Source organism: Clostridium sp. CM038, from assembly GCF_055081105.1.
Genome location: NZ_CM143651.1, coordinates 2425290 through 2482960 on the forward strand (window position 1 = coordinate 2425290; position 57671 = coordinate 2482960).

Genomic DNA, 57671 nt, shown 5'->3' on the forward strand with positions numbered 1-57671 from the left:
AAGTCAATTCTAAAATCTATAAAATCAAACAGTAGCATTCCGCTTTATACTAAAATTCCTAAAAAGTGCAATGACACCATGCAACTAGATACTCAGTCTACAAGGGCTTATAGCATTATAAATAGTAGTATAAGTCATAATAGCGATTATTTGATATCGCCTATAATTATAAAGTAAAAATAAATGCTGCTATCATAAATAGATAGTAGCATTTATTATATTTAAAATTAGTGTTTCCAACACATAAATTTATGAAAATTTAAATATATTTAATACAGTAATACTTAAAAAGGGGTCTAACATTGAAATTACTATTAATTATATTATTAATTTTCATAATATTATTATTATTTGAACTATTTAAAGCTTTGAAGATAAATCTATCAATAACATTAATTTGTTCTCTTTTTATTCTACAAATAATAATAGCTCCTAATATTTGTATCCAGTACACTATCTCTGGTGCAAAATTGTTTTTCAATTCAATTTTTCCTTCTCTTTTTCCATTTTTAGTTGTAATAAATATTATAATAAGCTACGACGGCATTCATATTTATTCTAAATTGTTAGGCAATCTAATTTGTAAACCCTTAAAGCTACCAAAAGAATGTAACTTTGCTCTTTTAGTTAGTTTACTATGTGGTTATCCCCTTGGTGCGAGATACACTTGCGATTTGTACGAAAAAAATATAATTGATTTAAATACCTGTGAACGATTGCTAAATATAGCTTCTAATGCAAGCCCACTTTTTATTATAGGCGCAGTGGGCGCTTCTATGATGTCAAATGCTAAAATTGGTTATATGTTAATACTCTCTAATATTCTCTCTTGCATGTTTATGGGATTTATTATTCCCTCAAAAGATTCTTATTTTAAAATTAAAAATAGAGGTGACAATTTTTCAAGAAACCATCCACCCACCACAAATATTGGCATGATATTGAAAAACAGTATTGAAGATGCCATGAAGAATGCCTTAAATATCGGTGGTTTTATTGTAATATTCTCCGTAATAACAGGATTAATTAAAGACAATGTAATATTTCACATTGCCCTTAATAAGTTTTCTTTAATTATTGGCTGTTCTGGGAATTTTATAGAAGGGTTATTATTAGGAATGTTAGAGATGACTAACGGATGCTATTTAATATCCTCTAGTAATTCAAATCTGTATGTAAAACTTCCAGTTTTGAGTTTTTTAATTGCTTTTAGTGGTTTGTCTATAATTTCTCAAGTTTATAGCTATACCTATAAATATGATGTCTCAATAAAAAAATACATTGCTCGAAAGTTTATTCAAGGCATAATTTCCTCAATTTTAACGCTGATTCTATATTGTATTTTTCTACATACTACATCGGTTTTTACTTTTAATAATGTAAGTATATATAAAGTTAGTAATTTATATTTTTTAATATTAATCATTTTATTTATCCCGATATTACTTATAAATATAGTTAAACTATTTCATACTTCTTAGCTCTTTTACATTATCTCTTATTGAAGTTGTGGTATCCGTAACTTCTCCTTGTAGAGATATTAAAAAATCTTGAACATCGCCCTTAATCTTATGAAGCATTTTCTGACCTTTTAATTCAATCTCTTTATCTAATTGGGATAATATTTCATCCGCATAATCTTTAGCCCCAAGCCTCATAATTTTAGCATCTCTCTGAGCTGATGCTATAATTTCTTCAGCTCGAGTTTGTGCTTCTTTAACTAAGTCTTGCTTTTCAACTCTTCTTCTTATTTTATCAATGGTCTCTTCTTCAAAAATTTCAGCTTGTTTTTTTGAATCAACAAGAATTCTTTCTTTTTCATCACAAATCCACTGAGCCTTTTTAAACTCATCTGGCAAATGACTCATAATTTGATCAATTATATCTAATATTTCTCTTTTATTTACAACCACCTTACCTGTAACAGGTATTTTAGAAGAACTTTCAACAATTTCTTGAAGGTATTCTAAAAGTTTTATAACATCCATATTTCCCCCCTATTTAGAATTAATTTTCCTAATAATATCTGGAATAATTTCCTCAGGTACTAATTCTTCAATACATCCTCCAAGCATTGCAACCTGTTTAACTGAAGAGGAACTTATATAGCTATATTCTGTCTTTGTCATCATGAACACAGTTTCCTTACTTGGATCCAATTTGTTATTCATTGATGCCATTTGAAACTCATATTCAAAATCTAAAACACTTCTGAGTCCCTTCACAATGACACTAGCACCCTCTTGATTCATTAGTTGAACAAGTAAACCACTAAACTTCTTCACGCGTACATTGGGTAAATTTTTAACTACATTTTTTATTTGTTCTATTCTCTCATCTACAGAGAAGAGACATTTTTTCTCAGGGTTAACAAGCACTCCTACGATTAATTCATCATAAACTCTAGACGCCCTCTTAATAATATCCAAATGTCCGTTAGTTATTGGATCAAAACTTCCAGGGCAAATTGCTTTTTTCATCTTATTCCTCCACGTTTTCCTCTGAGGTAGGTAACAATTATAAATTGTTACCCTCATGTATTTTCTTAAGGAACTAATAATTCTTAACTATTAGTTCCTTATATTTGTAAAGCAATACAGTAGTATTACCATATTTTCTTAAATCGGAAAGCTGAATAATAGAATTTCCTTCATATATTTCTTCTGAAGAATCTATTTTACAAACAATCAACCCATCTTCCCTTAAAAGGCTATTTGATGCAATAATCTCAATAGCAGGTGGAATCATGTCTTTAGCATATGGTGGATCTATAAAAATCAAATCAAACACAATCTTTTCATCTGCAAATTGTTGCATGTATTTATATGTGTCACCTTTTAAGCACTTGCATTTATCGTTAAACTTTAAATTATCTACATTCTTTTGTAACATATCAAATGTAGTATCACCCATATCAATTAGATAACATTTCTCAGCTCCCCTACTTGCGGCCTCTAGACCTAAGCTACCAGTACCTGAAAACATATCCACGACTACAGCATTTCGTGTTCTATCCTGGATTATATTAAATATAGCTTCTTTTATTCTATCTAATGTGGGCCTCGTTCCCATCCCTACAGGGGACAACAATTTTCTTCCTCTTGCACTTCCTGAAATAATTCTCATATGTTTATTCCTCCATTTAAGCCAGTTTCGATAATATTTTAACATATATATATAATTTATACAAAGAAATTTTTTCTTTAGTTAAAACAAATGTAGTTAGAACTTTGCTCGATTTTTTCTATTATTGCATCCTTTATTTTAACGTCTTCAACATTACTACTTTGCATTAACTTTTTTGCTTCACTATTTGCAAGTTTTAAAATATCTATATCTTCAATTAAATCTGATAAAATCAACCCTGATTCACCATGCTGCTTGATGCCAAATAATTCTCCTGCGCCTCTATTTTTTAAATCTTCTTCAGCAATAAAAAAACCGTCATTACTTTTTATAAGTATTTCTAATCTTCTTTTCACTATATTATTTGTAATATTCGCCAGTAGTATACAATATGACTTATGCTTTCCTCTTCCTACTCGTCCCCTAAGTTGATGGAGTTGTGCAAGTCCAAATCTTTCTGAGTTTTCAATTATCATAACTGTAGCGTTTGGTACATTTACTCCAACCTCAATTACTGTAGTTGCAATCAGCGCTTTAATTTCTCCAAGTTTAAATTTATCCATGATTTCATTTTTTTGTTTACTTGGCATTTTACCATATATCATCCCTATTTCTATAGAGTCAAAATATTCTTCTTTTAATTTTTCGTAAAGCTTCTCGACTGAACTTAACTTCATCTCTTCATTTTCTTCCACCAATGGACAAACTATGTAAACTTGCCTCCCCATATTAATCTCGTTTAAAGCAAATTCATACACCTTTTTACTATAGGACATACTTTCATAGCTTGTATCAATTTTCTGCCTGCCTGGAGGTAATTCATCTATAATAGATACGTCTAAATCACCATATAAATATAAAGAGAGTGTCCGGGGAATAGGGGTAGCTGTCATTACAAGAATATCAATGTTTTTACCTTTATTAGAAAATCTATTTCTTTGTGATACTCCAAAACGATGCTGCTCATCAGTAACAATCATTCCTAAGTTTTTAAACTCTACATCATCTTCAATAAGTGCATGAGTTCCAACAATAATATCAATGGTTCCATCTTTTAACTCCTGTTTAATTAATTGTTTATTTTTTGCTGTAACACTTCCGCTTAGTAGTTGTATTTTTAGTGAAAATTTTTTTAATACATTTTGAATTTCTTCATAATGTTGCTTTGCTAAGATTTCAGTTGGTGCCATCATAGATGCCTGATACCCATTTTTGACAACATTAAACATAGTAATTATAGCCACTATAGTTTTACCACTTCCAACATCTCCCTGCACCATTCGATTCATTCCTATATCCTTCTTTTGATCTATTAGAATTTCTCTTACAACTTTACTTTGTGCCTTAGTAAGCTGAAATGGAAGTTGCTCCTTTAAGATTATAAGCTCTGGTGCTATTTTAAATTGAATACCATCATTATGATATTTTATAAACTCTTTTAGCATTAATATTTTTAATGAATAAGTGAATAATTCTTGAAATTTAAGCCTTCTCTTTGATTTATTAAGGAGTTCTAAGCTTTTAGGGCTATGTATATTTCGAGCAGCATTATCTAAAGAACAAAAATCATATTTTTCCACAAGCCATTTAGGCAAATTCTCCGTTATTTCAATATCACATAATACGTCAGATATAATTTTATTAAAAAAATTATTTGTAACATTATTTTTAAGTGGATACTTGGCAATAATGTTATTTGTAGCCATAGACGTATTTTTTACTATCTTAGGATTCATAATTGTGATTTCTTCCCTGAATTTATTAACTTTGCCTGTGATAATATATTTATTTGAAATTTTAAAACTATTTTTTGCATAGGTTTGATTAAACCATTTACCTTTGAATCTATTATCCCCTTGGCAAAAAACTATGGTAGAAAGAGTTTTATTATTTTTTAACCTAACATCTTTTAATATATTTAGCACAGTACACTCTACAATGAGTTTTTCACTTTCCGCGCATTTCAGAATGCTTTTATTCGCAGATACATTCTCATAATCTCGTGGAAAATATAATATCAGATCTAATACGTTAAAAATTCCACACTTATTCAAATTTTCTGCCATTTTAGGTCCAACACCCTTTATGTATTTTATATCGCTATGAATATCCACCTATACCACTCCAAAAATAAGATTTTAACGACATTTCAGAAGGAAAGACTCCCACTTCTATAAGTGGGAGTCGCATACCCTAACAAATAGCAAACTTCAGTGGGGGGAATAACAATTGAGAATTGTTATCTACTCCAGAGGTTTACAAAGGGGTAACTCTCCTTTTGAAGTCGTCAATGCATCTTCTGCGAAGATGTTGCAGCTCCGCAGGAGATGATTTAATATTAGTTTTGTTCGTTACTAATCTTTAAGGTACATTAAATACCTAAGAAAAAAAGCCCTAAGGCTTTTATTCAACTGACGCAATAAAATAATAAAGTGGTTGTTTTCCATTATAATGTTGAATATCTAAATTCGGATATTTGTGTTCTAGGGCAGAAATAAATTCTTCCACTTCGCTTATTATACAGTCTTCACCATAGAAAATTGTAATAAGCTCACTATCCTCTGTAACCATACTGTCTATAGTATCTTCGCAAACTTTATAAATATCTGTTCCAACTTCTTTAATTTTTTGCTCAATTAAACCTAGAATATTCCCTTCTTTTATTAGATTACCATCAGATTCAGTGTCTTTAACTGCATATGTTACAGAAGCTGTTGCAACATTTTTTATTGCTTCTTTTAATATATTTTCATTTTCTTCTACACTAACTTCTGGATTAAACATTGTTACAGCAGTTATTCCTTGTGGGATAGTTTTCGACGGAATAACAATTACATTTTTATCTGACAGTTCGACCGCTTGCAGCGCTGCCATAAGTATATTCTTATTATTAGGTAATACAAATACATTTTCCGCATTAACTTTATTAATACTCTCTAATATATCTTGTGTACTTGGATTCATGGTTTGGCCGCCTTCTATTACAACGTCCACACCTAAATCCTCAAAAATATTCTTAATTCCTTCTCCAAGCGCAACAGATATAAATCCATATTTTTTATTCTCAATAATGTTTTCTTTCACTGGTCCTTCAACTTTCTCATCCGCAATGCCTAATAAATTTCTATGTTGTTCTCTCATATTTTCAATTTTCACCTTAGACAGTTCCCCTAGTGTTACTGCTTTTGAAAGCACTACTCCTGGATCATTTGTGTGTATATGGATTTTAACAAATTCATCTTGCGAAACCACAACCATTGAGTCTCCAAACTTTTCTAAATATCTCTTTAATTCATTAGCATCAACATTTTCAGCGATAACTAACAATTCAGTACAGTATCCAAACTTTATGTCTACAGGCATATCTAAAGCTGCAGGTGTTTTTGTTTGTGATTTTGTACTTTTCTTTTCCGATTTGTTAATTAGAGATTCCATATTATTACTTAGAGCTTCATGCATTCCTTTAAACAATATTAAAAGTCCCATTCCACCTGCATCAACTACTTTTGCTTGTTTTAATGCTGGAAGCATATCTGGAGTTTTATCTAGCATAATTTCACTACACTTGCAAACTTCTTGCATGAGCGCAACTACTTCAGTTGCTCCGCTATTAACTGCACTTTCACCCGCAGCTTTAATAATAGTTAAAATCGTACCTTCAGTGGGTCTCATAACCGCCTTATACGCAAAATGGGCACCTTCTAAAATGCTTTTAGCCAATTCTTCAGAAGTAGCTTCGTCTACGCCTTCTAGCCCTTTTGCAATGCCTCTAAATATTTGTGATAATATAACACCTGAATTACCCCTTGCGCCCATCAGCGCGCCCCTAGCTAGTTTTTGAGATATCTCAGCAATAGACTTAGTTGACATACTTTCAATTTCTTGCACTGCGGCTTTAAAAGTCATTGACATATTAGTACCTGTATCTCCATCCGGAACAGGAAATACATTTAATGAATTTACATATTCTTTTTCTTCTTCTAACCTATTAGATGCATTTATTACCATATTACGAAAATTTTGTCCGTTAATTTTTAAGTATTCCATTGCTACCTCCCTAGACCCTTACACCTTGGACGTTTACGGTTATTGCTGCAACTTTCAGTCCTGTATAATTTTCAACATTATATCTTGTTTTTTGAATTATATTATTTGCTATTACAGATATTTTCGTGCCATATTCAACTATTATAAATAATTCAATAAATAGTTGGTTTTCCTTAGAATTAATTTTAACTCCTTTATTTAAAGCGTCGCTCTTAATCAATTGCCAAAATCCATCCTTGGCATCTTTGAGTGCCATCCCAACAACTCCATAACACTCTGTTGTAGAAATACCAACTATGTTTGCTAACGCTTCCTCTGAATAATATATATTACCATTCTCTCTTGCAATGTTACCTTTCATTTTAATTCCTCCTTATACCGCTATATAGATTATTTTATAGTATAATACTAATTTATTCAACAAAATTAATTTTATAATTGCTTTAGTTACGAATAATTTCTTATTTAACTTGCAAGAGTAGTAATATTCATGTTACAATTATGCGTGTTTCAATTGAGAAGATTTTTTTCTTCGTAGTCAAGGAGGTGTTTTCATTGTCAAGAAAATGCGAAATATGCAATAAAGGTGTAATTTCAGGTAGCCAATATAGTCACTCACACCGTGAATCAAAAAGAAAATGGGCTCCAAATATTCAAAAAGTTAAAGCTATAGTTAGCGGAACGCCTAAATCTATACATGTATGTACTAGATGTCTTCGTTCAGGTAAAGTCCAACGTGCTATATAATTAAAAAATAAAAATGCAGCTTTTAAAGCTGCATTTTTTATTTAAATCCAGCTTTAAAAGCTACATCGCTTATTTAAATCCAGCTTTAAAAGCTGTTTTTTTTAAACCCACCTCTAAAAACTGATTTTTTTTGTAATAACTGAGTTTTTCTATGTTATTTTTTTAAAAAAAATCTAATTATTCGAGATATAAATCTCGGTAACTTAATAGCCATAATTTTCATCTCTCTTACCTCCCAAACATGAAATCCGTAAAATTTCTTCTAACTTTCACTATCTATCTGAACCTCACTAACAATGATGGTTATGATCCATTATAGTAAAGCCATAATAAACAATTCCTCCTCCTACAACAATTATCCACCACCAAAATGGGACTATTACTACTGTTATGATTCCTATGCCTAAACATGCAATGATTACTCCAAGCTGCTTTTCTAAACACTTATAAAACCTTTTCGTAAGTTAATCCCCTCTCAAAGTATTCCAATATTATTATATGAATTACTTTCAATAATATTGCCAAAAATAAAAAATAAAAAAGTATATATTACTATTAATGCATTCACTTCGCTAATAACTACTAATTTTATTTTTAATTAATCTGTTAAAAACATAAACTCGATTTCTACTCAACCATATGTTTTCCTTAACGCATCTTAATTAAAAATAAAATAAGAAGTTCTAAAGCTCGCTTCAATGCATTATACGTAATATATACTTTTTTTGCGCATAAAAATATTTATTAATTGAAGTATTAATCTGATGATAATATTATCATCAGCGTTCCAGATTTAAATTTAAGCTGAACCTGAGGTCCTGCAAACTCATTTGAAATAGTTATACTCTGTCCAATTTTCAAATTGTAATTATTTAAAGGATATTTTGCGCCTTTAATAGTTAATCCTATTATTTCATCGCCATAAGATTGTACCGAGAATATATCGCCTACGGTGCCACTTAATGAAGTCCCGGCATCAATCAACCTAATATTATTGTTTTCATCCTTAATGCATGCACTAACGCCATTTTCTAAGCAACTTTTTAGCATTCCAATATTTCCAAGCAGATGATCAACTCTACTTCCAGTGCACCCCAATAATACTATTTCATTTGGTTTCATTTTCAAAGCCTTTTTAACTGCAATTTCAGTATCAGTAAAATCTTTTTCTGTAGGATAAATATCTATTATAGAATTATTTTTTTTAAAATAATCCAAGGCCTCTTTATCAATAGAATCAAAATCTCCTACAAGTAAGTGAGGATTTATATTATAGTCATATAGGCAATTGGCACCACTATCTGCTCCAATTAAAAATGCATCCTCAGTAATTTCATTCATGAGTAATTGTTGTGATGGTGGATTTCCTCCTGAGATTATTATGACTTTCATGTTAAATACCTAATCTTAATGCTTTTATGTTTTTCTCAATTTCATCATTCTTAAATACTGCCGACCCAGCCACAACAACATTAGCACCACTATTAACAACTTCTTGAATATTACCTACATCAATGCCACCATCTACTTGAATCATAATGTCTTTATTATAAATATCTGCAAGATCTCTAACTTCTTTAATTTTATCCGAGCAGTATTCAATATACTTTTGCCCACCAAATCCAGGGTTTACTGACATAATAAGTACCATATCAAGATTACTCATTAAATGTTTTATGCATTCTACAGGTGTAGCAGGATTTAATGCAACACCCGCTTTAATCCCAAAACTTTTTATGTAATTAATAGTTCTATCAATATGCCTATCGGTTTCATAATGGACAGTTATAATGTCAGCTCCCGAATTTACAAAGTCTTCTACATATCTAGACGGTTCTTCTATCATAAGATGCACATCAAATGGTAATTTTGTTAGTTTTCTAATGCTCTTAATAACTGGAATACCGAAAGAAATGTTAGGTACAAACATACCATCCATTACATCAATATGAATCATATCAGCACCGCACGCTTCTAGCTGCTTAATATGTTCCCCTAGCCTTGAAAAATCCGCTGACAATATAGATGGTGATATTTTTATCATTTTTTATTCCCCCTAGCAATAATTTCTTCTAATGTCTTTATATAAAATTTATATCTATCCCTGTAAATTTCATTATCTTCTACAGCTTGCTTAACTCTACAGTTAGGTTCTTTATAATGCATGCAATTAGAAAACCTACATTCACATCTATGTTTTTCAAATTCCGGGAAACAATCTTGTAATTGTTCTTTCTCAATGAAATCTAAACTTAAGGCTGAAAATCCTGGAGTATCTAACAAAAATCCTTCTTCATATTCAATAAGTTCACTGTGCCTTGTAGTGTGCTTACCCTTTTGCGATTTTTTACTTATATCTCCAGTTTTCATAGCTTCTCTTCCAAGTATACTATTAAGTATAGTTGACTTTCCAACTCCAGACGGTCCACAAAAAACGGTAATGTTATCTTTTATTCTAGTCTTAAGTTCAGAAAGTCCATCACCCTCTTTTGCTTTTAAAAATACTATGTCACATCCTACGCTTTTTAATTCTTTTATAAGGCCCTCATCAACTTGCTCAACTAAATCCAACTTATTTAAACAAAGAACTATCTTTAACTTGTAATGTTCACAAAGCACTAGAAATTTATTGAGCAAATCCATATTTAAGTCAGGTTGTTTAAAGGCAAAAACTACAAAAGCTTGAGTAACATTAGCAACCACTGGACGTATCATCTCAGTCTCTCTTGGAAAAATCTTTTCAATTACACCTTTGCTCTCATCTGTCTCAAGCATTATTTCCACTTTATCACCAATAACAGGGGAAAGCCCAGTATACCTGAACTTCCCTCTTGCCTTACATTCTATGACTTTGTCTTGAACTTTTACAAAGTATAGCCCGCCTACACCTTTTATGATTACTCCTTGCATATATCCCTCACCATTTACCTTCTATTTAATATTTTTGAATATATTTCATATATCTTGTAATTACTTATTCTTATTGAGGAGTCGCTGGGGGTGTTTCAGTTGTTGCTGGGGGTGTTTCAGTTGTTGCTGGAGGTGTTTCAGGAGTTACTGGAACTTCCGCAGCCTTAGATGTTAAAGTTATAGTATCCCCAACATTTGCCTTAGTCCCTGGCTCCTTGTCTTGCGACTCAATGATATCTTCATCATTACCAGAAACTACTATGTTTATATTCGATTGTGCAGCTGACTCACGTGCTGCTTTAACAGTTTTCCCCTTAAAGTCTGGAACATCAAATTGTTCTTTTTTAGGTTCTTCATACTTGTAATAATTAACTCCTACAGAATTACCTTCCGTAACTTCCGTATTTGCAGCAATACTTTGATTGAATATTTTACCATCAAGTGACTTATCATGAGTTACCACCGGGTGTCGCTCACCTAATTTTAAATTTGCATTTTGCAATACTCTCTCTGCATCATTTAAAGATACGTCATTTAGATTTGGAACCTTTGTTAATTTAATCTCTACACCCTTACTTATTACTAAATCTACTTTATCGCCTTTTTGAACTAAACTACCCGGATCTGGGTTTTGGCTTATTACTAAACCACTAGCAATGGAATCATTGAATTCAGATGTTACATTTCCTAGCACCAATCCATTTTGTTCAATAATAGCAGTAGCCGAAGCTTTATCAGTCCCCTTGACAGAAGGAATTTTGAAACTTGCAGGCCCTTTACTCACCGTAACTCTTACTTCACCCTTAGCCTTTAATTCTGTTCCCTCATCAGGAAAACATAACAGTACCTCGCCTTCGGGTTTTTCGCTATTTTCTTCTCCAGCCACTACAAAATTCAAGCCTTTTTCTACAACTAATTTTTCTGCCTCTACCTTATCTAAGCCAATAATTTTAGGCACCAATATCTTATCTGCCACATTAACTTGCTTGTCAGTAAGATAGTTCTTTAATGTGACTCCCGCAACACTACCTAAAACAATCAATAAAATTATTGCAACAAAAGCCATTATTATCGTTTTATTTTTTTTGTTATTTTTAGACTTCGGTTTTTTAATTACTTGTTCTTTTTCTACTACTTCTTCTTTTTCTTCTTCATGATCATCTTCTTTTTCATAGTCATCTACATTTACAGCTGCCATAACCCTAGTGTATTCATTTTCCATGCTATTTGTTGCGATAGTATATGAACTATTCTTTTGTATTCTCTGCAGATCTAAAAACATCTCATTCGCAGTTTGATACCTCTTTATAGGTTCTTTTTCTATAGCCTTTAATATTAATTTGTTCAAATTTTCAGGAACATTACCATTTATTTTCTTAGGTGGCACAACTTGTTCCTGTATATGTTTTAATGCTACTGATACAGGACTTTCTGCATCATAAGGTACTTGCCCTGTAGACATCTCATAAAGAACTATTCCAAAAGAATAAATATCTGTTCTACAATCTACAAAACTTGCTTTAGCTTGTTCAGGTGAAAAATAATGAGCTGATCCCATCACTGTGCTGGTATTAGTTATAGTTACAGAACTAGCAGCTTTTGCTATACCGAAATCTGTAACTTTAACCGTTCCATCTTCAGTCACTAAAATATTATGAGGTTTTATATCTCTATGTATAATGTTATTCTTATGAGCACACTCAAGTGCTTTTGCAATTTGCATTCCATAGTCTATTATTTGATCATAATTCATACTACCATTTTCAAGTATAATTTCCTTTAAAGTCTTTCCTTTTATATATTCCATTACAATGTAGTTAATATCTCGCTCTTGTCCAACATCATAAATATTAACTATATTATTTGATGAGAGACTAGCTACGGATGAAGCCTCTTTTTTAAATTTATCCATAAAATCTATATTATTTGAAAATTCTTCTTTTAATATTTTTACAGCAACATAACGATTGAGCAAACGACATTTAGCTTTATAAACTATCGCCATTCCACCCTCTCCAATTTTTTCAAGGAGTTCATATCTACTCCCTAATATGGTTCCTATCATCTCTGCACTCTCCTTCAAATACGATAACCGATATGTTATCGCGTCCACCCTTAGATTTACTTAAATCCACCAACATTTTACAGCTAGAAATATTGTCATTTTCATTTTTAATAATAATATCATACATTTCAGAATAAGTCACATCGTTAGTAAGGCCATCTGTGCATAAAATACATTTGAATATATTGGTCAAATTAACATCAAATAAATCAACTTCTACTAACTCATTTGTTCCAAGTGCCCTTGTAATAATATTTTTATTCGGATGAGTTCTAGCTTTTTCTTCAGTTATAGTACCATTATCTAAAAGCTGTTGTACCAAAGAATGATCTCTTGTAATTTTTAATAATTTTTTGTTATTATCAATAATATAACAACTACTGTCACCTACATTTGCAACAACCATTTCATTTTGTTTTTTAAAGCAGATTGTTATAGTTGTCCCCATCCCTTTAAGCGAATCATTACCACTTGCCATGTCATAAATTTTCTTGTTTGCAGATTTTATTCCTTCAGAAAGCACTTCTTTGAGATCTAAACCATGATGATTCTTCTTTATATATTCTATTATAACCTTAATAGCTAGCTGACTTGCAACTTCTCCTGCATTATGACCACCCATACCATCTGCTATAGCATAAATACCAAAATTAGTATCTTCAAAATAGCCTACCGAGTCTTCATTTGTTTTTCTAACATTTCCAACATCAGATAAAACCCCAAGCATTTTTACACCCCCTCATTTAAGTTTTCACTTTTAATATAGCTTCTCCGAAGTTGACCACAAGCCGCATTAATATCCAGGCCCATTTCGCGCCTTATTGTTGTCTGGATATTATTAGTTTCAAGTACCCTCTTAAACTCAGCAACGTCATCATTTGAAGACCTTTTTAATTCATTCTCTTCTATTTCATTAACTGGAATTAAATTAACATGGCATAACATATCCTTTAACAATACACTTAATTTTTCTGCATCTTGCGTGCTATCATTAAGACCCTTTACAAGAGCATATTCAAAAGTTATGCGTCTATTAGTCTTATTTATATAGTATTTAGATGCATCAATAATTTCTGCAATAGAATACTTATTTGCAATTGGCATACTCTTCATTCTAATCTCATCCGTAGATGCGTGAAGTGAAATAGCCAGTGTCGTTTGCAAGTTAATATCAGCAAACTCTTTAATCTTTGGTACGATACCACAGGTAGAAATAGTTATATGTCTTTGACCAATATTTAACCCATTTTCTGAATTCACAATTTCAAGAAATTTTATTACATTATGAAAATTATCAAATGGCTCCCCACTTCCCATTAATACAACATTAGAAATTCGCTCATTAATTAGATGCTGTGATTTCATTATTTGAGCTAGCATTTCCCCTGGAGTTAGATTTCTAATCATTCCTCCAATGGTAGATGCGCAAAATTTACATCCCATCCTACATCCAACTTGAGTCGATATGCATATAGAGTTCCCATGTTTATATTTCATAACAACGCATTCAATTAAATTACCATCGTTTAAAGCGAAAAGATATTTTCTTGTATCATTTTGTTTTGAAGTATATTCCTCTACGAGCTCAGGTATTCCTATGTAAAAATTATTTTTTAACTTTTCTTTTATACTGAGCGGAATATTATTCATATTTTCGAATTCCCATATTCCCTTATAAATCCAGTCTAATACTTGCTTAGCTCTAAATTCACTTTCCCCATTACTTTTCATCCATTGCTTTAACTCTACTAAATTCATATCTAATATATTTATCATTTTATACACCTACTATGATTTTATAATTTTGGCTATGAAAAATCCATCCATGTATTCATTCGGTAATATAGTAACATACCCTTTATCACTATAGTTTATATTATCAAATTCACCGTAAAATACTGGTTCAATCTTAAATTCTGAATGAGACTCTAGGAACCATTCAATATTGCTTTCATTTTCTTCCTTATTAAGGGTACATGTTGAATATACAAGTACTCCACCTTTTTTTATGTATTTTGAAGCATTCTCCATTATTTTTCTTTGTGTGTGAATTATATTTTCTATGTCTTTTATATGTTTACTCCACTTTATCTCAGGTTTTTTTCTAATAATTCCAAGACCAGAGCAAGGTACATCAATAAGTACCCTATCTGCAGATTGAAGTAAACTTGGATCATAAATTGTAGCGTCCATAACATCACAAGTTGTATTTACAATTCCTATTCTATTTAAATTTTGTTTTATTAATGATAACTTATTTTCATGTAAATCAAATGCAAAAATATGTCCTGTATTTTTCATAATTTCTGCAATGTGTGTTGTCTTTCCACCTGGTGCACTACAAAGATCTAATACTTCTAGATTTGGCAAAAGGTCCATAGAAAGAGCTGTAAGCATTGCGCTTTCATCCTGGACTGTTATACTTCCTTCATTAAATAAAAGGTTATTCTCTATATTTTTCCCTTTAATAATTCGTATTGCCTCAGAACACGCATAGCCTTTTTCTATATTATACCCATTTTCTATAAGTTTTTCCCATATTTCCTCATAAGTTAATTTCAGAGTATTAACTCTAACTGTAACATCAGGTTTTTGATTTAAGCCACTTAGAATTTTCTCAGCGCTTTCAATCCCATATTGCTTTATAAAGAGTTTAACTAAAGCCTTAGTGAAGGAATACTCAAAGCATAATCTTTCAATATCATTTTTTTCATTATAATACACCGCGGTGTCGCCCCTTAGATAGTTTCTAAGTACTCCATTAACAAATTGTGCCGCTCCTACATTACTCATCTTTTTTGTTAAGTTTACAGCCTCATTAACCACAGCAAAACTTGGTATTTTATCCAAAAACCTAATTTGATATATTGATATTCTTAATATGTTTAAAACAAAACTATCTACCTTTTCAAAGCCTTTTTTTAAAAAACTGCTCAATATTTTATCTATTGTGTATTTATATTTTAAAGTACCGTAAACTATTTCTGTAACTAACGCTTTATCCTTATCATTTAAATCGGATTTATTAAGTTCCAGACCTAAAACTATATTAGAATAAGCGTTTTCATTTATTACTTTTTCTATAACTACAATTGCTACTAACCTACTATTGTTCATGTTATTACCTCAATTTTCTATTTGATTTTATCTATCGCGACTTAAAAGAACAAGACGTATAAGCTGAGAAACTGCCATAAGTGTTGCAGCCACATATGTCATAGCGGCTGCACTTAATACTGCTTTAGCTCCTTTTATTTCATCTCCATAAAGTATACTTTTGGATTCTAAAATTGTAAGTGCTCTACTAGATGCATTAAATTCAACTGGCAAGGTAATTAACTGGAATACTACCACTGCTGAAAATAATATAATTCCAATATTTACTAGAGAAGGTACACTTAAAATTATTCCTATTAAAAATAGTAACCAGGATGCATTAGAACTAAATTTAACTGCTGGCACTATAGCGTTCCTTATTTTTAAAGGCGCATATTTTTCTTTGTCTTGAAGCGCATGCCCAGTTTCATGAGCCGCAACCCCTATAGCTGCAACTGTTGTCCCATTATAAACCTCCTTGGAGAGCCTCATAACTCGTTTAGAAGGGTCGTAATGGTCAGTAAGCTTTCCACCTACTATTTCCACTGGTATATCAAAAAGCCCTCCATCATCAAGTAGCATTCTAGCTACCTTCTCCCCTGTATATCCATTTGCACTATTTACCTTTGAGTATTTACTAAATGAAGACTTAATTTTAAGTTGTGCTAAGCCTGATATAATTATAGCTGGCAATAATACAACCATAGTATTATCCTAAAAAAGCATATTATTTCACCCCTTCTTATTTCAAAATCGAACCTTCATTTATCTTATTTCCTATTATATAATCCCTTACTTTTAAAGGCTTCTTACCCGGAAATTGTATCTCTTCAATAAGTAAAACACCACTACCAGTCGCTACCTTTAATCCTTCTTTTGAAACCTCTATAATACTTCCAATCATTTTATTTGATTGTTCGTTTATTACTTTTGACTTATATATTTTCATTACTGTATTCTCATAATGAGTATATGCAATTGGCCATGGATTTAATCCTCTTATAAAATTATGAATATTAACATTACTACATTCCCAATTTATCTTTGCCATTTCTTTGCCTAACTTAGAAGCATATGAACTAAATTCATTTTCCTGTTTAACTGGCTCTATTTCGTTACTTACTATACCATTTATTGTTTTAACTAAAAGTTGTGCTCCGCTATTCATAAGAATATCGTGCAATTCTCCCGCAGACATAACACCTGGCAGTTCCATTTCCTCTGTTAAAAGTATATCACCTGTATCAAGACCAACATCCATAAGCATTGTTGTATTTCCACTTTTACTCTCACCATTAATAACACACCAATTTATAGGAGCCGCGCCTCTATATTTGGGTAATAAAGATGCATGTAGATTTATACATCCATATTTAGGAATACTAAGCACTTCCTTTGGAAGGATTTGTCCAAACGCTACTACTACAATAAAATCCGGTTTTAAGTTTTTAATCATTTCTATCATTTCTTCATTATTTCTGAGTCTTAAAGGCTGATATACCGGTATATTATAAGTCACAGCTAACTGTTTAACAGCGGACATTGCTAAATTTTTACCTCTTCCTTTTGGTCTATCAGGCTGAGTAAAAACAGCAGAAACTTCAAATTCATTTATAAGTTGCGAAAGGGATGGCACTGAAAATTCTGGCGTACCCATAAAAATTATCTTCATATTATTTTTCCTCACCCTCTATTGCTTTGTCTATAAATAATATCCCATCTAAATGATCAATTTCATGGCAGAGTGCTCTTGCAAGAAGACCTTCTCCATCTATTATTATCTCTTCTCCATTTTCACTTAATGCCTTCACTTTTACTGTTTCTGGCCTATCTACATTTTTTTGTACTCCTGGTATGCTTAAACAACCTTCATTGTCTATTTGTGAACCTTGTATTTCTACAATCTGTGGGTTAATAATTGCCATAGGTCCATTACCAACATCAATAACTACTATCCTCTTTAAAATGCCAACCTGCGGTGCAGCAAGCCCTACTCCCTTAGACTTATACATAGTTTCTTTCATATCTTTAACTAATAATAGAATCCTAGGGTTAATTTCATCTACCACTCTACTTTTTCTCCTTAATATGTCGTCGCCATAGGTTCTAATCGTTCTTATAGCCATACGAAAACCTCCTTGTCATTAATTATCACCAAAGGTGCTGTTAGATCATGTTACTTGGATTAATATCTATACTAACTCGTATACTAGTATAAACATTCTTAAGCAATTCATAAACCGATTTTTTTATTTCCTCTGCAATTGTTTGTTCAATATTTCCTTTAATTATAATTTGCCATCTATAGAAATTTTTAATTTTTGAAACTCCACAAGGGCATGGACCTAGCAATGTAATTTTATCATTGTTTTTAATCTTATATTTTAAATTTTCACCAACATTTTGTGTACTTTTTATTAACAAATTTTCATCCTCAGAACTCATAGTTATGACTAGAATACTTGTAAAAGGTGGATAGTCCATAACTTTTCTCATCATGATTTCATTTTTATAGAAACTATCATAGTCATTCTCCGCTGCATACTGTATGGTCAAATTGTCAGCATTATATGTTTGGATAACTACCTTGCCTTCTTTCTTACCTCTACCTGCTCTTCCTGAGACTTGAGTAAGTAGTTGAAACGTCCGCTCAAAAGCCCTGAAATCCGGTAAATTCAATGATAAATCCGCAGCTATTACTCCTACTAAAGTAACATTTTTAAAATCTAATCCTTTAGCAACCATCTGAGTTCCAATTAAAATATCTGCCTGTTTATTTTTAAAGGTATTATATATATATTCATAAGAATTTTTTTTCCGAGTTGTGTCAAAATCCATTCTTAGAGTTTTTGCACTTGGAAAAATCCTATTAATTTCTTGCTCAATTTTTTCTGTTCCAACTCCAAAATATTTAACATAACTACTTCCACAATTAGGACATGTTTTACTTATTTTTTCTTTTTCTCCACAATAATGGCAAGTTAGGTATTCACTTGAATTATGGTAGGTTAATGATATATCACATTTTTTGCATTTGAAAACATAACCACATTTCCTACAGGATACGAAGGTCGAAAAACCTCTTCTATTTAAAAACAAAATCACCTGCTCGTTTCTGCTTAGAGATTCAATAATACCCTCATGCAGTGGCTTACTAAATATTGAACGATTGTTATTCATTAACTCTTCGCGCATGTCAACGATTTCTACTTTTGGCATGGCAGCACCATCTGCCCTCTCATTAATAGTAATTAATTCTAATTCCTTTATGGTAGACCTATAATAACTTTCAATAGATGGAGTAGCTGACCCCAATATTAATTTGCAATTTTCTAGTTCACATTTCATATAAGCTATTTCACGAGCATCAAATTTTGGATTACTGTCGGATTTATAACTCGCTTCATGTTCCTCATCTATAACAATTAATCCTAAGTTTTCAAAAGGTAAAAATATAGCTGACCTTGCCCCAATAGCAATTTTAACATTTCCGAGCTTTACTCTCATCCATTCGTCATATCTCTCACCATCTGATAGCCTACTATGAAAAACTGCTATATCACGTCCAAATCTACCTTTGAACCTTTCAACCATTTGTGGGGTTAACGATATTTCTGGTATAAGTATTATAGACTGCTTATTCTCTTTTAACATATAACTAACTAAATTCATGTATATCTCAGTCTTTCCACTACCTGTAACTCCATGTATCAAGAATTTTTTCGCCTTAGAATTTATTATAAACTCAACTGACTGCTGTTGTCTTTCATTTAGTGTTTTTTCTTCATACCTAGAATAGTTTTTTTCGCTATACCTATTAATTATAACCTCTTGCGTGGTTAAGAATCCATGCTTAATCATTGTATTTATTGATGACAGTGATTTATTAAAATTTTTACTGAACTCAGTCTTATTATATTTCATATTATTTAATTGTATTATCTCATAAATATTTTTGTAAGGTTCATTTAAAAATTTGCCTTCTAGTTCCTTGCTCGCAGTTAATACTTGCATCGTCTTATTCTTTATACCTTTTGTTATACCTCTTGGAATAATAACTTTTATGCATTCCAAATATGTACAAAGGTATTTTTTTTTCATAATCTTTACAAGTTCAATATCAGTTATTTTAAGGAGTGGCATTTCATCACATATAGTTGTTATCTCCTTAATATTCTTCACATTCTCACATTGCTTATAAAGTTCCAATACAAAAGCGTCCACTGTCCTGTTTCCTCTACCAAATGGCACTTTAACTCTAAATCCTAAATGGACACTGCCTATTAATCTAATAGGTATTTTATATGTAAAAACCTTATCCACTTGAACCGAATCATTATTCACCACAACTCCAGCATACTGATACACTTAATCACCCTTTTAATTTTATGATTTTATATAACATAAAAAAGCGCATTAGCGCTTTTTATTTATTAAATCAAACAATTCCCTAGCAACTTCTTTTTTTGGCATTTTGTCTATTGTTATTGGACTATTGTCTTTGCTTAAAATAATCACTTTATTATCTTCAGTTCCAAACCCAATATCTGTTCCCGTTATATCATTGGCAATTATGTAATCTAAATTTTTTTTAAGAAGTTTTGATTGCGCATTTTGTAGCAAATCATTACTCTCAGCTGCAAAACCCACTAATACTTGATTCTTCTTAAGCGATCCTAATTCTTTTAAAATATCATTATCACGCACAAATTCTAAGTTTAATCCATTTCCACTTTTCTTAATTTTGCTACTACAGTATGTTTTAGGCTTAAAGTCAGATACAGCTGCTGCTTTTATAACTATATCACTATCGTAAAAATTATCTATTACAGCAGTTCTCATCTCTTCATTAGTATTAACCTTTATGGCATTTATACCAAAAGGTGTTTTTTCACCAGATGGTCCAGATACTAAAGTTACAACTGCCCCTCTATCTCTAGCTTCTCTCGCAATTGCATATCCCATTTTGCCTGTTGACCTATTTGTTATAAATCTTACAGGATCAATAGGCGCAATTGTAGGCCCAGCTGTAACTAAAACTTTAGTGCCTTTCATATCTTTTATAGGATACAACTTGCTCATGATTTCTTCAAAAATATCTTCAGTTTGTGCTAACTTTCCTTCTCCTATGTCCCCACAGGCGAGTCTTCCTGATGTTGGCGCAATAAAATCATATCCAAAAGCCTTAAGCTTTTGAATATTACCTTGCAGTATTGGATTATTGTACATATTGACATTCATTGCTGGAGCAAAAATCACTGGTGCCTTTGTTGCCATAATAGTAGTAGTTAACATATCATCTGCAATCCCATTTGCAACTTTACCAATTATATTGGACGTTGCTGGAATTACAGCAAATAGATCTGCTTTTTTAGCAAGAGATATATGTTGTAGTTCCCATGCTTTAGGCTCATCAAACATATCATGAATGACAATGTTCTGACTCATAGATTGAAAACTTAGAGGGGTTACAAACTCCGACGCCGCTTTAGTCATGATAACATGTACGCAAACATTTTCTTTTCTTAATCTACTAATAACATCTAAAGCCTTATATACTGCTATCCCACCTGTTACACCAATAACTACTGTCTTTTTGTTTTCCATACTATTTTATTCCTTCTTTTGTTGTCATCGCCACAATAGCTCCTTCATAAATTTCATGTATAGATATAGTAACTGGCTTTGTGGAATCTACCTGTACAAGTGGGCTTTGACCTTCTATTATTTGTCTTGCTCTTTTTGATGTTGCTACAACTAACGAATACCTATTATCTACTTTTTCTAATAAATTTACTATTGATGGGTTAATCATTGAATTATTCATTACTAATTTCCTCCTTTAGAAAATCTCCATTCATTCTATCGACTCTACATCTTTCTGCAATTACAATGCTTTGAATTTTTTCACAAGCATTATCTACAGTGTCATTTACAACTGCATAATCATATTTTGATACAAAACTAATTTCTTCATGCGCCGATGTAAATCTAGTAATTAAGGACTCTGGCGTTTCACTGCCCCTATTTGTAATTCTATTTTTCAATTCCTCCATAGACGGTGGAAGAATGAAAATAAATAAACCGCTTGGATAAGCCCTTTTCACCTTAAGTGCGCCTTGAATATCTATTTCTAGTATTACATCCCTACCGCCATCTAATATTTTTAGAACTTCAGATTTAGGAGTACCATAACAATTTCCATAAACCTCTGCGTATTCAAGAAAATCTTCTAATGCGATTTTTTCTAGGAATTTCTCTTTAGTTATGAAATAATAGTTTATTCCTTCTATTTCATCGCTTCTTGGGCTTCTTGTAGTCGCAGAGACCGAAATCCAAAAATTGTTTTTTTCGAGAAGCGCCTTGCATACAGTCCCTTTACCAGCACCAGAAGGGCCTGAAATAACAATTAGCTGTCCTTTACTCCTCATTATTCATCAACCTCGTCTAACCTTTCATCATCTTTAACAGATAACCTATGCGCAACAGTCTCAGGTTGAACAGCTGATAGAATAACATGATCACTATCAGTTATAATAACTGCTCTGGTTCTTCTTCCATAAGTGGCGTCAATTAGCATACCTCTATCTCTCGCTTCCTGAATTATTCTTTTAATTGGAGCCGATTCAGGACTAACTATGGCTACTAATCTGTTTGCTGAAACAATGTTCCCAAAACCTATGTTTATCAATTTTATACTCATCGTGTGCCTCCTGTTTATTCTATGTTTTGTATTTGTTCTCTAATTTTTTCTATTTCGCTTTTCATATTAATTACTGTATTTAAAATTTCTAAATCATTTGCTTTTGATGCTATAGTGTTAGTTTCTCTATTCATTTCTTGAATAATGAAATCAAGCTTTCTGCCAATTGGTTCGTCTAAAATTAAAGTTTCCTTCATTTGCTCTATATGACTATTTAATCTTACAATTTCTTCATCAATTCCAGCTTTGTCAGCAAAAATCGCAACTTCCATGGCAACTCTATTCTCATCAAACCCTACTTCTTTATGCAAAGCATTTAGTTTTTGAACTAGTTTTTCTTTATACTCACAAACAATAAACGGTGCTCTTTCCTTGACTTTTTCAACTAACCCATTGATTAAATCACATTTAATGATAACATCCGCTAATAATTTTTGGCCTTCTCTTTCTCTCATAAAAAGAAGAGCTTCAAGAGCTTTTTTTAGTGATTGTTCAATCTGATCAAAAGTTTCTGAACCCTCTTCTTCCTTTTGTTTAAGAGTTATTACCTCCGGCAATCTAGCTATTGTGTCAACTAGAATGTCGCCATCCAGATTATATTTATCTTTTAATGTTCGAAAGCAGTTTATATAGCTTTCAGCTAATTTTTCATTCAAATAAGCCTCAACATCTTCCTTATCATAATTCCCTTGAGTTACAAAAACATCAAGCTTTCCCCTTTTTACTTTTTCACCAATTATCTTCCGAATTTTATCCTCAAACGCTATTAATACTCTAGGCATTCTTATATTAGTTTCGAAATATCTATGATTGACACTTTTAATCTCTATGGTAAAGCTTTTACCATCTTTTTCACAACTTCCTCTTCCAAACCCAGTCATACTCCTAATCATAACAACGCATCCTTCCAATGTTCATTGTGAATCTTTATAATTATACATAAACTATCACCTAAGTTTCAAGCTAAAATTATAAGTTCTCACTTTATTACGATTTTCATATAAAAAAATACTTTTAAATTCTCACTTAAGTGATTCAATATTAACGAATTCAGAAGGGAATTTATACTTCTACTGAAGTTTTCTCTTTGTTATAGTATGTACCTCCCACTTATATAAGTAGGATATTTTCCTTCTGAAATGTTATCAAATTATAAATCGACTTATTTTAAAAACAGCTCATCCTTATATTAAAATATTTCCTATATAATTTATATTATACCAATAATAATATTAATCACCACATTTTTTTAGAGATTTTAAAGCTTTTTCAATAATAAGCTTATCTTTAGTCAATGCTATACGGAAATAATCGTATCCAAGTTTTCCAAATACATTTCCAGGCGTAACCACAATCCCATAATTCTCCAATAATTCTTCACAATACTCATTTGTTGTATAATTTTTAGGTGTTTTGCACCACAAATAAAAAGTGCCCTCTGCATCAAAAAAATCAACATTCTTTTGTAGCAAAACACTTTTAGCAACTTCACGTCTTTCATCATATATTTTTCTTGTATTATGAATATAATCACGTTCTAAATTAAGAGCAGCAATAGCAGCCTTTTGAATTGGAATAAATTGACCAGAGTCACAATTGCTTTTTATCTTTAAAAGAGAGTTTATTACCTTAGCATTACCTACAGCATACCCTATTCTATACCCTGTCATATTGTAAGTTTTAGATAAAGTTCCAAACTCTACGCATTTCCTTTTTAAATCATATTGCATAAGACTTATATTTTTTTTATTTACTTGAATTATTTCATTATATGCTGAATCATTGCATAAAACAATATTATTATCATAAGAAAACTTTATAATCCTCTTATAGAACTCAGAACCCGCTACTGCACCTGTTGGATTATTGGGATAATTTATAAAAATAAGCTTACATTTTTTAACAATTTCTTCGGGGATGACCTCAAGATTCATCATATATCCATTGTTTTGTGTTAGGGCTACAGTATATGGCACGCAACCCCAGAGTTTTGAACAAGTACTGTAAACAGGATATGCAGGCTCAGGCACTATTACACAATCCCCTATATCACATACAGCTGGTATTATATTGCTTATACCTTCTTTTGATCCTATAAGAATTATTACTTCATCCAAACTTAGACTTACGCTGTAAACCTGATTATAGTACCTTATAACTGCTTTTTTAAGTTCCATTAACCCATCGTAGGGAGGGTAATTATTATATCTATCATCCTTTAATCCCTCTATTAAGGCATCGGTAATTTTTGAATGAACTGTTAAATCTGGATCCCCTATACTAAGGTCAATAATTTTTTTCCCATTCAGCAAAGCTTCATTTTTTTTATCGTTAATCTTTTTAAAATGATATTCATAAACATTGGATAGTCTATTATTTATTTTCATAATATCACCCTTTATATATTTCTTTTATTATGTTATTCGGGCGGCACTAACCTTGTTACAGTTATTTTACTTATCCGCGTTAAATCACTGTCGAAGTTATTTATTATATTCAAAACTACAATATTAATGACTTCTAAATTTTCGTTAAAAAATATACTAAAGCACGATAAGTTATACTATCATGCTCTAGTATATTCATAATACACATATTATTACTGCTTTACAGATAATTTAACCAGTTACAATTAATTTGATAATAAACAATACTGCTAAGATATAAATTACAACTGAAACCTTCTTCTTTTTACTAGCATCCCTAGTAAATATATTGTTTACTAGGTTTAACACCGCATAAGAAAGAATACCTATAGTTAAACCATCTCCAATACTATAAGTCAAAGGCATTAATGCGATTGTTAGGAAAGCAGGAACTCCCTCTGTAAAATCACTGAAATCTATTTTAACTATATTCTCCATCATAAAGAATCCTACAATTATCAAAGCAGGTGCAGTTGCACATGATGGTATTGCAATGAACAAAGGTGAAAAGAACATTGCTATTAAAAATAATATTCCTGTTACAACGGAAGCGAGTCCAGTCCTAGCACCTTCTGCAACTCCCGCTGAGCTTTCTACAAAAGTGGTTACAGTTGATGTACCAAGAAAAGCTCCCACAGTAGTACCAACGGCATCTACTAGTAACGCACGTCCAGCATTTTTTACCTTACCATCTTTATCAAGCATTCCAACCTTTGAAGCAACTCCTACTAAAGTTCCTACAGTATCAAAAAAGTCAACAAATAAAAACGTTAAGACTATTGTCATAAATCCCAATATTCTAGTTGTATCAGTTAAGTATGAAAAATCTAGTTTACCTGCAATTGGTTTTATTGATTCAAATTTAAATATACCTTGTGGTGTACCTATTTTATAAGTTGCTGCAGCTTCTGGTAATATTATTGCAAATAACCAAGCCAATACTGTACTTGCAACTATTCCCCATAATATAGCCCCTTTAACTTTCTTTTTAGACAACACCACTATTATAATTACTCCTATTACAGTTATTAATACTGTAGGACTTCTAAAACTACCCATAGAAACCTTTGTTGCTTTATTAGTAACTACAATACCAGCATCTACAAAACCAATAAATGCAATGAAAAGTCCAATACCTGCGGTAACTGCCAATTTTAAAGTTGTTGGTATAGCATTAACTACAGCTTCGCGAACATTAGTTAATGATAATATAATAAAAATAATTCCTTCTACAAAGACAGCTGCTAATGCTACTTGCCACGGAACTTTCATTCCTATTACTACAGTATATGCAAAGAATGCATTTAATCCCATTCCTGGTGCTAAAGCAAAGGGCAAGTTAGCATATAACCCCATAAATATAGTAGCGAAAGCCGCTGTTAAACAAGTTACAGTTACTATAGCGGGTACAGGCATTCCTACACCAGGATTACCTAATGTGTTTGCATTAACCGCAATAATGTATGCCATGGTTAAAAATGTAGTTATCCCTCCAATAACTTCCTTTTTTACGTCACTTCCGTTTTCTTTCAATTTAAAATATTCCATTTAGTTTCCCTCCATGTGTTTGCAATACAAAATAAAACCACTATGGTTATTAATAAACCATAGTGGTTATTTTACTTTTATACAAACATAATAACAAAAATAGGCATGTACGTCAATACCATCACGAATATTTAAGCTTAATTTGTTTTTTAAATTCGGCTTTTGTACCGACCGCTTTCAAATATGCATTTAATTTCTTCTCTCCTAGTTGTACTTGCAAGTGCAAGCATAAGTTTAATTCTAGCTTTTTGGCCTGGCAGGCTATCTCCAAAAATCACACCATCATTTCTAAGTTCTTTTCCACCACCTGGATATCCATAAGAATCTAATACTCGTCCTTTAAAACATCTAGATACCATAACTACTGTCACTCCATTTTCTATAGCTGATTTTACTCCATCCGCCATTTTAGGTGGAATATTACCTCTTCCCATAGCTTCAATAACAATCCCTCTTGCCCCTTGCTGCACACAAAAGTCAATTAATTTCGAATCCATCCCAGCACAAGCTTTTATTAAATCTACTCTAGTTTCTATTTTTTCTGTTATAATATGTTCTTTTTTTAAACTTTCCCTATAGAATATTGCTTCATTATTATCTATAATCCCTATTGGTCCAAACTCTGGGCTCTGAAAAGTATTTAAGTGCATTGAATGTGATTTAGTAACCTCTCCAGCACAATTAAGTTCGTCATTTAAACATACTAATACGCCCCTATTACGTGCATCTTCCGAAATAGCGGTACAGATGGAAGCTGATAAATTTGCTGGGCCATCATATCCAAGCTCCGAACTATTTCTCATTGATCCTGTAACAATTACAGGCTTTGGATTATCAATAGTTAGGTGTAACAGATACGCTGTTTCCTCAAGTGAATCTGTACCATGAGTAACTACAACCCCACATATATCGTCTCTACATAAAAAACTTTGTATATATTTAGATAAATCCATCATTAGTTCCGGTGTCACATGAGGTCCCGGTAAATTTGAAAAAGTATGTGATTCTATTTCTGCATAATTTTCAATTCCCGTAACCATAGACATTATTTCTTCTCCACTTAGCGTTGGAACCGCAGCCTTTATTCTTTGGTCAACCGTCATAGAGATTGTTCCTCCATTAAAAATAACCACAACTTTTTTCAATTAAAATTCCTCCTACCCTTATTAAAAACAGATATTTTTTTGTTTATTTTTAAACTGTAAAATAATTATAACCTTAAATAGCTTATCACACAAATATTAGCAAATGAATTTTTCGTGTATTTGCATACTCACCTGCCGGTCTAACAAAAAAAATAAGATATGCTTATAGTTATAAGCATATCTTATTCAGGTTGTTTACAAACCCAGTATAATTTTTTTATTATACTGGGTTTTTTACATGCAATTATGCGATAGCATTTTGAGTTATGGGTAAATGTAAAATAACAACTATCTTCTTAGTTAGAAAATCAAAAAACAGTAAAGATAGCAGGCTAGCTATCTTTTTCATATTCTGCACTGCTGCTGTAAGCAGACACTGCTCTTGCACATTTTCTAATCCACGCATATGGCAATAGCGAAGCCCATGCAGTTGTTTTGAATCTGCGAAGCTTCGCTCTATAGTTTCTTTTCTTCTTCTATATATATTTCTGCCTTTATCTGTTCTGGTGAACTTTACAACATCTTCTTTATACGTTTCCCAAACATGTCTTCTAATAGTTTTAAACTTGCTTTTTGCAGAAAAGCATTGAGCTCTATTTGGACATATCTCGCAATATTTTGCATTACCAACATATTCTTTATATCCTTCTCTTGTTGTCGTTTTATAATGTAAAGCCCTTAAGTCAGGGCATACGTAAATGTCCTGCTCTTTAACATATTGGAATTTATTTTTTGTGTACATTCCTTTTGTATGTGGAGACCTACGGTATCCCATTACAGATTTTAATTCCCTCTCATATAGTTCTTTACATATAAGATTTGTAGCATAACCAGCATCTGCACCAACATATTTTGTATTAAAATTAAACTTTTTTATTTGCACATCTAATCTATCGATATAAGGATCAACATCATTTATGTTTCCAGGAGTAACATACACATCAGTAATTATATTATGTCTGCTATCGACAGTTCTGTGATCTAAATATGAGAAGCCTTCCGGCTTGCCATCTCTCATCATATATCCACTGTCGGGGTCGGTTGTGCTAACTTTAGTTTCTTTTATTTTGGTAACAGGTTCTTTTTCCTTTAAAGGTTTTTTACCATGGTTTATTCTATCTTCTTCCACTGCTTTATTAAGTTCAGCTACATATTCTTTCGGCGTTTTTTCAACTTCAATTTTCACAAGCTTTCGCTTATTAGCATTTGCTTTTAGGTGTGTAGAGTCTGTGTAAAGTATTTTACCGGTTACCATCTTAAGATTTATAGCCTTAAATACTACTTCGTCAAATATTTTTTGAAACACATCTGTACCTTTAAACCGTCTACGTCTATTTTGGCTAATTGTTGAATGATCTGGAATAGGATCAGTAAGACTTAGTCCTAGAAACCATCTATAAGCCACATTTACTTCAATGTCCTTTACAAGTTGTCGTTCAGATTTTATTCCAAATAAGTACCCAATAAACAGCATTTTAAAAAGTATAATAGGATCTACGCCAGGTCTTCCATTATCTAAGCAGTAATATTTTTTAGTCAGTTCTCTTATAAAAGAGAAATCCATGTATTTATCTATATTTCTCAGAATATGGTCTTTAGGAACTAAATCTTCTAAATACACCATTTCTAGTTTTTGTTGTGTGAAGTTCTTTTCATTAATCATAATAATGCCCTCCGAATTATAAAGTTTGTATACTATATATTCGACATTGATGTCCTAAAATCCTTTTTGAATATGAAAAAAAACACTCCGATTTTAAATTAGAGTGTTTTACATTTTATGTTTGTCAACGGTCTGAATAAGATATGCTTATAGTTATAAGCATATCTTATTAACATCATTTTCGTTATACATAATTTATTACTACATAATCGTTTATGGATTTGGTAGCTAGAGAACCTTACTATTTACTTTTTAAATATTCAAATAATTTTTTTTCTATTTCATCGGCACAATTATCATCTAAGGTTATATACTGCCTATATCCGTCTAACGCCTTAACTTCGATCTTCCCTACCTCTTGACCAGTAACTTTATCAATATCACGTTCAAACTTCATTATTTTATAACCTTCACTTATAAAATCCTCTATTTTACTTATCATTAAATCACACTCCTTTTCTTTTTATAGTTAAGACTTTAAACTAAAAAAACTGTAGCTTTTAGTATGAAAATTTATTTTAATTACTTTCTTCACACCTTTCTGCTTATCGCTAGCATCTGTTCTTTTAGTCCCAATATTAATTTCTTGACCATTAACTTCACTTTTTTTGCCTTTTTGCATATTATTAACCTCCTTCATATATCTAATATAATCTAAGCCACATGTATTCATTTGATTTAGGCACGCAATACTAGCCACTAGTTTTATAACCTAATCAAGGGTTTTTCCATTGAAATTTTCATACAAAGGTGGTTTTTTCTTATCCCCTTTGCTTTTCTTAGGTTTATTGATATCGTCGCGTTTAACATCAATATTACTATTTTTACTACCTCCAACATGTTGATGATCAGGCATCGTTAAAACTCCCTTCAAATTTAATTATGTTCCGCTTTTAAATAAAGTCTGAAACTTTTACCTCAATAACGATATTTGTGTTAAAATTCTTTACATTCACTTTATTATTTTCCTCAATATAATATTTATTATACCCAGCATCTTTACTTAGAATTTATTTTCATATATGTCAAAGTTTTAGTTTTACAATCAATTATTTTAGTTTATTTCCACAATTGAATGATAAAATTTATAATAATCATGGAATTATTCACAAATGGAATATTAATTTATATGTAGATAATATATATAAATAAGTAATTGATTAATGAGGTGTATTAAATGGACAATGACTTTAAAAAAATTATACATGAAGAAATTAATAAACCACTTAATAATATTGTTGATGTTTTCACTCCAAAGGTAAAAAAAAACGATTATAAACTAGCTGTTTTTTGGATTATAGTGGGTATTCTAGCTATGTTATTACTTTACTATACTTATAAAATGCTATACATTTATTTTTAAATTCCAATTTCAAATTATATTAACAGTAAACTCATAATAAAAAAGAAAAAAGCAAATATTTCTATTAATGCATCATTTCAGTTCCGCAAGCTGTTTCCTATATAATAAACGAAAACTTGATGAAGTAAGTTTAATGTACTTGTTACATTAAACCTACGTCATCAAGTTTTTATAATTTTTAAGACCTAATCTAAACCTAATTAGCATTACCACTGAGACTGTTTTCAATGCGTACTATAACATCATGTATTTTTTCAAACATAATTCCGTAGGCCATCCATACCGGTGCATAACCTAATGTAATTATCCCACATATTGAATTTTTTTTATTTACATAGTTCCATGGACACTCACCTAAAAACGCCCTAAGCAGTAGTCCGCTAATTAATTCTACTGCAAATATAAGGACCATATATATGCCTCCCCTCACAATAAGCGGAAGATGTTTTATCCTATAATGCACAGGTTCAAGAAATACAGCAAGCCCATATATAGGAAACATCCAGATACAGGTAGTGCCCCTAAGTAATACATCGCCCTTAATCATTGCTCCAAACCCATTCCACAAAATCTCTGCTAAAAGCCCTAAAAATCCGTATATAATAAATCTTTTCCACATGAGAATATTGTGTGTATTACCTTGTAAAATATACTACTAACCCTCTTTTATATAAGTTTTTCATTAAATATATTAGTTAAATTTAGTTTTTCTACTTTCCCCTTAATTTCATCTTTATCTAAAGTATAAAGTCCAAGTTCTTGCATTCTCTTAAAATACCCCGCTCCCGCAAAAGTATATCTGTTTCTTCTTCCTTCTTTAGATTTCATTTTTTCATTCGCATAGGCCATTATGTCTCCAACGGCAAGGGACCTTGGCAACATCAAAAGAGGCATTCCTATATAATTTCTTATGGCATTGTGTCCGGCTAAAGCCCCTGTTATCATTGCTTCTGTGTGACCTACAAATAATCCAGACTTCTCGCCTGCACAGAACAAATTATCCAGGCCTATAACCTTCATACTATTTGTCCTTGGAGCTACTGATAGATACCTTATAGAGTTTCCCTTTCCCCCTGCATATGGATCTATATATTTTGCATTTTCAAGTCCTTTAATTTTTCTTAACTTATCTAATGGATAATATGAAGTCATAAGCTTTACATGACCTGTATCTAATAAAATTACATTTTCTGCAAATTCTTTAAGGGCATACTGCTGACATACCTTTAATTTAAGTTTTTCTAAATTTATATCTTCTTCTGGAATCTTCAAAACAACCACTCCTGCTTCATCTAGTTGTTTTACAACGTCATCGGCTAAAGAATCCTTAGCTAGTTTACACGAGCCGCTAAAAGCTCCATATACGTCTTCTTGTCTTTCTCCTTTTAAGTCTTCAACTCCTGCTCTGTAGCTTATGCTTACCCTTGGCCCAAAAGCTGGACATCTTAAAATACACATTGAACATCCATTTCCATATTTTAAGCAGTTACCCATTGGCCCTGTTGAACCTGTAGTTTCTATAAATACATCTGCCTCAACATATTCCCCGTCTGATAGATATATTCCTTTTATTCTATTGCCTTCTTTTTCAACATCTACCACTCTTGTTATCATGTTTAATTCTATATCCATAGCTTTTAAATATTTTACTACTGCTGGTTCGATCTTGTTTACATCGTAAAGCCAGGCATGTTTATGCCCCGGAAAATCAATATTTTTATGTCTAGTGTTTTCATCAGTCAAATGTATTAAATCTCCTGCCCCAAGCGCTATCATTTCTTCTGCCGCAGTATACCTTCCATTATTTCTCATTATACCGCCTACATTGCCAAGTCCTAAGAGCATATCTGTTTTTTCATATAACGCAACCGTAGCTCCTGCTTTTTTTGCTATTATTGCCGCGCTGCAACCAGACCACCCACCACCAATTACGATAACCTTCAAAATATTCTCCTCCCTTCTAATACATATTTAGGTTCTGTCTGCATTTTGCAGAGCCGCCTTAATTTAAGGTCGTTATTTATTCTTGTGCAACAGCCACACACACCTTCTCCACAGCACATTTTGGCATTATTACAACAAGAATATTTAATGTTTTTGTCCATATCTTCTACGACCTTCATCAATTCATAATTTAAAACATCTGCAGCATCACAGTGAACTAAACTAATGTTATTATTACTAATTAAATCATTTAATATATTATTAAATTCATCTGTTACTCTTCCATTCTCTATAGTATTGCACTGTATAACTTTTGAAGCATACTTTTCTAAATACTCACTCACAAAACTATTTTTATAAGGGGAATTATCAAGCACAACTATATTTTCATTATTATTTGCATGCAAATATTTAAGTACTGGTATCATAGGTGCCTGCCCTATACCTCGTGCTACAATTAAGCATATACTATTTTTAACTTTATATATGTTTTTTAGTCCTAAAGTACCATTCCAAAATGGCCCTTTTACAAGCAACTCTTCCCCTAGCTTTAACAAATCTAATGCTTTGGTTTTAGTCCCCTTAAGTTCTATAGCAATAGTTATAGTATTATTTCTGGTATCCGTATCCAATATTGATATTGGCGTATCAAACCTCGTTTCTGTATCTGGTCTTCGTGCAAAAATATAACTTCCCGCATAAACTAATTCACTTACCAATTTATCACTTGCACCTACTGTAAGTATAATAACATTGTCCTCTAATTTATTTTTTTCTAATATTTTACAATGATAATATTTCCTACCCTCTTTAGCTTTAAAATTGTTTGAAACATATTCTTGATATATACATACCCCATTAAAGTTGCAGCAGTCGCAGAAATCTTTACCTGCTAGCTGTGAACATAATATGCAGTCCCCTGTTTCTGCCAGATGGCAAGGACATGGTTGAGACGCCAAACTACGATATTCTTTTAATCAAGTCTATACTTATATACATACAATCACTTAATTTTCATATTAATTACATAATATTCATAAAAACTTTTTACAAAAATCATTGAAATTATTGTTATTTTCCGTTAAAATGGTCATTGAAGAAAGGACTGATTATTTGAAAGCTCTTTTAAAAAAATTATTGCCATTATTACTTATTGGTTCTGTTCCTTTTTCCAATTTATTCTATTGGACATTAAATAATACTCAAAGAGGAGTTTATGATCTAACTACTGATTTAGATAGATCTTTACCACTTATAAAAATTTTTATAATACCTTATATGACTTTGTGGTTTTTCTTAGCATTTTGTTTTATTTATTTATGCTTTAAGAACAGAAAAGTTTATTATAGGATTATGCTTACTTTAGTCCTATGTTATGTTGTTGCTTTTGTCACTTATTACTTTTTTCAAACAACTGTTCCAAGGCCTATTGTTACAGGGGATGATATATTCTCGAAGCTGATTTTATTTACCTATAATTCTGATGGACCATATAATTGTTTTCCAAGCATCCATGTAATTACTGCATACCTAGCTGTTAAAGGGATTAACGCTGCTAATGCTAGAAAACGTATTAAAATTCCAGTTAATATCTTAGGATTTCTCATTATTATATCCACTGAATTTGTTAAACAACACGTAATAATGGATATTTTTTTCGCAATATTCTTATGTAATGTGATATTCACTTCAATCATTTATGTAGAAGAACATTACAAACTTTATAATTCCAAAAAAGTTTATACCTTCACAAAACAAGATATTGAACAATAATACTGCTAAATCAAAAGCTGCTGAATAATTTTCAGCAGCTTTTTAACTTTATATTATAACAATTTTGTCATCTTTTAATTCTATGGATATATTTGATCCTTCACTAAATTTATTCTCAAGATAATGCTCTGCAATTTCATCTTCAATGTATTTTTGAATAGTTCTTCGAAGTGGCCTTGCACCGTATTTATCATCGTATCCTTTTTCTAATATAAAGTCCTTTACATCTTCTGAAACATGCACTGTAATTTTCTTTTCCTTTACCTCTCCTATTACTTCCATCATCATTAAATCTACTATTTTACGTAGCTCTTCCTTTTTAAGAGTGGTAAATACAATAATCTCATCTACTCTATTTAAAAATTCTGGTCTAAATGTTTCTTTTAAAGCGTCCTTTACACGTGATTCTAAGATATCATAATCACCTTGAACAAAACCAATATTACCTGAATTAAACTTAGTACCTGCATTAGACGTCATTATTATTACAGTGTTTTCAAAGGAAACAGTTCTGCCTTGACTATCTGTTAGTATTCCATCTTCAAGAATTTGAAGCAGCATATTAAATACATCCGGATGAGCCTTTTCAATTTCATCCAAAAGAATCACTGAATATGGCTTTCTTCTGACTTTTTCAGTTAATTGTCCACCCTGATCATATCCTATATACCCTGGTGGTGCACCAATTAGCTTCGAAACTGTATGTTTTTCCATGTATTCAGACATATCTATACGAATTAATGACTCCTCACTTCCAAAAAGCTCACAAGATAGTGCTTTAACTAGCTCTGTTTTTCCAACTCCTGTTGGTCCTACAAAAATAAAAGAAGATGGCTTTTTCTTTTTTCTAAATCCGGAACGATTCCGCCTAATTGCTCTAGATAAGCTTATAATAGCTTCATTTTGACCTATAACTCGTTTGTGTAGCCTACCTTCCAAATTTAATAGCTTTTTCGCTTCTTTTTCTGTAATTTTTTTAATTGGAATTCTAGTCCATGACTCAATCACAAAAGCAATATCCTCTAGAGTAATTTGAACATCACTATATTTTTCTTGAGTTTCGTTAATATCTTCTTTTACTTTGCATAGCTTCATCCTATATTCTGCAGCCTTTTCAAAATTTCCGGCAACCTCAGCTTCCTTCTTTCCATTTTGAATTTTTTCTGACTCCTCTTTTAATTCTGCAAGTTCGACAAGACCTTTATTTTTTAAATTAGCTCTAGAACCGGCCTCATCAATAACATCAATGGCTTTATCTGGCAGAAATCTTTCTGTTATGTATCTTTCAGATAAATTTACAACTTCTTCAATTACTTCATCAGATATTTTAACTTTATGGTATTCTTCATAGTAGCCTCTTATTCCTTTTAAAATTTCTATTGTCTCAGCTATACTAGGTTCCTCAACTAGGACTGGCTGAAATCTTCTCGCGAGTGCTGCGTCTTTTTCTATATATTTTCTATATTCCTCCAATGTAGTAACTCCAATAACTTGTATTTCCCCCTTGGCCAAAGCTGGCTTCAAAATATTTGCTGCATTCATTGCACCCCCCTGAACCTCACCAGCACCCATAATATTGTGCACCTCATCGATAACTAATATTATATTTCCATTTTCCTTAGCTTCTTCAATAATTGACTTCATGCGGCTTTCAAATTGCCCTCTAAATTGTGTACCTGCAACCACCGCAGTTAAATCAAGCAGGTAAACTTCCGCATTAAATAATTTTTCTGGAACTTGTTTTTCTACAATTCTTACAGCTAACCCTTCTGCAATAGCTGTTTTACCAACACCTGCTTCTCCAATTAATATTGGATTATTTTTACTTCTCCTATTTAAAATCTGTACCACTCTATCGATTTCTTTATCCCGTCCAACAACCTTGTCAACGCCATTTTGATTTGCTTTGTTAGTTAGATTTATACCATATGTATCTAAATTCTTTCGCTTCTTTTTAAACCAATTCTTTTTTGATTTATCTTCAGCTGTTTCTTTAATCTTTGATGAGATTTGACCTTCATCCTCTATAAAATCACTATTTTCATCAACAGGTGAAAATAATCCATTAAAAATATTACCAATGGTCTTTTTTTTATCACCATTCTCAATATCCATATTGGGAGCATTTAAATCCTCAAGATCTATATCCTCTAAATTCATATTTTTGAACATATTACCCATTTGTTCATTTAAGTTTTCAATATCCTCTGAGGATAATCCAGCTTGTTGCACTAATTGATCCATAACTGGAATACCCCTTTTTTTAGCACACTCTATGCATAATCCTATAGTTTCGGTTTTTCCATTCTCAATTCTTGATGTTAATATCATTGCAATATTTTTTTTACATATTTCACATAACTTCATATAAATCATCTCCATATTTTATGTTGTATACAATATTATAACAGTATATCATCTTTCAATAGAATTTGTTCGATATATTCTGATTGTTTATTTCTCATTAATAGAATAACTGCTCCTTATTATTTTAACTCTTTTACTTTTCTATTTTATTCTACTATTATACATATATTCCTCTTTATTGTAGTGCTATTTTTCCTGCAATTTGAAATATCTTAGCTAATCATTAACTTTTCTATTAATTCGTTCATTTCTTGTAACGTAAGCTCTGAAGCTATTATTTTCGCAACAGTCCTTGTATACTGCTCATCCAAGAGTTCTACTTCTTTTTTATTTAATTCTAAAACAATTGTAGAATTAACTTTCATTTATAATCCTCCAAATAAACTATTATATTATAGTATGCATCTTTAACCTTAGTGTTACGTAATCATGTATATACCCATATATATTTAATTATATACATGATTACGTAATATTATTTTTCTAAAATACATATCTTTATTTTGTGAAGAAATTATAGTTTATAGAATATATCATAATTATTTATAATGCTTATATAAGCTTTTATAAATTTTATAAATCAATTATTAAGGAGTAATAAATTGAAAATTGCCGCTATATACTCCAGAAAATCAAAAATCACAGGAAAAGGCGAATCGATAATTAACCAAATTGAATTATGTAAACATGAATGCAATCATTTAGAAATCGAAAAATTTATAATATATGAGGACGAAGGTTTTTCAGGAAAAAATATCAAAAGGCCTCAGTTTCAAAAAATGCTCATTGATGCAAGGGAAAAAAAATTTCATGTACTAATTTGTTATAGACTGGATAGAATTAGTAGGAATATCTCTGATTTTACTACTCTTATAAATGAATTAGATAGTTTACACATTAGCTTTATAAGTGTTAATGAACAGTTTGATACATCAACCCCTATGGGTCGTGCCATGATGTATATTGCATCTGTTTTTGCGCAGCTAGAACGTGAAACTATTGGTGAAAGGGTTCGTGACAATATGTTAGAACTCGCTAAAAGTGGAAGATGGTTAGGAGGTCAAACCCCTTTGGGGTATGAAAGTAGAAAACTATCCTATTTGGATGGTGAATTTAGAGAAAAATCTATGTATACATTATCACCCATAAAAAAGGAATTAGATGTAGTAAAAATTATTTATGATAAATATCTACAGTATAAATCTATTAGCCAGGTTTTTATTTTCATCTTTAAAAAGAATATTAAAACAAAAAACGGCGCTGACTTTAATAAGAAAAGGATTCAACTTATATTAAGAAACCCCCTTTACGTTAGAGCAAATGAAGCTGTTATGAATCACCTTCAGCTTATTGGCATGAATGTAATGGGAAAAGCTAATGATAAACAAGGTATTATAACTTATAATAAGAGTAAAGGTGCTAGGATTAAACGAGATATAACTGAATGGATAGCTGCTATTTCTAAACACGAAGGAATTATTGATGCTTTCAATTGGCTTAAGGTTCAACAAATATTAGATGATAATAAAAACAAGGCACCACGGCTCGGAACCTCTGCAGCAGCATTACTTACCGGAATTTTAAAATGTTCTAAATGTGGTAAAAGTATGATTGTTAAACATGGTCATATTAGTGCAACAACTAATAAAAAAATCCAGTATTATGTTTGTAGTACTAAAGATTATTCAAAAGGCGAGCGATGTAATAATCCTAATGTACGCGTAGATGAACTCGAAAAGGTAGTTATAGATAATTTAAAAAATATCACAATTTCAAGAAATATTTTATTAGAGGAGTTAAATAAAATAAAATGCGAACTATCAAAAACTAATTTGGTACAATCTGAAATAGAGAGTTTATCATCACAAATAAATATAAAACAAGATCAAATAGATATTCTAGTAAATCAATTATCTTTGGACAATGAAATATCCAAATATATAAGGCCTCAAATTTACAAATTAGGAATTGAATTAGAAAAATTAAGTGTTAAATATAAAGACTTAGCCTCTACTTCCTATAAATTTAAAAATAATAATCCGATTGTAGATAAATTTTTAAATTCTTCAAATAGCTTTTCATCAATAATGGATATCTTAGATTTTAATAACAAACGCTTATTAATTAATAATATTGTAAACTCAATATACTGGGATGGCGCTAGAGGCATTGTAAAAATTAAAACACTAAACTGATTATCGCAGTTTAGTGTGGCAAGGACAAAATTCACTTCCTACATCAATGCAATCGTAGGGTTCATAACTCATCATTCTAACCTCCTAAAGTACTATACTATTAAAATATTTGAAATTGTGAAATTTGTTACAACTTAAATTTAATATTCATAATTAATCATTCCCACATATTAGAAAAATCTAAATTATATAAATCATTATTATCAATGAATCACCTTGAAAAATAACCATAAATTGTATTTGTACACTGTTAAAGTTTTCTAACAAATAAGAGAGAGACTTATATTCTCTCTTATTTGTTAGGTATAATTAAATCTTTAATTTTATCAAATTCTTGTCTAACCTTATTTTTCTTTTTTATAGAATTTTTAGCCACTAAGGCTTCTGTAAATAAGAGTTTATTATTTGCATATACATCTATCCTACCAACCTCTTCCCCTTCATGTATTGGGGCATAAATCTCATTTAGTGGCTTTCTAATTTTGACTTCTATTTTTTGATTGTTTTTTACTGGAATTATAATATCTCTTTTACTTACTATTTCAACATTACCCACTCCGTCTTTTATGCTTAGATGTTCTAAAATGTCATTTTTACTGATTATTTTTTTGTATTCATAATTTTTTTCAACATACTTACTTATTTTCTCAGTTTCCTTCCATCTAGGTGTACAATTTAGTGTAATTATAATAACATCTCTATTTTGAATTTTAACAGAAGTTACTAAACATTTACCTGCCTTTCCAGTAGATCCTGTTTTTACTCCTGTTGAATTTGGTAAAAGATATAAAATTTTATTTATATTGTGGTAACTTCTAGTAAAGTTATTCTGTTTACCATCCACATCTTTAGATCCTACTATATCATTAAAAAATTTAATTTCTTTTGCCTTTGCAGTAACTAAAGCTAAATCATACGCTGTAGAATAGTGATTTGCACTGTCTAACCCGTGAGGAGACTCAAAGTTGCTATTCAATAGTCCAATTTCTAAAGCATACTCATTCATAAGCTTTGAAAACTCATCAACACTTCCACTAATTCCTTCAGCAATTGCAATTGCGGCGTCATTTCCAGATCTCAACAAGAGTCCATACAACAATTCTTTTAAGGTTACTTCCTCGCCTTTTTTTAATCCTATTTCTGAACCGCGTATAGATGCTGCTTTCTCTGATACAATTATTTTCTTGTTTAAATCTCCACATTTTATTGCTACAAGCGCCGTTAGTATTTTTGTAGTACTTGCAATTTCAATTGGTGTATATGCATTTTTTTCATATAAAACAATTTTCGAATCAGCATCTATTGCTATAGCACTTATAGCATTAACATATAAATCCTCTGCAAAAACATTTTCAACAAATGACGAAAATAGAAAAAACAAACTTAAACATAATGATAAATATACTTTAAAATTTTTTCTCATTATTTCACCTCTCTTAAATTTGAATATTATATACACAAGTTGATATTTTTATAAATTATTGGACATAATACCAGTTATTAGATAGATTGGGAGGTTAAGATGTTTAAATGTATAATAGTATTTCTTTTAACTATAATAATTATATTATTTCCAATCCATTTAAAAATAACCCTTAAGTACTCAAACAAAATTTTGGGAATTTACATTTATAATAAGAAATTAAAGGTTAAAAAAGTTTTAAAAAATGGTAATAAAAATGATTTAAAAGGTAGCCTAAAAGAAAATTTCTTTAAGTCTTTAATTTTAAGCGATATAAAATTAATTACCTATAAAATTAAGAAATTAAAATTCAAACCAACATTAACTTTAAATACTAAACTAGAATATGGATTTGATGATGCTGCATTGGTCGCTATTTTATTTGGCTTAATTCATTCAACTTATAGTTTTTTGTATTTAATATTAACAGATTTTGTAAAAGTTAAAAATATTGATCTTAAAGTTAACCCTCATTTTAAAAAAAATGATTTTGTTATGGAAATTTCGAGTATAATTTACGTCAATTTAGCAAAAATTACTTATATAGCATTTATTATGTTAATTTGCCTTATAACCATAAAACATAACAAAATGAATATAAAAAAATATAAAGGAGGAAATATACATGGATAATCATCCAATTGAAAATTTGATGAGGAGCACGATGGAAAGCATAAAAGATATGATAGATGTGAATACCATTGTAGGAGAACCTATCCAATCATTAGATGGGACTACAATTATCCCTATTTCAAGAGTATGTTTTGGTTTTGCATCTGGAGGTAGTGAATTCAATAGTGTTACGTCTTCTGACTCAAGTAATAACTATCCTTTTGGTGGTGGTTCTGGAGCTGGAGTCACTGTTAAGCCCGTTGCATTTTTAGTTGTTAAAAACGATTCAGTAAGACTATTGCCTGTAGATCAGCAAAATACATATGATAAAATCGTTGATACTGTACCACAGGTTATCGATATTATTAAGGGTATGTTTAAAGATAGTTGTGATAAGAATACAGAATGCGAAGATAGCGATAAGTATTCTGAATAACTTCTCTTAATTGTTCAAATTATATATTAAAAATATTAACCCCACCATAATAAGAATTTTCCACTGGAAATTTTATTATAGTGGGGTTAATAAGTGTATACATCAGTTGCCTTCAAAAAATATCTACTCAGTTTGATTGCTATCAATATTTTGTTGTACTTTTTCTTTGTTAATCTCCTCTAAAGAAGGCATTTCATTTAGACTCTGAAAATCAAAATGTTTAAGAAATTCATCCGTGGTTGCATAAATAATTGGTCTTCCCGGAACATTTTTTCGTCCAGTTTCTTTAATTAATTTTTTATCTGACAATGTATAAATTGCTCTATCACTCTTAACTCCTCTTATCTCCTCGATTTCCACTCTGGTTATGGGTTGCTTGTACGCAATTATTGCTAAAGTTTCAATAGACGCTTGAGATAAAGATTGTCTAATACTTGTCTTTAATAGCTTTTGTACATATTCACTATTGCAAGATTTTGTAACAAATTGGTATTCATCATTAGTTACTATAATTTTAATTCCTCTTTGCTCTTCTTCATATTTTGCTCTTAATTCATTTGTTAATTCTCTTGTGAAACCAATGCTACATTCTAATATATTCGCTATTTCAGTTAGCTTTAATGATTCACCGGCAACAAACAACAATGATTCTATAATAGAAAAATATATATTTTTAGTAGAAACCTCTTCAATCTCTAATTGTTTAGTGTTAAATTCGTTCATATTCATTTACCCTTTCTAAATATATATCTTTAAAATTACTTTCTTGAATTACTATCACACTTCTAATCTTTATAAGCTCAAGTAATGCTAGAAACGTAACAATAATTTCTAACTTTGATGAATATCCATATATTAACTTTGTAAAATGAATTTTTCCAAAACATTCAAGCTCTCTTTTTAATTCCTCCATTTTATCTTCTATTTTATATTCATCTAATAGGATTTTTTTATTTATAATATTATCAGTATTCATTTTATTTATATATACTTGCATTAAATTATTGTATGAATTGTACAAATCAAGCATTGTAATATTTTTCAAAAAATCCATTTCCTTAGTGTTTTCATTATCCTCTTCAATTATTTCTGGTTTTTTACTAATCATTATACCTGTACCCTGTTCCAACACCTTTAAATTTTCAGCTATAGTTTTATATTTTCTATATTCTATCAATTTATTTAGCAATTCCTTTTCTACATCAATTTCTTCTTCTTCTTCGCTATGATCCTCTTTATTTTTAGGCAACAAATATTTCGATTTAATTTCAATTAAAGTTGCGGCTATAACTATGAATTCTGATGTCACCTCTAAATCCATTTCCTTCATACTTTTAAGACACCCCAAATACTGATTTGTGATTTCAACAATATTGATATCATATATGTTCATCTCATTTTTCTTAATAAGATGTAATAACAAGTCAAATGGGCCTTCAAAATTAGTTACCTTTATACTTAATGGCATGTACACTCTCTCCTAAATAAATAATTTTAAAGAAATATAAGTTTTACTTTGATTTCTTTATATCAAGTCTATTCTAAGTATAATTCATCTTTGGAAAAATAACTAGTCAATTTACTAGCTTGTTTTATTTCATATTACACTTTTCAAGTCCTTTAATATTTATAATATTCCCAATTAAGTCTGACATTTTAATTCCTAAAGTATAATATTTTATAAAAACTTAGCTTCTAAGCAAATAATTTATTGCCCAGAAGCTATATTTTTATATCTACATAAATCTGTAAACACTACTATAAAGTTTTGTTAAATCGCCTTATCAAATAAGTCTGTAAAGTTATTTTTAATATTATCCCACACTCTAGATTTTTTTATATCCCTATCGCTGTAAATAACAATCTTACCACTTAACTTATTATCGACATATATTTCACAAAATCCAATTGCGACATCCTTTTTATACTCTTTCAAACCTTCCTTCATAACAAATTTTTTAGTTATTTTATTTTTATTACCTTTTTCAAGGGTTATAAGGAAATCTTTATGTGCTTTAGCTATTAGGAACTTATCACCTTTCTTATTTAAAATTACTTTTTCTAATCCTTGATCTTTTGCTATTACTTTTTTCGTCTCAAATTTTGTAAATCCGTAATTCATTAACATGCTAGCATCTCTATTTCTTTTTGTGTAAGTTGGCGCACCCATAATTATTGCAAGCATCCTTACATTGCTTCGTGTTGCAGTCGCAGACATACAATACATTGCCTCATTTGTAAATCCAGTCTTGAGTCCATCACATCCAGCAAAGAATCTAACAAGCTTATTATGATTTACAAGACCTATAGGTGACTTTCTGCCCTCAGAAATAGTTTCCATGTAGGTTCCTGAATATTTTAATATTTTAGGATGTTTTAATAGCGCTCTAGACATAATTGAAATATCATAGGCAGTTGTAAAATGCCCTAGTGCACTTAGACCAGTGCAGTTTTTGAAAGCAGTATCTTTCATATTAAGACTTTTTGCTCTTTCATTCATCATATTTACAAAAGCACCTTCACTGCCACCTAGATATTCTGCCATTGCCACTGCTGCATCATTTCCTGATGCAATGGCAATCCCTTTTAAAATTTCTTCCACGGTTCTAATTTCACCAGTTTCAAGAATCATACTACTTCCACCCATTTTTTTCGAGTTTTCACTTACGGTTATCTTATCTTGTAATTTAATCTTACCAGAATCTATGGCCTCCATAGCTAATAACATAGTCATTATTTTAGTTACTGATGCTGGTGCAAATCTCTCATGAGAATTTTTTTCATATATTATTTTGCCAGTGGATGGTTCCATTAGTAGTGCTGACTTTGCTTCTACTACAATTCCTTTATCATCCTTATTTTCTCCTTCTGCCTTAGCTGGCAGACAGAAAAACTGTGTTGTAAAAATCAACGTTAAAATTAAACATAATACGTTCCTAAAGTTCCTTTTCATATGTATCCTCCTCTTATTACTTTTCGCTAGACAAAAATGTCTGCGTTGATTAAAATTCATAACATTATTTTTACCAATTTGCATTAATATTATCACTATTTATTTATAATAAAATAAAAAAATTATTATAGTTAAAAACAAAAATAAAAACCCGCCTTCATAATTAGTGAAAGCGGATTTTTCTATATTCTATTTAAATTCTACATTGTAGTTAAATCATTTATCTTATGCTCTAGGATGAGTATTCTTATAAATTTCAGCAATTTTGCTCTTTTTAACTATAGTTGAGTAAATTTGAGTTGTAGACATACTATTATGACCTAATAGTTCTTGAACTGAGGCTATACCAGCGCCATTTTGCAATAAATGCACAGCAAATGAATGTCTTATCGTATAAGAATTTATAGCTTTTTTAATATTAGTCTTTTTAGCATACTCTTTAATAATTTTCCAATAGCCTTGCCTTGTCATTTTATCCCCTTTTATATTTAAAAAGAGTAAACTTAAATTATTTAAGTTTATAATAGATCTTGTCTTTAAATACTGCGATAGACATCTAACCGCCTGGGTACCAATAGGAATTATTCTTTCATTTTTCTTACCATTATTGCACCTTATGTATAGCAATTCTAAATTAATATCATATGTTGTTAAACTTAAAAGTTCTGAAACCTTTATGCCTGTAGCATACATTAATTCTAGCATTGCTTTATCTCTACATCCTTTAATCGTTGACTCTTCTGGTTGATTTAATAATTCATCTATCTCCTCGATAGATAGAATTTGAGGTATATTTCGTTTAATTTTTGCAATTGAAAAATAGGCTGTTGGGTCATGTTCTGCAAAATCGTTTTTAATAAGATATTTATAGTAATTTCTGATGGAAACTATACTTCTTGCTATGGAACTATTTGCACGACCTTCTTTTCTAAGATACTCAGAATATGCCATTATTGTTATGCAATCAACCGTTTTTATACTTTCATTTTTATATTCCATAAATTCAATAAAACGTTTAACATCTCGAGTGTAAGCTTCAATAGTATTTCTCGTTAGTTTATTGTTTTTTAAATTATCGCTATAGATTTTTAATAAATCATTCATAATGTATCTCCCATATTATAGAGAATATTAATATATACATACATTATACTCTAAAGAATAAATAAAATGTAAGAATATAATTATAAATTAATTTATAATTATTATCAACTAATTTGTAAACTACAACACTATTTTTGTAGATTTTTGTATTATTAATTAAATTTTGAAGCAAGTAATCCACAGCTTTAGGCAAGTAAATTCCAATTACTAGTAAAATCACAAAACATTTTATTGTTAACATTATAAAGTGCAATACACCCTTATGCTTCATTTGCTTACTGCTCCCAAATTATTAATAAGATTTTTAACAAAATGCGGTGCAATATAAGATTCTATAATTATCCCTATAAACAAGAAAATTATTATTACAATGAATATTGCACTATAATATATTATTCTGCTAGATAAACTACTTGTCCATTGTTTATTGAACTTACTCTTAAGTAGCATTATAGAAAATTCCATTGATACTACAGATGCAAAAATAATGCATGGAATATAAATTAAATTCTGAGGTATCACCCCTAGTATTGCTATACCAATGCCATTCTTTCCTAGGCCGCTAATCATAAAGCTAAAGGTAAATCCAACTGTAAATCCTTTCAATAAATCAATAATTATAATTATTGGTATCCCGACAATAGTTAAACCTAAAAACCAAAGAAAAATAATCACAGGCAGATTATTTTTAATCGATTGTAAAAATATTAATTTATAACTAATCCCACTTGTATTTGAAGGATCAATAAAATTCATCAAGTAATTTACTAAATCATTTCGTTCAAAATCCCCCATGTACTTCACACTGTAGATTCCTAAAATTATACCTGTAAATACGCAAAGAATACTTATAATATATAGCCAAAAATTTTCTTGTATATGTTTGTTTATGTTTCCCATTAAAGTATTAGATGACATAATTTTTCCCCCTTTTGTTGATCATTCTGCTTGTTTTTTAGCTATTCATAATATATTGTTAAAATTCACTTACGTTATATGTATGCTAAAATTCCCCTTATATGAATTAAATTATCACCTGCGGTGCTGCAATATTATAACTTAATTCATATTTATGATATCAAAGATGGTTATATGCATATTTAATTTACTTTACTACATAAATGAATATTTTTTTGCCATGTCCCAGAAATCGCTAGCATTAAAATTTATGATTATAAACATACTATAAAATAAAAGGTAGGTGTTATTAAATTGAAAACTTATAGAAGATACTTATGCGTGTGTGCCTTGGCCTTATCTATTAATACTTTCGATAATAATTTAACATTTGCTATTAAAAATGACAGAATATCTCCGAATAATAAAACAGAAAAATTTCAATATGAATTACTATTTCGTATTCCATCCACTAAAAATTTTCAAGGATTAACATTTTTTGATGGACATTTTTATTGTGGCTTTGATTTAGGAGCTGGAAACGGGAAAATAATTAAATATGATATGTCAGGAAAGAAAATATGTGAAACAGCATCTATGTCTGTAGGCCATTGTGCTGAACTTGGATATAGAACCAAAACAAACAAAATTTATATTGCTAATGGTGGAGGAACTAATTTAACTCATATTTATGTTGTTGATTATACTACAAGTACAATATTAAGTAATTTAAGCTATGAACGTTTGGGAACATCAGCCTTACTTGCTATAGATAATGTCCATGATTATTTAATACTCCATACCATTTCAAGTGGAGCCGATATTGGTAATCCAACATTTACTATTATAAATTTAGCCAACATGAATGTAATAAATACTTTTAATATTGCTACGCAAGGTGTTCCACAAGGCTTAGAAACAGATGGCAAATACATTTATTTATATACAAATAATAAGATTACAATATTAAATTATGAAGGTATAATAATTGCAACTTATCATTTTAATAACCCAGGAGAAAGTGAGGGTTTAACTTTTGCTTTAGAATATGGAAAGTCCTATTTAGCTATGGGATACGCTTCTCCGAATAGAATTTATATAATAAGAAGTATGATTTTCAAAAAATAAACTCATATTTCTATATCAAAATCCCCTATGAAACTATTGGCTAATCTACTACATTTTATGAGTATCAATTATTTCCATAAAAATAAACTTATTCATTTACTTAATAAATGAATAAGTCTATTAGTTTTTGGTTTATAACTCAATATTAACTAAATAATTAACTTCGATAAAAAACAAACCGGTCTGAAACCGTCGTTATATAAGGCTAAGAAACCCTGTTTTGTAATCTTAACTTATCGGCTACCATAGCTATAAATTCACTATTGGTTGGTTTACCTTTAGCATTATGTATGGTATAACCAAATATTTTATTTATTGTTTCAACTTGACCACGTCCCCATGCTACTTCTATAGCATGCCTTATTGCTCTTTCTACCCTACTAGCAGTTGTGTTGAATTTTTTAGCAATAGATGGGTATAATTCCTTCGTCACTGCGGATAGAAGTTCAATATCATTAACTACCATAGTGATTGCTTCTCTTAGATACATGTATCCCTTAATATGAGCTGGAACACCAATTTCATGAATTATATTTGTAATTTCAGCTTCTAAATCCATTGGTTCGTTATGATTACTTTTTCTAGTTTCAGATGTATCAATAAAAGATATTGATTTTTTGCTGTTATCACTTGAAATTGTATTATTAAACATTTGTCTTATTCTCTTTGTAAAAACTTCCATATCAAATGGTTTTACTACATAATAATCTGCTCCCAATGCAATAGCTCTTTGTGTAATCTTATCTTGCCCAACTGCAGATAATACTATTATTTTTGGTATTGGTTCAAGGTCCATACTACCCAATCTTTCTAGTACCCCAAGACCATCTAAATGCGGCATTATTATGTCTAATACTACCAAGTCAGGCTTTCTCTCTTTTATTAACTTAAGAGCTTCTATTCCATCTTTTGCAATACCTGTAACCATAATATCTCTTTGGCTTAATAAATAATCATTTAAAATATTGCAAAATTCTTTATTATCATCTGCAATAAGCACACTAATTCTAGCTTCTTCCATATTATAACTCCCCTTTATAAATAAATTCCCATATCTTAACAAATATTAATTCGACAAAAGAATTACAATTCCTTCTTATATTAAGAAAATTTACAAATAAATAATTATTTATCATTATTTATCATTTTTTATAAAATAAAGGATAGCATCCGCTATCCTTTATTGCTTAATATCTATTTTAACCCCTTTTTTTAAATAATGCTAGTTAATTTGATAAAATACCTGCATCTTTCAACATCCATTCTATATATATTCCATATCCTAAATCAGGTTTATTAATTAAAACATGGGTTACCGCACCAATAATCTTATCATTCTGAATTATTGGACTACCACTCATACCTTGCACTATGCCGCCAGTTTTTTCTAGAAGCCTAGGATCTGTAATTTTAATGACCATACTTTTCGATCCGGATTTATTTTGAGGTAATAGTTTCTGAATTTCTATTTGAAACAATTGTGGTTCACTACCATTTATAGTGGTTAAAATTTGAGCTTTTCCTTCTTTAATTTCATTTCTTAGTCCTATTTTCATAGGTTTACTAAATTTATTATTTATAAGACTTTTAGTTCCTTCTCCAAATATACCACATTCAGTATTTTTGGTTATTTGACCTTTTATTTTGCTTTCATCTATGAAAAGTCCTCTTAACTCTCCTGGAGTTCCTCTTGTTCCTTTTTTTACTGATACAATATTAGATGATATAATTACACCATTATTAACATTCAATATTGTTCCGGCATCAGCATCTGTAATAGGATGACCTAACGCAGCAAATTTTTTAGTTTTATCATCATATAACGTTAATGTTCCTACACCAGCAGTTGAGTCGCGTACCCATAAACCAATTTTTTGTTTTCCATCTTCTGAATCAATAGTTGGTTTAATTTTAACTTGAAAAAATGTTAAATCATTTTTACGTTGTAATTTAAGAGTGAGTTCTGTATTTTTTTCTTTATTTATAAATCTTATTACATCTTCTGCATGATTTATTTCAACATTATTTATACTTATTATACTATCACCTATTTGTACACCTGCATTTGCGGCAGGACTTGGTGTTTTACCATTTATACCTTGAATATCAGATAAAGCTACTACTAAAACACCTTTAGTATTCAATTTAACACCAATTGGTTGTCCTCCTGGATAAACCATTAAATCTGATTTGTCTTTTATAAATGTTGATTCAACTTCTAAGCTATTTTCTAAATTAACTTTTTTCTCATTTTTCTTTTTATTATTTATATCTGGTTTATTAAGAATAATGTCTTTATCGTTTTTTACTTTTACAAGTTTGTTAGAATATAATGTTTCCATTGGTCTATCATATGCTGCAACAATTTTATTTTGGACTTTAAGATACGCACTTAAAGCAATTATTACTACTAAAGGTGTTATAATCCAACATATTATATTTAACCTTTTCTTCATAAGCTTTACCTCCTTTTCTCTTATATTTATAACTTTAAGTTACCCTCGAATTCTCCATATTATGCTATAACATTAATTCAAAAATAGTCAAAGACATAGATTCAAAACTAATTTATACTAAATTAAAAAAATTACCCTCTATTGCAATTATTTTTACATTTTTATTAATTATACAAACTTAGAGGCTTTATACTTTAGGTTAAAAAAAACGAAAAAAATAAAGCCATAAAATTATGACTTTACTTTTCCCTATTAACCTATTTTTATAACTATGCTAACCTAAAAAACAAAATTAATATTTTTTTTGTTTCTTTGCCATATTTATCATTTCTTTAGAATTTTCCAAGGTTAATTTAGTAACCTGTGTACCACCAATCATTCTAGCTATTTCTTGTTGCTTTTCTTCATCATTCATTTTTATAACATTGGTATAAGTTTTATTTTTTAAAACATTTTTAGATATTAAATAATTTGTATCTGCCATACTAGCTATTTGGGGCAAATGTGTTACACAAAGGATTTGATGGTTTAATGATATTGAATACATCTTTTCTGCAACACATTGCGCGATTCTACCACTAATACCAGTGTCTATTTCATCAAATATAACAGTAGGTATTTCATCCTTATTAACGAATACAGTTTTGAGTGCAAGCATTATACGTGATAATTCCCCACCAGACACAATATTTTCTAATGGATTTAGTGGTTCTCCAGGATTAGTAGATATACAAAATTGAACTTTATCACAGCCATTTTCATAAAATTCATTTACGAGTTTTACTTCTATGTAGAACTCACTTTTTTCAAGGCCAATATAATTTAATTCATCTTTTATTTTACCTTGGAGTTTTTTTGCTGTATCAGATCTAATTTCATGAATCTGATCTGCTATAATTTTCATTTCACGCTCAAGAGCTATTTTTTCTTTTTTAAGAACAATGATTATATCACTACTATTAATTAATTCTTCATATTCAATTTGGATTTTTTCTTTATATTCATAAATTTCCTCAATGGTAGGTGCATACTTCTTCTTACAAGTGTTAATCAGGCTTATTCGACTATTCATATACTCTAATTCTTTTTCATCATAATAAATTGTCTCTTTTAAGTTTCTTAAATCCGTAATATTTTCCTCTATATTAAAATAGCTTTCTTCTATAGAGTCTGCAATTAATTTTATTTTTTCCATGTGCTTTTCTATACTTCTTAATTCCCTAATAGCCATAGCTAAATTATAAAAAACCGAAGTATTTTCCTCATCACTGGTATCTAATAATGCATAACTTTTTGATAAATGTTTTTCCAAATTTTCTGCATTGCTAATGATTGCATATTTTTCTAAAAGATCCTGGTCTTCACCAATTTTGAGATTGGCGCTTTTAATTTCTTCTAACTGGTAATTCAAGAAATCGATTCTTTTTTCTCGCTGTCCTTCATTTCCTTCAAGTTTATTAATTCTATTTTTGATTGTAGTCATCCTTACATATTTCTCATTATATCCCACAAGAACCTTATGAATTTTATCAGTTCCAAAGGAATCCACATAAAATATATGATTGACTTTATCTAATAAATTATGATTATCATGTTGACCATGAATATCCAATAAATTTTTACTAATATACTTAACCTTTGAGAGTAGCAATGATTTACCATTAACTTTTGCAATACTTTTCCCAGATTGAAAAGTTTCGCGACTTATAAATACCATGTCCTCATAATCAATATCCATCTCATCTAAAGCATTTTTGTTATTTTTAGTATCAATGCTAAATATTGCCTCAACATAAGTTTTGTTTTCACCTGTCCTGATTAAGTTCTTATTGAATTTACCCCCTAATACATAATTTATAGCATCAATTAAAATTGATTTTCCCGCTCCTGTTTCACCAGAAAGGACATTAAATCCTTTTTCAAAATTAATACTTAACTTTTCAATTAGGGCAAAATTCATAATATTTAATTGTAGGAGCATACTACCTCCTCCTATTCACTAATCATTTTTTTAATTTTTTGGATTATCTCTTTTGTCTCTTCTTCTTTTCTAACTAAAATAAATATAGTATTATCTCCAGCTATAGTACCTACAATACCATTGAACTTTAAAGAATCTAAAGCTTCAGCAGCAGCAGCTCCAGCTCCAGAAATCGTTTTTAATACTATAAAATTATCTACATGGTCAACATAAAGAACTGTTTGAGAAAAAATATTAACCAATTTATTTGATAAAAAGGTATCTGCTGGAGAACTAGTTGCATACTTGTGACTTCCATGTGCATTCATAACCTTAATTAATTTCAATTCCTTTATGTCTCTCGATACAGTTGCTTGAGTAATATCAAATCCATTGTTTTTTAGTTCTTCTGCTAACTGCTCCTGAGTTTCAATCTCATTAGCTTGGATAATCTCAATTACTTTTGCATGACGTGAAATCTTCATTTTTTTCTCCCTCACAATCCATTGTTCTAGAAATTATTTTTTTTCTCAAAATTTCAAAATAATTATAATCATTAAATTTAACCAATCTACACTTCTTATTTGAAACACTTACTAATATTTTTTCATAGTTATTTAGCTTTATTGCCCGTTGTCCATCTAATGTCAAAAATATGCTTTCATGTTCACTTTTTATATTTATAGATATTTCACTTTTACAGTCCAGCACTATAGTTCTCATATATAAAGATAATGGGCAAATAGGAGTTACAGCTATAACATCTAAGTTAGGATAAATTATAGGCCCTCCTGCAGATAATGAATATGCTGTAGACCCTGTTGGCGTAGATATTATAAGCCCATCCCCTGTAAACTCAATGTAAAACTTATTATCTATGTGTAATTCATATTTAACAACTCTCGCTAGTGTTCCCTTTGATACAATTATATCATTTAAAGCAGTATATTCTTCAGTTTTATCTCGATATGGCAAAGTGCAATTAAGCATCATTCTGTCTTCTACATAATAATCATCTTCACTAAATCTTTTCATAGCATTTTCAAACTCTAGTAACTCCACACTAGAAAGAAATCCCAGATTGCCTATATTCACACCTAAAATTGGGATATTAGAGTTGTTTAAATTTCGCGATGTTCTTAAAATAGTTCCATCTCCACCTAAAGCAATAATAATATCTAAATCGTTATATTTTATATTTTCAAGGCCAATGGAATCTTTAAATACAAATATGTTAGTATCATCTATATACTTACTAATAATATTTTTTACATACTTACTTATTTTCCCATCTTCATCCTTAGTTGTATTTATATTAATGCCAATTTTTTTCATATTCCCTCCTTGCCGCCTTCTATATCATATATCAACTATTATTTTTATCCTCGCTTACCCTATTTAAATCTTTATGAGCTTCACTAACTATGTGAGTTATATTATCTTCAATATAATTCCCATAGTTCTCTTTAGATTTTGTAAAATAAATTAAATATTCAATATTCCCATTAGGTCCTTTTATCGATGAGTAATTAACATTAATAACCTTTACATCTAGACATCTCAGAAAGTTTAAAACTCTAACTATTACCTTTACATGTTCACTAGGTTTTTTAACCACACCTTTTTTATTTACGATGCCTACACCTACTTCAAATTGTGGCTTTAATAGTGCTACAACGCTACCATCATTTTTTAATAGGTTAAGTAAATTGGGAATAACTTTTTCCAGGGATATAAATGATACATCAATACTTGCAAAATCGGCAAGTTCACCTATACTATCTACATTTAAATATCTTATGTTTGTATTTTCCATGGATACTACTCGCACGTCGCCTCTCAATTTATCATCTAACTGATTTGTTCCAACATCTATAGCGTATACCTTGCATGCTCCATGTTGAAGCATGCAATCTGTAAACCCGCCTGTAGATGCACCTATATCTAGGCAAACTTTATCTTTAAGTTCAATATCGAAAGAATTTATAGCCTTTTGAAGCTTTAATCCACCCCTGCTTACATAAGGAATATCTTCTCCTATGAATTCAATACTAGATGATATATCTACTTTTTTCCCACATTTAGTAGTCATAATACCATCCACAAATATATTTCCGGAAATTATATTTTCCTTTGCTCTTTCTCTTGAAAATAGAACTCCCCTTTTAACTACAAGAACATCTAATCTTTGTTTATCTTCTAACATAAAAAACTCCTTAAGACTCCACTAAAGTGCATTATTTAAACTAACCCTAAAATACTTTCAAAAATCCCATCTACATCTAGTTTATGTAATTTATACAGTATGTCAACTGTTCCGTGAGGAATAAACTCATCTTTAAATCCTAAATTAATGACCCTTGTTTTTGTCGTAAGTGAATTCACATATTCTAGTACTAAAGAACCTAATCCCCCATGCACAAGATTATCCTCTATAGTTACTAAAGAATATTTTTTATTTACTAGCTCTAAAAGTAGTTCTTTATCAATAGGTTTAATAAAACACGCATTAATTACAGTAGCTTCTATTCCCATATTGTTTAATTTTTCTCTAACCAATATAGCATTTTGAACCATTTTACCTGTAGCTATAAAGGCTATTTTTCCACCGCCTAAAAGGGTTTCCCATTTCCCCCTCTTAAAGTTTTCAATAGGAGACATTTTAACATTGCAATTATCCCCACCCCTTGGGTATCTTATAGCAATTGGGTAATCTTGTTTAACTGCAAAAGTTAACATAGTCTTCAATTCACTTATACATTTTGGAGCCATAATTGTCATATTGGGAATATGAGATAAATATGATAAATCAAATACTCCTTGATGTGTTTCTCCATCGGCTCCAACAATGCCCGCTCTATCTATAGCAAAAATAACAGGTAACTTTTGAATGCATACATCATGTACAATTTGGTCATAAGCTCTCTGAAGAAAAGTTGAGTAAACCGCAAAAATAGGTTTTAAACCTTGCGATGCCATTCCTGCTGCCATAGTAACTGCATGTTGCTCCGCAATTCCTACATCAAAAAATCTATTAGGAAACTGTTTTGAAAACATTTCTAGGCCAGTACCCTCAGGCATGGCAGCTGTTATTGCCACTATATTTTTGTTCTCCTTTGCAAGGCTTACAATCTGCTCCCCAAATCCATCAGAGTAACTTTTCTTAGAACTACCACATAGCTCTCCAATTAAGGGGTTAAATGGACCTACGCTATGGTATTTACGTGGCTGGTTTTCAGCAAATTTATAACCCTTGCCCTTTTTAGTTATAACATGAATAATCACTGGTCCGTCTATTTCTTTAGCTAGCTTCAATACCTTGCTTACCTCTTTAATATCATGTCCATCTATAGGTCCTAAATATTTAATACCCATATGCTCAAAGAGCATCCCTGGCACAATAACCTGCTTAATTCCATTTTTAATCTTTTGAATTGAACTAACCATACCGTCTCCTACGCTAGGAATTTTTCTAAGCGTAGAATTTATTTCTTTTTTTATTCTATTATAAGTTGGGTCAATTCTAAATTGGCTTAGGTACTTAGACATGCCTCCAACATTTTTAGAAATAGACATTTGATTATCATTAAGCACAATAATCATTTTAGTTTTCCTAAAGCCTATATCATTTAATGCCTCAAAAGACATACCTCCTGTAAGTGCACCATCACCTATTACCGAAATAACGTTATAATCTTCCTTTTGTAAATCTCTAGCCCTTGCAATGCCCAGCCCTGCAGAAATAGAAGTACTACTATGTCCTGATTCAAATATATCATATTTGCTTTCTTCTTTTTTAGGAAAACCACTTAATCCACCGAAATTTCTAAGTGCATCAAATTTATCTTTTCTTCCTGTAAGAATTTTATGTACATAAGATTGGTGACCCACATCCCATATTAATTTGTCTTTATCCAAATTAAAAACATTGTATAAACTTAATGTTAATTCTACTACACCTAAATTAGAAGCTAAATGTCCTCCAGTTTTAGATACTTTTTCAATTAGAAAACTTCTAATTTCTCCTGCAAAAACATTCAACTCTTGTATAGACATTTTTTTCACTGAATTTATGTCATTAAAATCATCTAAAATTTTACTCATATACATCTATCCTCTTTTATTAATTATATTATCATACCCACATTTATGGAGATATTATATCATATAATAATATTTAATTCAAAAGCTGTTTCGACTTAAAATACAATTTAATGACATTTAAGGTGTAGTTCATTAATCAAAGAATATTAGTAAATTTTCAATATTCCCTTTTTAATAAAAATTCCGTCATTTCTTCTAAATACTTTGTATTCACCTTAAGATTTTTTAATATCTCAAAACACTCTTCGCTTAAATCATTACACTTTTCCTTACATTTTTCCAAACCATACATGGTTATAAAAGTAGTTTTATTATTACACTCGTCGCTTTTTACATTTTTACCTAAAACACTAACATCTCCAATTACATCTAATATATCATCCTTAATTTGAAATGCCAAACCTAATTTGTCACCATACTCTTTTAATTCACTTAACTCTTCTTCACTGGCATTGCCTAAGATAGCACCACATATTATTGCTACTTTAATTAGTTCTCCAGTTTTATTTCTATGCATATACAGAAGTTCTTCCTCTGATATTGCGATGCCTTCACTTAAAATATCACAGATTTGTCCAGCTATCATCCCCTGAGCTCCAGAAGCTTTTGCTATGAAGGCACTTGCCTTAATTTTATTTAAACTTCCATCTAAACATTGATTTAGCATTATAATCATAGCTTCATTTAATAATCCATCTCCTGCAAGTATTGCAATTGCCTCTCCATAAATTTTGTGATTTGTAGGCTTCCCTCTGCGCAAATCATCGTTATCCATACTGGGCAGATCGTCATGAATAAGGGAATATGTATGAATCATTTCAAGGGCCGCTGCAAAAGGTAAAATATCTCTATAATCTTCCTTGTACATATTGTATGTAAGAATCATTAAAATCGGTCTGACTCTTTTCCCACCGACTTTTATACTATAAATCATCGATTCGAAATTTCTATTGTCAATTTCTGGTTTATTATCAAAATAATCATTTATCCAGTGTTCTACTACATCTTTTAGCAATTTTATATTCATTATATCCCTTCTTTTCATGATAGGTTGTAAAAATAATATAGTGTAATCTAATCTTTAACGACCTCCGCAAGAGTCATAAAATCCCTTTCACCTTCAGCTGTTAATATCTTTATTTTACCTTCTGTATCATTTAAAATTTTGTATAAACTGTTGCAGATTTTTATACCTTCTTCATAATTAATCATAGTTTGTTCTAACGTAACTTCATTCCCATTCATCAGGTCTACAATTTCTTCAAGACGAACCATCATATTTTCGTAAGATTCTTTTTTCTTTGCCATTAGAACTCCTCCAAATTTCTTACATTAAATCTACCACTACCGTCCTTTAATGTAATTTTCACCTCTTTTATATTTTTCAAATCACTAATTTCACTAATAACTTCATTTTCATTGTTTTGAAGTACCGCATATC

General features: G+C 30.4%; 60 protein-coding genes (2 of these 60 cut by a window edge). 9 read left to right on the forward strand and 51 right to left on the reverse strand.

Annotated features, from left to right (window positions below; translation table 11 throughout):
* Together ACWJKS_RS11210 and ylbJ are read left to right on the forward strand one after the other, a co-directional pair.
* Nucleotides 1-177, forward strand: partial view of a nucleotidyltransferase gene (locus ACWJKS_RS11210; protein ID WP_216302536.1) — the final stretch only. Its footprint begins 1047 nt before the window's first position; 177 of the gene's 1224 nt are visible here — the last part of the coding sequence; the start codon falls outside the window, past its left edge; it ends in the stop codon at nucleotides 175-177.
* Nucleotides 178-302: 125 nt separating this feature from the next.
* Entirely contained in the window at nucleotides 303-1481 is a 1179-nt protein-coding gene (gene ylbJ / locus ACWJKS_RS11215) for a sporulation integral membrane protein YlbJ (RefSeq protein ID WP_216302535.1), read from the forward strand.
* Here the strand turns inward: ylbJ and ACWJKS_RS11220 are convergent.
* The 6 genes from ACWJKS_RS11220 to ACWJKS_RS11245 all read right to left on the reverse strand — a co-directional run bounded on the left by ACWJKS_RS11220 (nucleotide 1464) and on the right by ACWJKS_RS11245 (nucleotide 7534).
* Nucleotides 1464-1988: an ATPase gene (locus tag ACWJKS_RS11220; protein WP_165413702.1), complete on the reverse strand. Its 525-nt coding sequence runs from the start codon at nucleotides 1986-1988 to the stop codon at nucleotides 1464-1466. The two genes, ylbJ and ACWJKS_RS11220, sit on opposite strands and share 18 nt — an antisense overlap.
* 9 nt (nucleotides 1989-1997) lie before the next feature.
* Nucleotides 1998-2480 (reverse strand): pantetheine-phosphate adenylyltransferase, encoded by a 483-nt coding sequence (coaD, locus tag ACWJKS_RS11225; protein WP_165413701.1) that lies wholly within the window; start codon nucleotides 2478-2480, stop codon nucleotides 1998-2000.
* Between the two features lie 73 nt (nucleotides 2481-2553).
* Nucleotides 2554-3126 (reverse strand): 16S rRNA (guanine(966)-N(2))-methyltransferase RsmD, encoded by a 573-nt coding sequence (gene rsmD, locus ACWJKS_RS11230; protein ID WP_216302534.1) that lies wholly within the window; start codon nucleotides 3124-3126, stop codon nucleotides 2554-2556.
* Between the two features lie 77 nt (nucleotides 3127-3203).
* Nucleotides 3204-5240 carry an ATP-dependent DNA helicase RecG gene (recG, locus tag ACWJKS_RS11235; protein ID WP_462959594.1) on the reverse strand — a complete coding sequence of 679 codons (2037 nt, stop codon included), beginning with the start codon at nucleotides 5238-5240 and terminating at the stop codon, nucleotides 3204-3206.
* A gap of 289 nt (nucleotides 5241-5529) precedes the next feature.
* Nucleotides 5530-7173, reverse strand: a complete 1644-nt coding sequence (locus ACWJKS_RS11240; protein WP_462959595.1) for a DAK2 domain-containing protein — start codon at nucleotides 7171-7173, stop codon at nucleotides 5530-5532.
* 10 nt (nucleotides 7174-7183) lie between these two features.
* Nucleotides 7184-7534 (reverse strand): Asp23/Gls24 family envelope stress response protein, encoded by a 351-nt coding sequence (locus tag ACWJKS_RS11245; RefSeq protein WP_165413697.1) that lies wholly within the window; start codon nucleotides 7532-7534, stop codon nucleotides 7184-7186.
* Between the two features lie 194 nt (nucleotides 7535-7728).
* On the opposite strand from ACWJKS_RS11245, the gene rpmB reads away from it, so the two are divergent.
* Complete coding sequence (gene rpmB, locus ACWJKS_RS11250) at nucleotides 7729-7920, forward strand: 50S ribosomal protein L28 (protein WP_165413696.1); 192 nt, start codon at nucleotides 7729-7731, stop codon at nucleotides 7918-7920.
* 756 nt (nucleotides 7921-8676) lie between these two features.
* Here the strand turns inward: rpmB and ACWJKS_RS11255 are convergent.
* The 23 genes from ACWJKS_RS11255 to ACWJKS_RS11365 form a co-directional block, all read right to left on the reverse strand.
* Nucleotides 8677-9312, reverse strand: coding sequence for a thiamine diphosphokinase (locus ACWJKS_RS11255; protein WP_165413695.1), 636 nt, complete (start codon nucleotides 9310-9312; stop codon nucleotides 8677-8679).
* A 1-nt stretch (nucleotide 9313) separates the two neighbouring features.
* Nucleotides 9314-9964: a ribulose-phosphate 3-epimerase gene (gene rpe, locus ACWJKS_RS11260; RefSeq protein ID WP_165413694.1), complete on the reverse strand. Its 651-nt coding sequence runs from the start codon at nucleotides 9962-9964 to the stop codon at nucleotides 9314-9316.
* Nucleotides 9961-10830 (reverse strand): ribosome small subunit-dependent GTPase A, encoded by an 870-nt coding sequence (rsgA, locus tag ACWJKS_RS11265; RefSeq protein WP_165413693.1) that lies wholly within the window; start codon nucleotides 10828-10830, stop codon nucleotides 9961-9963. Before rsgA ends, rpe begins: the two co-directional genes overlap by 4 nt.
* A 70-nt stretch (nucleotides 10831-10900) precedes the next feature.
* Entirely contained in the window at nucleotides 10901-12895 is a 1995-nt protein-coding gene (gene pknB / locus ACWJKS_RS11270; RefSeq protein WP_216302531.1) for a Stk1 family PASTA domain-containing Ser/Thr kinase, read from the reverse strand.
* Nucleotides 12870-13622 (reverse strand): Stp1/IreP family PP2C-type Ser/Thr phosphatase, encoded by a 753-nt coding sequence (locus ACWJKS_RS11275; RefSeq protein WP_462959596.1) that lies wholly within the window; start codon nucleotides 13620-13622, stop codon nucleotides 12870-12872. The genes pknB and ACWJKS_RS11275 overlap by 26 nt, the downstream gene beginning before the upstream one ends.
* Before the next feature lie 2 nt (nucleotides 13623-13624).
* Nucleotides 13625-14671 (reverse strand): dual-specificity RNA methyltransferase RlmN, encoded by a 1047-nt coding sequence (gene rlmN, locus ACWJKS_RS11280; protein ID WP_165413690.1) that lies wholly within the window; start codon nucleotides 14669-14671, stop codon nucleotides 13625-13627.
* 12 nt (nucleotides 14672-14683) lie between these two features.
* A complete protein-coding gene (gene rsmB, locus ACWJKS_RS11285) occupies nucleotides 14684-16012 on the reverse strand; it encodes a 16S rRNA (cytosine(967)-C(5))-methyltransferase RsmB (protein ID WP_462959597.1) in 1329 nt (442 codons plus the stop codon).
* 27 nt (nucleotides 16013-16039) lie between these two features.
* The gene (locus tag ACWJKS_RS11290; RefSeq protein ID WP_462959598.1) at nucleotides 16040-16696 is read right to left on the reverse strand and encodes a zinc metallopeptidase; all 657 of its coding nucleotides are present in this window, start codon (nucleotides 16694-16696) and stop codon (nucleotides 16040-16042) included.
* Nucleotides 16697-16733: 37 nt separating this feature from the next.
* Nucleotides 16734-17663, reverse strand: coding sequence for a methionyl-tRNA formyltransferase (gene fmt / locus ACWJKS_RS11295; RefSeq protein ID WP_462959599.1), 930 nt, complete (start codon nucleotides 17661-17663; stop codon nucleotides 16734-16736).
* A gap of 1 nt (nucleotide 17664) precedes the next feature.
* Nucleotides 17665-18117, reverse strand: a complete 453-nt coding sequence (gene def, locus ACWJKS_RS11300; protein ID WP_165413686.1) for a peptide deformylase — start codon at nucleotides 18115-18117, stop codon at nucleotides 17665-17667.
* 40 nt (nucleotides 18118-18157) lie between these two features.
* Entirely contained in the window at nucleotides 18158-20359 is a 2202-nt protein-coding gene (gene priA, locus ACWJKS_RS11305; protein WP_165413685.1) for a primosomal protein N', read from the reverse strand.
* Between the two features lie 48 nt (nucleotides 20360-20407).
* Nucleotides 20408-21598, reverse strand: a complete 1191-nt coding sequence (gene coaBC, locus ACWJKS_RS11310) for a bifunctional phosphopantothenoylcysteine decarboxylase/phosphopantothenate--cysteine ligase CoaBC (RefSeq protein ID WP_216302526.1) — start codon at nucleotides 21596-21598, stop codon at nucleotides 20408-20410.
* A 1-nt stretch (nucleotide 21599) separates the two neighbouring features.
* Entirely contained in the window at nucleotides 21600-21818 is a 219-nt protein-coding gene (gene rpoZ / locus ACWJKS_RS11315; protein ID WP_165413683.1) for a DNA-directed RNA polymerase subunit omega, read from the reverse strand.
* Entirely contained in the window at nucleotides 21811-22422 is a 612-nt protein-coding gene (gene gmk, locus ACWJKS_RS11320) for a guanylate kinase (protein ID WP_165413682.1), read from the reverse strand. Before gmk ends, rpoZ begins: the two co-directional genes overlap by 8 nt.
* A complete protein-coding gene (remA, locus tag ACWJKS_RS11325) occupies nucleotides 22422-22694 on the reverse strand; it encodes an extracellular matrix/biofilm regulator RemA (RefSeq protein WP_165413681.1) in 273 nt (90 codons plus the stop codon). The genes gmk and remA overlap by 1 nt, the downstream gene beginning before the upstream one ends.
* A 14-nt stretch (nucleotides 22695-22708) precedes the next feature.
* Nucleotides 22709-23587 (reverse strand): YicC/YloC family endoribonuclease, encoded by an 879-nt coding sequence (locus ACWJKS_RS11330; protein ID WP_165413680.1) that lies wholly within the window; start codon nucleotides 23585-23587, stop codon nucleotides 22709-22711.
* Between the two features lie 339 nt (nucleotides 23588-23926).
* The gene (locus ACWJKS_RS11335) at nucleotides 23927-25081 is read right to left on the reverse strand and encodes an aminotransferase class I/II-fold pyridoxal phosphate-dependent enzyme (RefSeq protein WP_216302525.1); all 1155 of its coding nucleotides are present in this window, start codon (nucleotides 25079-25081) and stop codon (nucleotides 23927-23929) included.
* Between the two features lie 231 nt (nucleotides 25082-25312).
* Nucleotides 25313-26668 carry an NCS2 family permease gene (locus ACWJKS_RS11340; RefSeq protein WP_165413679.1) on the reverse strand — a complete coding sequence of 452 codons (1356 nt, stop codon included), beginning with the start codon at nucleotides 26666-26668 and terminating at the stop codon, nucleotides 25313-25315.
* 149 nt (nucleotides 26669-26817) lie between these two features.
* Nucleotides 26818-27813 (reverse strand): asparaginase, encoded by a 996-nt coding sequence (locus ACWJKS_RS11345; RefSeq protein ID WP_165413678.1) that lies wholly within the window; start codon nucleotides 27811-27813, stop codon nucleotides 26818-26820.
* Nucleotides 27814-28057: 244 nt separating this feature from the next.
* The gene (locus ACWJKS_RS11350) at nucleotides 28058-29476 is read right to left on the reverse strand and encodes an IS1182 family transposase (protein WP_462959600.1); all 1419 of its coding nucleotides are present in this window, start codon (nucleotides 29474-29476) and stop codon (nucleotides 28058-28060) included.
* A gap of 241 nt (nucleotides 29477-29717) precedes the next feature.
* Nucleotides 29718-29918, reverse strand: coding sequence for a hypothetical protein (locus ACWJKS_RS11355; RefSeq protein WP_165413677.1), 201 nt, complete (start codon nucleotides 29916-29918; stop codon nucleotides 29718-29720).
* Nucleotides 29919-29945: 27 nt separating this feature from the next.
* Nucleotides 29946-30098: a hypothetical protein gene (locus ACWJKS_RS11360; protein WP_462959601.1), complete on the reverse strand. Its 153-nt coding sequence runs from the start codon at nucleotides 30096-30098 to the stop codon at nucleotides 29946-29948.
* A gap of 90 nt (nucleotides 30099-30188) precedes the next feature.
* On the reverse strand, nucleotides 30189-30332 hold the full coding sequence (locus ACWJKS_RS11365) for a hypothetical protein (RefSeq protein ID WP_165413676.1): 144 nt from the start codon (nucleotides 30330-30332) through the stop codon (nucleotides 30189-30191).
* Between the two features lie 321 nt (nucleotides 30333-30653).
* Here ACWJKS_RS11365 and ACWJKS_RS11370 point away from each other — a divergent pair, with 321 nt between their 5' ends.
* Complete coding sequence (locus tag ACWJKS_RS11370; RefSeq protein WP_165413675.1) at nucleotides 30654-30839, forward strand: hypothetical protein; 186 nt, start codon at nucleotides 30654-30656, stop codon at nucleotides 30837-30839.
* Between the two features lie 196 nt (nucleotides 30840-31035).
* Here the strand turns inward: ACWJKS_RS11370 and ACWJKS_RS11375 are convergent, their stop codons facing one another.
* The 3 genes from ACWJKS_RS11375 to ACWJKS_RS11385 are packed head-to-tail and all read right to left on the reverse strand — an operon-like array spanning nucleotide 31036 to nucleotide 33742.
* Entirely contained in the window at nucleotides 31036-31458 is a 423-nt protein-coding gene (locus tag ACWJKS_RS11375; RefSeq protein WP_165413674.1) for a putative ABC transporter permease, read from the reverse strand.
* Nucleotides 31459-31505: 47 nt separating this feature from the next.
* Nucleotides 31506-32783 (reverse strand): FAD-dependent oxidoreductase, encoded by a 1278-nt coding sequence (locus ACWJKS_RS11380; RefSeq protein ID WP_216302524.1) that lies wholly within the window; start codon nucleotides 32781-32783, stop codon nucleotides 31506-31508.
* Entirely contained in the window at nucleotides 32780-33742 is a 963-nt protein-coding gene (locus ACWJKS_RS11385) for a sulfide/dihydroorotate dehydrogenase-like FAD/NAD-binding protein (protein ID WP_216302523.1), read from the reverse strand. Before ACWJKS_RS11385 ends, ACWJKS_RS11380 begins: the two co-directional genes overlap by 4 nt.
* Nucleotides 33743-34061: 319 nt before the next feature.
* Between ACWJKS_RS11385 and ACWJKS_RS11390 the strand changes: the two genes are divergently transcribed.
* Nucleotides 34062-34556: a phosphatase PAP2 family protein gene (locus tag ACWJKS_RS11390; RefSeq protein WP_258876380.1), complete on the forward strand. Its 495-nt coding sequence runs from the start codon at nucleotides 34062-34064 to the stop codon at nucleotides 34554-34556.
* A gap of 48 nt (nucleotides 34557-34604) precedes the next feature.
* Here the strand turns inward: ACWJKS_RS11390 and ACWJKS_RS11395 are convergent, their stop codons facing one another.
* Entirely contained in the window at nucleotides 34605-36923 is a 2319-nt protein-coding gene (locus tag ACWJKS_RS11395) for an ATP-dependent Clp protease ATP-binding subunit (RefSeq protein WP_165414968.1), read from the reverse strand.
* A 212-nt stretch (nucleotides 36924-37135) separates the two neighbouring features.
* Nucleotides 37136-37288, reverse strand: coding sequence for a hypothetical protein (locus ACWJKS_RS11400; protein ID WP_165414967.1), 153 nt, complete (start codon nucleotides 37286-37288; stop codon nucleotides 37136-37138).
* A 237-nt stretch (nucleotides 37289-37525) separates the two neighbouring features.
* Between ACWJKS_RS11400 and ACWJKS_RS11405 the strand changes: the two genes are divergently transcribed.
* Entirely contained in the window at nucleotides 37526-39118 is a 1593-nt protein-coding gene (locus tag ACWJKS_RS11405) for a recombinase family protein (RefSeq protein WP_462959602.1), read from the forward strand.
* A gap of 292 nt (nucleotides 39119-39410) precedes the next feature.
* Here ACWJKS_RS11405 and ACWJKS_RS11410 read toward each other — a convergent pair whose 3' ends face one another.
* Nucleotides 39411-40541 (reverse strand): D-alanyl-D-alanine carboxypeptidase family protein, encoded by a 1131-nt coding sequence (locus ACWJKS_RS11410; protein WP_216302521.1) that lies wholly within the window; start codon nucleotides 40539-40541, stop codon nucleotides 39411-39413.
* Between the two features lie 99 nt (nucleotides 40542-40640).
* Here ACWJKS_RS11410 and ACWJKS_RS11415 point away from each other — a divergent pair, with 99 nt between their 5' ends.
* On the forward strand, nucleotides 40641-41213 hold the full coding sequence (locus tag ACWJKS_RS11415; RefSeq protein ID WP_220285919.1) for a DUF2953 domain-containing protein: 573 nt from the start codon (nucleotides 40641-40643) through the stop codon (nucleotides 41211-41213).
* Entirely contained in the window at nucleotides 41206-41628 is a 423-nt protein-coding gene (ytfJ, locus tag ACWJKS_RS11420; protein ID WP_216302519.1) for a GerW family sporulation protein, read from the forward strand. The genes ACWJKS_RS11415 and ytfJ overlap by 8 nt, the downstream gene beginning before the upstream one ends.
* 123 nt (nucleotides 41629-41751) lie before the next feature.
* Here ytfJ and scpB read toward each other — a convergent pair whose 3' ends face one another.
* The 6 genes from scpB to spoIIM all read right to left on the reverse strand — a co-directional run bounded on the left by scpB (nucleotide 41752) and on the right by spoIIM (nucleotide 46603).
* A complete protein-coding gene (gene scpB, locus ACWJKS_RS11425; RefSeq protein WP_165412060.1) occupies nucleotides 41752-42351 on the reverse strand; it encodes an SMC-Scp complex subunit ScpB in 600 nt (199 codons plus the stop codon).
* Nucleotides 42338-43096 (reverse strand): segregation/condensation protein A, encoded by a 759-nt coding sequence (locus tag ACWJKS_RS11430; protein ID WP_462959603.1) that lies wholly within the window; start codon nucleotides 43094-43096, stop codon nucleotides 42338-42340. Before ACWJKS_RS11430 ends, scpB begins: the two co-directional genes overlap by 14 nt.
* Before the next feature lie 303 nt (nucleotides 43097-43399).
* Nucleotides 43400-44581, reverse strand: a complete 1182-nt coding sequence (locus ACWJKS_RS11435) for a serine hydrolase (protein WP_462959604.1) — start codon at nucleotides 44579-44581, stop codon at nucleotides 43400-43402.
* A 225-nt stretch (nucleotides 44582-44806) separates the two neighbouring features.
* Complete coding sequence (locus ACWJKS_RS11440; protein ID WP_165412063.1) at nucleotides 44807-45685, reverse strand: tyrosine recombinase; 879 nt, start codon at nucleotides 45683-45685, stop codon at nucleotides 44807-44809.
* 43 nt (nucleotides 45686-45728) lie between these two features.
* Nucleotides 45729-45956: an endonuclease III gene (locus ACWJKS_RS11445; RefSeq protein ID WP_462959605.1), complete on the reverse strand. Its 228-nt coding sequence runs from the start codon at nucleotides 45954-45956 to the stop codon at nucleotides 45729-45731.
* On the reverse strand, nucleotides 45953-46603 hold the full coding sequence (spoIIM, locus tag ACWJKS_RS11450) for a stage II sporulation protein M (RefSeq protein WP_165412064.1): 651 nt from the start codon (nucleotides 46601-46603) through the stop codon (nucleotides 45953-45955). Before spoIIM ends, ACWJKS_RS11445 begins: the two co-directional genes overlap by 4 nt.
* 294 nt (nucleotides 46604-46897) lie before the next feature.
* Here spoIIM and ACWJKS_RS11455 point away from each other — a divergent pair, with 294 nt between their 5' ends.
* Entirely contained in the window at nucleotides 46898-47710 is an 813-nt protein-coding gene (locus tag ACWJKS_RS11455) for a hypothetical protein (RefSeq protein ID WP_165412065.1), read from the forward strand.
* Between the two features lie 205 nt (nucleotides 47711-47915).
* Here ACWJKS_RS11455 and spo0A read toward each other — a convergent pair whose 3' ends face one another.
* From spo0A to xseA, 10 genes are all read right to left on the reverse strand, one after another.
* On the reverse strand, nucleotides 47916-48731 hold the full coding sequence (gene spo0A / locus ACWJKS_RS11460; protein ID WP_165412066.1) for a sporulation transcription factor Spo0A: 816 nt from the start codon (nucleotides 48729-48731) through the stop codon (nucleotides 47916-47918).
* 205 nt (nucleotides 48732-48936) lie between these two features.
* Complete coding sequence (spoIVB, locus tag ACWJKS_RS11465) at nucleotides 48937-50166, reverse strand: SpoIVB peptidase (protein WP_462952904.1); 1230 nt, start codon at nucleotides 50164-50166, stop codon at nucleotides 48937-48939.
* Nucleotides 50167-50458: 292 nt separating this feature from the next.
* A complete protein-coding gene (gene recN, locus ACWJKS_RS11470; protein ID WP_220285922.1) occupies nucleotides 50459-52147 on the reverse strand; it encodes a DNA repair protein RecN in 1689 nt (562 codons plus the stop codon).
* A gap of 11 nt (nucleotides 52148-52158) precedes the next feature.
* Nucleotides 52159-52611 carry an arginine repressor gene (locus tag ACWJKS_RS11475; RefSeq protein ID WP_165412069.1) on the reverse strand — a complete coding sequence of 151 codons (453 nt, stop codon included), beginning with the start codon at nucleotides 52609-52611 and terminating at the stop codon, nucleotides 52159-52161.
* Nucleotides 52580-53461 carry an NAD(+)/NADH kinase gene (locus tag ACWJKS_RS11480; RefSeq protein WP_165412070.1) on the reverse strand — a complete coding sequence of 294 codons (882 nt, stop codon included), beginning with the start codon at nucleotides 53459-53461 and terminating at the stop codon, nucleotides 52580-52582. Before ACWJKS_RS11480 ends, ACWJKS_RS11475 begins: the two co-directional genes overlap by 32 nt.
* 31 nt (nucleotides 53462-53492) lie before the next feature.
* Nucleotides 53493-54332, reverse strand: coding sequence for a TlyA family RNA methyltransferase (locus ACWJKS_RS11485; RefSeq protein ID WP_462959606.1), 840 nt, complete (start codon nucleotides 54330-54332; stop codon nucleotides 53493-53495).
* A 35-nt stretch (nucleotides 54333-54367) separates the two neighbouring features.
* On the reverse strand, nucleotides 54368-56230 hold the full coding sequence (dxs, locus tag ACWJKS_RS11490; protein WP_462959607.1) for a 1-deoxy-D-xylulose-5-phosphate synthase: 1863 nt from the start codon (nucleotides 56228-56230) through the stop codon (nucleotides 54368-54370).
* A gap of 157 nt (nucleotides 56231-56387) precedes the next feature.
* On the reverse strand, nucleotides 56388-57260 hold the full coding sequence (locus ACWJKS_RS11495) for a polyprenyl synthetase family protein (RefSeq protein ID WP_216302557.1): 873 nt from the start codon (nucleotides 57258-57260) through the stop codon (nucleotides 56388-56390).
* 44 nt (nucleotides 57261-57304) lie between these two features.
* Entirely contained in the window at nucleotides 57305-57538 is a 234-nt protein-coding gene (locus tag ACWJKS_RS11500; RefSeq protein ID WP_165412074.1) for an exodeoxyribonuclease VII small subunit, read from the reverse strand.
* A protein-coding gene (xseA, locus tag ACWJKS_RS11505; protein ID WP_220285923.1) for an exodeoxyribonuclease VII large subunit crosses the window boundary here: on the reverse strand, nucleotides 57538-57671 show its 3' end. 1072 nt of this gene lie beyond the right edge of the window; 134 of the gene's 1206 nt are visible here — the last part of the coding sequence; the start codon falls outside the window, past its right edge; its stop codon occupies nucleotides 57538-57540. The genes ACWJKS_RS11500 and xseA overlap by 1 nt, the downstream gene beginning before the upstream one ends.

Coding starts and splice junctions, on each gene's coding strand:
- rpe (WP_165413694.1), bottom strand. CDS start 9,964: ATGATAAAAATATCACCATCTATATTGTCAGCGGATTTTTCAAGGCTA.
- ACWJKS_RS11500 (WP_165412074.1), bottom strand. CDS start 57,538: ATGGCAAAGAAAAAAGAATCTTACGAAAATATGATGGTTCGTCTTGAA.
- spoIIM (WP_165412064.1), bottom strand. CDS start 46,603: ATGTCATCTAATACTTTAATGGGAAACATAAACAAACATATACAAGAA.
- ACWJKS_RS11360 (WP_462959601.1), bottom strand. CDS start 30,098: ATGCAAAAAGGCAAAAAAAGTGAAGTTAATGGTCAAGAAATTAATATT.
- ACWJKS_RS11370 (WP_165413675.1), top strand. CDS start 30,654: ATGGACAATGACTTTAAAAAAATTATACATGAAGAAATTAATAAACCA.
- ACWJKS_RS11485 (WP_462959606.1), bottom strand. CDS start 54,332: ATGTTAGAAGATAAACAAAGATTAGATGTTCTTGTAGTTAAAAGGGGA.
- ACWJKS_RS11350 (WP_462959600.1), bottom strand. CDS start 29,476: ATGATTAATGAAAAGAACTTCACACAACAAAAACTAGAAATGGTGTAT.
- ACWJKS_RS11440 (WP_165412063.1), bottom strand. CDS start 45,685: ATGAATGATTTATTAAAAATCTATAGCGATAATTTAAAAAACAATAAA.
- pknB (WP_216302531.1), bottom strand. CDS start 12,895: ATGATAGGAACCATATTAGGGAGTAGATATGAACTCCTTGAAAAAATT.
- ACWJKS_RS11375 (WP_165413674.1), bottom strand. CDS start 31,458: ATGTGGAAAAGATTTATTATATACGGATTTTTAGGGCTTTTAGCAGAG.
- ACWJKS_RS11335 (WP_216302525.1), bottom strand. CDS start 25,081: ATGAAAATAAATAATAGACTATCCAATGTTTATGAATATCATTTTAAA.
- ACWJKS_RS11430 (WP_462959603.1), bottom strand. CDS start 43,096: ATGCCATTAAGTATAAAGGTAACTAATTTTGAAGGCCCATTTGACTTG.
- ACWJKS_RS11435 (WP_462959604.1), bottom strand. CDS start 44,581: ATGAAAAGGAACTTTAGGAACGTATTATGTTTAATTTTAACGTTGATT.
- ACWJKS_RS11240 (WP_462959595.1), bottom strand. CDS start 7,173: ATGGAATACTTAAAAATTAACGGACAAAATTTTCGTAATATGGTAATA.
- ACWJKS_RS11340 (WP_165413679.1), bottom strand. CDS start 26,668: ATGGAATATTTTAAATTGAAAGAAAACGGAAGTGACGTAAAAAAGGAA.
- ACWJKS_RS11220 (WP_165413702.1), bottom strand. CDS start 1,988: ATGGATGTTATAAAACTTTTAGAATACCTTCAAGAAATTGTTGAAAGT.
- ACWJKS_RS11415 (WP_220285919.1), top strand. CDS start 40,641: ATGTTTAAATGTATAATAGTATTTCTTTTAACTATAATAATTATATTA.
- dxs (WP_462959607.1), bottom strand. CDS start 56,230: ATGAGTAAAATTTTAGATGATTTTAATGACATAAATTCAGTGAAAAAA.
- ACWJKS_RS11400 (WP_165414967.1), bottom strand. CDS start 37,288: ATGAAAGTTAATTCTACAATTGTTTTAGAATTAAATAAAAAAGAAGTA.
- ACWJKS_RS11365 (WP_165413676.1), bottom strand. CDS start 30,332: ATGCCTGATCATCAACATGTTGGAGGTAGTAAAAATAGTAATATTGAT.
- coaBC (WP_216302526.1), bottom strand. CDS start 21,598: ATGGAAAACAAAAAGACAGTAGTTATTGGTGTAACAGGTGGGATAGCA.
- rpoZ (WP_165413683.1), bottom strand. CDS start 21,818: ATGAATAATTCAATGATTAACCCATCAATAGTAAATTTATTAGAAAAA.
- fmt (WP_462959599.1), bottom strand. CDS start 17,663: ATGAAGATAATTTTTATGGGTACGCCAGAATTTTCAGTGCCATCCCTT.
- spoIVB (WP_462952904.1), bottom strand. CDS start 50,166: ATGAAGAAAAGGTTAAATATAATATGTTGGATTATAACACCTTTAGTA.
- rsmB (WP_462959597.1), bottom strand. CDS start 16,012: ATGAACAATAGTAGGTTAGTAGCAATTGTAGTTATAGAAAAAGTAATA.
- ACWJKS_RS11330 (WP_165413680.1), bottom strand. CDS start 23,587: ATGATTAGGAGTATGACTGGGTTTGGAAGAGGAAGTTGTGAAAAAGAT.
- recN (WP_220285922.1), bottom strand. CDS start 52,147: ATGCTCCTACAATTAAATATTATGAATTTTGCCCTAATTGAAAAGTTA.
- ACWJKS_RS11255 (WP_165413695.1), bottom strand. CDS start 9,312: ATGAAAGTCATAATAATCTCAGGAGGAAATCCACCATCACAACAATTA.
- ACWJKS_RS11290 (WP_462959598.1), bottom strand. CDS start 16,696: ATGGTTGTATTATTGCCAGCTATAATTATATCAGGCTTAGCACAACTT.
- rlmN (WP_165413690.1), bottom strand. CDS start 14,671: ATGATAAATATATTAGATATGAATTTAGTAGAGTTAAAGCAATGGATG.
- ACWJKS_RS11475 (WP_165412069.1), bottom strand. CDS start 52,611: ATGAAGATTTCACGTCATGCAAAAGTAATTGAGATTATCCAAGCTAAT.
- ACWJKS_RS11275 (WP_462959596.1), bottom strand. CDS start 13,622: ATGCTTGGGGTTTTATCTGATGTTGGAAATGTTAGAAAAACAAATGAA.
- scpB (WP_165412060.1), bottom strand. CDS start 42,351: ATGAACGAATTTAACACTAAACAATTAGAGATTGAAGAGGTTTCTACT.
- remA (WP_165413681.1), bottom strand. CDS start 22,694: ATGAGTATAAAATTGATAAACATAGGTTTTGGGAACATTGTTTCAGCA.
- spo0A (WP_165412066.1), bottom strand. CDS start 48,731: ATGGAAGAAGCTAGAATTAGTGTGCTTATTGCAGATGATAATAAAGAA.
- ACWJKS_RS11395 (WP_165414968.1), bottom strand. CDS start 36,923: ATGAAGTTATGTGAAATATGTAAAAAAAATATTGCAATGATATTAACA.
- coaD (WP_165413701.1), bottom strand. CDS start 2,480: ATGAAAAAAGCAATTTGCCCTGGAAGTTTTGATCCAATAACTAACGGA.
- rsmD (WP_216302534.1), bottom strand. CDS start 3,126: ATGAGAATTATTTCAGGAAGTGCAAGAGGAAGAAAATTGTTGTCCCCT.
- gmk (WP_165413682.1), bottom strand. CDS start 22,422: ATGAGGAGTAAAGGACAGCTAATTGTTATTTCAGGCCCTTCTGGTGCT.
- def (WP_165413686.1), bottom strand. CDS start 18,117: ATGGCTATAAGAACGATTAGAACCTATGGCGACGACATATTAAGGAGA.
- ACWJKS_RS11480 (WP_165412070.1), bottom strand. CDS start 53,461: ATGAAAAAAATTGGCATTAATATAAATACAACTAAGGATGAAGATGGG.
- ytfJ (WP_216302519.1), top strand. CDS start 41,206: ATGGATAATCATCCAATTGAAAATTTGATGAGGAGCACGATGGAAAGC.
- ACWJKS_RS11445 (WP_462959605.1), bottom strand. CDS start 45,956: ATGAAGCATAAGGGTGTATTGCACTTTATAATGTTAACAATAAAATGT.
- rsgA (WP_165413693.1), bottom strand. CDS start 10,830: ATGCAAGGAGTAATCATAAAAGGTGTAGGCGGGCTATACTTTGTAAAA.
- ACWJKS_RS11245 (WP_165413697.1), bottom strand. CDS start 7,534: ATGAAAGGTAACATTGCAAGAGAGAATGGTAATATATATTATTCAGAG.
- ACWJKS_RS11410 (WP_216302521.1), bottom strand. CDS start 40,541: ATGAGAAAAAATTTTAAAGTATATTTATCATTATGTTTAAGTTTGTTT.
- ACWJKS_RS11390 (WP_258876380.1), top strand. CDS start 34,062: ATGACTTTGTGGTTTTTCTTAGCATTTTGTTTTATTTATTTATGCTTT.
- ACWJKS_RS11355 (WP_165413677.1), bottom strand. CDS start 29,918: ATGATAAGTAAAATAGAGGATTTTATAAGTGAAGGTTATAAAATAATG.